The sequence below is a fragment of the Aeromonas aquatilis genome (genome assembly GCF_054052405.1).
Map to the genome: position 1 here is coordinate 1 of NZ_JBSTYP010000030.1, position 55592 is coordinate 55592.

Consider the following 55592-nt stretch of genomic DNA (forward strand, 5'->3'; position numbering starts at 1 on the left):
ACCTGATCCCATGCCGAACTCAGAAGTGAAACGCGGTAGCGCCGATGGTAGTGTGGCATTCGCCATGCGAGAGTAGGACACTGCCAGGCACTCAATTTAAGAACCCCGCTCGTCGAGCGGGGTTTTTTATTGTCTCCAACTCATAAAATCGCTTAATTATTAGTCTTCCATCTTCCCGTCATTCACTGAAATCTCCCATAAAGCCCCAAAATGACCTCTTTTTCTGTTCGATATTTGCTCGCTGGTTCAATGGGTTGGATATAAAAAACACAGAATGTGATGCCTCTACCTTTCTTGTGATGCCCGCTCTGGTTTAATTCTTCAGTCCATATTGATGGACCAAGGAATCACAATAATTTAAGGAATAGACTCATGTTCAAGAGAACAGTAACGATGATGCTGGCGGCGGGAACCCTGGTATTAGGCGGTTGCGCATCCAATGGTGGTGCAGAGCAGGCGGGGGCAGACAACAGCGACTTCGGTGGCAAGTCCATCTACCTGCGCGGGGAGATGAACGACTGGATGGCGACTGATGAAAGCAAGGTAGTCAAGGTGGCCGACAAGCTCTATATGGCCAAAGGCACTCTCAAGAAAGAGTGGGCCCCCTACAAGTTCAAGTTTGCTGATTCAGGCTGGAGCTGTGGCACCAACTTTGGCTACAAGAGCCCGAGTGATGGTGTTGCCGTACTGGGTGGTGAGGCTGTGCCGGTCAACCCCTGTTCCAAGTATGAGGACATGAAGTTCTCACCGGATGCCGATGGCGTCTACGAGTTCTATCTGAATATGGCGGGTGAAACACCGACGGTTTACGTCAAGAAGCCCTGATCTATCTCTGAGTGTTAAATCTTTCAGTAAATTAATCAGTTAAGTGCCTCGGCCCAGAAATCTGCTGGCCGGGGCATTTTTTTAGGTTAGAATCGGCGCCCTCATGGCATCAGGTGTACTATATGTTGTGCCATTAATTTTAGATGGCACCATTGGTTGTGTTTTCTGCTGTTGTCATGATGTCGATGCATTCATATAAGGTTGATTGAAAATGGCTAAATCGAACCCGGTGCTGGAGAGTGAGCTTGGCTCCCGCCTTATCCCCATGCAGGAAACGTCCCTCGAGATCTGGGATAGCAAGTATCGCCTCAAGAGCAAGGATGGCACTCCCATCGACAGCTCTATCGATGAGACTTACCAGCGGGTTGCCCGAGCGTTGGCAGAGCAGGAGCTGGAACCGGAGGTCTGGTATGAGCCGTTCCTGTGGGCACTGCGCAATGGGGCAATTCCGGCGGGCCGCATCACCTCTAATGCGGGGGCGTTTGAGCACAAGCCTGCCACTTCAACCATCAACTGTACTGTTTCCGGCACCATCGAAGATTCGATGGACGATATCCTCGGCAAGGTGCACGAGGCGGGTCTGACCCTGAAAGCCGGGTGCGGTATCGGCTATGACTTCTCGACCTTGCGCCCGCGCGGTGCCTTTGTCTCCGGTGCCGGTGCCTACACTTCCGGCCCGCTCTCCTTCATGGATATCTATGACAAGATGTGTTTCACCGTCTCGTCAGCCGGTGGCCGTCGCGGCGCCCAGATGGGCACCATGGATATTCGCCATCCCGATGTGATCGAGTTTATTCAGGCCAAGCGTGAAGATGGCCGCCTGCGTCAGTTCAACCTCTCTCTGCTCATCACCGAAGATTTCGTCAAGGCGGTGAAAGAGGATGCACCCTGGTCGCTGATCTTCCCCTACACCGCTAAAGAGGTGGAGCAGGATGGCATTGAGCTGGATGATCCCGCTCAGGTGCTCTGGGCCGACTGGCCCAACAAGGAAGGGGTTGTGTTCAACGAGTTGGGGCAGGTCGCCTGCAAGGTCTACAAGACCATGCCAGCCCGCAAGCTGTGGAATGTCATCATGACCTCCACCTATGACTATGCAGAGCCCGGCTTCATCCTGATCGACAAGGTCAACCAGATGAACAACAACTGGTTCTGTGAAGAGATCCGCGCCACCAACCCCTGTGGTGAGCAGCCGTTGCCACCTTACGGTGCCTGTCTGCTGGGGTCGGTCAATCTGACCAAGTTTGTGCGCGATCCATTTACCGATGCGGCTGCGTTCGATTGGCAGGCATTTCGCAAGGTAGTCGCCATTTTTACCCGTATGCTCGACAACGTGGTGGAAATCAACCAGTTGCCGCTGACCAAGCAGCGCGAGGAGATTATCAACAAGCGTCGTCACGGCATGGGCTTCCTGGGTCTGGGTTCAACCCTCACCATGCTCCAGATCAAGTACGGCTCTGCCGCGTCCGTCGCCTTTACCGAGCAGGTATCCCAGGAGCTGGCGATGACCGGCTGGCAGGAATCCCTTCGTCTGGCCAAGGAGAAGGGCCCGGCCCCCATCATGGATCAGGAGTTCGAGGTGACGGGCAAGATGCTGCGTCTACGCCCGGAAATGGCGGCTGATGGCATCAAGGTGGGCGACATGGTGAAGGGCAAGGTGCTGCATGCGGGTTATAGCCGCTATATGCAGCAGGTTGCCGAAGTGGATCCTGCGCTGGTCGCCGAGCTGGCGGAAGTGGGTGGACGTTTCACTCACCACAGCAGTATCGCACCCACCGGCACCATCTCGCTGTCTCTGGCCAACAACGCCAGCAACGGCATCGAGCCGAGCTTTGCCCACCACTACAGCCGCAACGTCATCAAGCCGGGCAAGAAGAGCAAGGAGAGCGTGGACGTCTACTCCTTCGAGCTGCTGGCCTATCGCGAGTTGGTGAATCCGGCCGCCATGCCCTATGCCGATGATGAGGCGAGCCGTCTGCCGGACTATTTCATTACTGCGGATGACATCACCCCGGAGCAGCATGTGGACATTCAGGCGGCGGCCCAGCGCTGGATCGACTCCTCCATCTCCAAGACTGCCAACGTGCCGACTGATTTCCCGTTCGAGCAGTTCAAGGACATCTACATGTATGCCTCGGACTCTGGTCTCAAGGGCTGCACCACCTTCCGCTTCAATCCGGAAGCCTTCCAGGGCGTGCTGGTGAAGGAGAAGGATCTGGAGAACACCCTGTACGATTTCACCCTGGAGGATGGCTCCGTCATCTCCGTCAAGGGGAACGAAGAGATCGAATACGATGGTGAGCTGCACACTGCCGCCAACCTCTACGACGCCTTGAAAGAAGGCTATTACGGTAAATTCTGAGAACGACATTATGGTCAAGAAGATCGACAAGAAAATCGTCGCCTACAAGGTGCGTACCAAGGATGAGCCGCAAGAAGATCTCTCTGCGCAGGATGACGTAGTGCACATGCACGAAACCGTGCTGCGCCCGGAGCGGCTGATGGGTACCACCTACAAGTTGAAGACGCCGGAGCATGTCTCCGAGCACTCGCTGTTCATCACCATCAACGACATCATTCTCAACGAGGGCACGGTTCACGAAACTCGCCGTCCGTTCGAGATTTTCATCAACTCCAAGAGCCTGGAGCACTACCAGTGGATCGTGGCGCTGACCCGCATCATCTCGGCGGTATTCCGCAAAGGGGGGGATGTCACCTTCCTGGTGGAGGAGCTGCGCTCGGTGTTTGATCCCAAAGGTGGCTACTGGAACAAGGGCAAGTACGTTCCATCGCTGATCGCCGAAATTGGCAACGTGATCGAGAGCCATCTCACCGAGATCGGCATGCTCAAGGCAACCGGACTGGACGAGCATCAGCAGGCGTTTCTGGCCGAGAAGCAGGCCGAGTTGAAGGCGGCTCAGGAGGCTGAAGAGCAACAGACTAGCAGTGGTTTCCCGGCCAATGCCGCGCTCTGCTACAAGTGCCACACCAAGGCGTTGGTGCTGAAGGATGGCTGCATGACCTGCCTCAACTGTGGCGACTCCAAGTGCGGCTGACAAACATGCCCAAGTAGTTGAACGATAGAAAACAGACCGGCCACAGTGCCGGTCTTTTTATTGCTGTTTTTATGCGCAATCAAATCAGGCGGCCAAGTGATTTGTTGCGCGATAGTAAAATCGGGCGTAGCGTTGAGGGTAATAAAACTGTCACGGCCGTGTGGTTTCAATGACATCTGAGATTCACACACGTGGCCCTTCAGTGCCAAGGAGGATGCTTATGGACAATACGGACCGAAAGCTGTTTATCCTGGATACCAACGTTCTGCTTCACGAACCCCTCGCTATCTACTCCTTCAAAGAGCACGACGTGCTCATCCCCATGACGGTGCTGGAAGAGCTCGATAACATCAAGGATCGCAACAAGGATGTCAGCCGCGACGCGCGGGTGGCCATTCGTGCGCTGGAAGATGTGTTCCGCGATGCAACCCCGGATCAGATCACCCAGGGCGTTCCACTGGCTGGCGAAGCGAGCGGCAATATCTGCATCTTCAGCGATCACCATCTGCCGCAGGATGCCGAGGTCTTTACCGATAAGGAGGCCGACAATCGTATCATCAACGCGGCCCTCTATCTGCAAAAGCATGAGTTGAAGCGTCAGGTGGTGCTGGTCACCAAAGACATCAACATGCGCCTCAAGGCCAAGGGGGCCGGGCTTGCTCACGTTGAAGATTACCGTAGCGACCAGTTGATCGACGATATCCGCCTGCTGGCCAAAGGCTTTCAGGTTGTGCCTGGCAGCTTCTGGGAGCGGGTTGGCGAGTGCGAGAGCGAGACCCATGGCCGCGACACCATCCATGTGATCGATGCCAATCTGCTGGAAGGGGTTCACGTAAACCAGTATCTGGTGGATGAAGAGAATTTCTTCGCCGCCCGGGTGCTCAGTCACGATGGCAACAAGATCCGCATCAAGGATCTGGGCCGTGAGCGGCTGATGTCCCGCAAGGCGTGGGGTGTGCATCCCAAGAATGTCTATCAGGGGATGGCGCTGGATGCACTGCTCGATCCGCACATCGATCTGGTGATCCTGACCGGCCCGGCCGGTTGCGGCAAGACCTTGCTGGCGATGGCTGCAGCGCTGGAGCTGGTGATTGAGAAGGGCATTTACGAGAAGGTGATCGTCACCCGGAATACCCCGGAAATTGCCGAAAGCATCGGCTTCCTGCCCGGCACCGAAGAGGAGAAGATGATGCCCTGGTTGGCGGCGGTGACCGACACCCTGGAGGTGCTGCACAAGCAGGACGAGAACATGAGCGGCTCGCTCAGCTACATCATGGAGAAGGCCAATATCCAGTTCAAATCCGTCAACTTTATGCGTGGGCGCAGCATCCAGAACACCTTCGTACTGCTGGATGAGTGCCAGAACCTGACCGCTTCCCAGATCAAGACCATCATCACCCGTTGCGGCGAGGGCACCAAGATCGTCTGCTCCGGTAACCTGGCCCAGATCGACTCCAACTACCTGAGTCCGGTGACCTCGGGTCTCACCTACATCGTCGAGCGTTTCAAGGATTTTGACGGCAGTGCCAACATCTTCCTTAATGGCGTCGTTCGCAGCCGACTGGCTTCGTTCGCCGAGGAAAATCTCTGATTTAGCTGACTATCTTCATATGAAAAAGGGAAGCCACTTGGCTTCCCTTTTTGATCATGGCGCAGTCTTTATTCCCAAGGGCTATTGGCCAAGATAGCGCAGCAGCCCCGGGTGGTTGCTGTTTTGCAGAATATCCGGCGTGCCTTGCAGGGCGATGCGTCCCTCGTCGACAAAGAGCACCTGATCGGCAATCAGCTGGGCATCCTCCGGATTGTGGGAGACCATCAGTACGGTAATGCCCTGTTCGCAGGCGAGGCGCGCCACTTCGGCCAGCATCTCGCGGCGCAAGGCGGGATCGAGGGCAGAGAAGGGCTCATCCAGCAGCAGCAGCGGCTTGCCGCGCACCAGCGCACGGGCCAGCCCGACCCGCTGCTGCTGGCCGCCGGAGAGCTGTTCAGGCAGGCGGCTTAGCATCTCGCCAAGACCGACCCGCCCTGCTGCATCGATCACCTGTGCCCGTTGGGCGGCACTGAGGCGCAGACCCGGGTGCAAGCCGATGGCGATATTGTCGAACACCGACAGGTGGAGGAACAGGTTGTGATCCTGAAACAGGGTGGTGACCGGTCGCTCGGCCGGGCCCAGCGGCAGCAGATCTTCGCCATCGAAGCTGAGGCAGCCTGACTCCACCGGCACGAAACCGGCGATCATCCCGAGCAGGGTCGACTTGCCAGCGCCGCTTGGGCCGATCAGTGCGGTGATCTCCCCTTTGGGCAGGGCTGCGCTGAAGCTGACGCGCCAGTCGGGGTAGCTGGTCACCAGCGTATCAATGTTCAGCATGTTTTCCTCCAAGCCCCCGTTCCACCAGCCAGAACAGGGAGAAGCAGAGTGTCAGCAGCAGCAGGGCGGTGGCGGCCGCGTCGGTCAGCCGGTAGCTGCCGAGCTGTTGATAGAGCAGCCAGGGCAGGGTGGTAAGCTCCTGACTGCCAAACATGGCGATGGCGCCGAGATCCCCCAGCGAGAGGATCATCGACAGCGCCATCGCCAGTGCCAGCGGGCGGCGCAGCAGCGGCCACTCCACCAGTCGCAGGCGATGCAGGCCGCGTACCCCCAGACTGTCGGCCAGCCGGTCGTATTGGCGCACCACCAGCTGCATGGGGGCTGAGAGGGTGCGCAGCACATAGGGTAGCGCCATCAGGGCGTTGACCAGCACCACCAGCCAGGGGCCGAGGGCGAACACGTCGGCAAAGGGCATAAACAGGATGAAGAGACCGGTAGAGAGCACCACCGCCGGGATCATCAGGATCATCGAGCCGCTGGCCTCCCACAGGGCGGCAGCCCGTCGCTGGCGGGTGCGTACCTTGAGGTGACGGCTGGTGAGCAGCAGGCCGCTGCCAAGCAGGGTCGCCAGGGTGCCTGCCGCCAGCGCAATCAGCAGCGACTGGCCGCTTGCCTGCCACAGCTTGCTGGAGGTGAGCGCCGTCAGCAGGCCGGGGTGAAGGCCAGCCACCACGATGGCTAGCAGCGGCGGCAGAAAGATGGCGAGCCCGATGCAGAGCGAAAGCGCATCCACCACCGCCGTACCAGGCTGGTGGCGATCCGGCCGCAGGCAGGGGCTACGGGGAGTCACCCTGCTGGCCGGGGTGCTCTGCAGCTTGTGCTGCAGGGCGAGCAGGGCGGCGGTCAGGATGAGCTGCACCAGCGTCAGTCCGCCCGCGGTGGCGAGATCGAAGTCAAAGCGCAGGGCCTGATAGACGGCCACCTCCAGGGTGGTGGATTTGGGGCCGCCGCCCAGCGCCAGCACGGTAGTGAAGCTGGTGAAGCAGAGCATAAAGATGAGGCTGGCCAGCCCCGGCAATATGCCGCGGATCAGTGGCCACTCCAGCAGCCGGAAGATATGGGATGAGCGCATGCCGAGCTGGCTGGCGAGGCGCCAGCTCGATTCGGGGATGCTCTCTATGCTCTGCAGCATCAGCCGGGCCGCCAGTGGCATGTTGAAGAAAACGTGGGCCAGCAGGATGCCAAACAGACCGTAGAGATAGTTGCCGGGATCCAGCCCCAAGGTGCGAAGCACCTGCGGCAGCCACCCCTGTTTGCCGTGTACCGCTACTATGCCGAAGATGGCGATGATGACAGGTAGTACCAGCGAGAGACCAAACAGCTTGATCAGCAGGGTTCGGCCAATGAAACGGCGCCGCGCCAGCGCGCGGGCCACCGGAATGGCCAGCCCGAGACTGAGCAGGGTGGAGAGCAGTGCCTGCCAAAGGCTGAAGCCCAGCACATGGCGCAGATAAGGATCTGCGAGCAGGGTGCGGGGTGCCAGCGAACCGGCCTGCCACAGCAGGGCCGTCAGCGGCCCGAGGGATAACAGCAGGATCAACAGGGTGGCAGCACTGCCCGGCAACCACCAGAGGGGACGCGCCTGTGGTTTCAGATAACGGCTCACTGGGTGACGGCTTGCAGCCACTCGCGGATCCACCCTTTGCGATTGGTGGCCACCTCATCGCTGCTGAAGGCGAGCGGCTTGGCTACGGTGATCATCTGCTCGAAGCCCTTGGGCAGCGGCGTGTCGATAACGGGATACATCCAGTTGCCGGTCGGGATTTCCTGTTGGAAGGCGGGGCTCACCATAAATTGCAGGAACTGGTCAGCCAGCGTCTCCTGTTTGGCACTCTTCAGCTTGGCGGCCACTTCCACCTGACGGTAGTGCCCCTCTTCAAATGCCGCAGCCTGATACTGGGGCTTGTTCTCGGCAATCAGGTGATAGGCCGGAGAGGTGGTGTAGGAGAGCACCATGTCCGCTTCGCCATCGAGGAACATGCCATAAGCCTCTGACCACCCCTTGGTGACGGTGACCGTCTTTTTGGCAAGCTCGGCCCAGGCGGCAGGCGCCTTGTCGCCATAAACAGACTTCATCCACAGCATCAGCCCCTGCCCCGGGGTGGAGGTGCGAGGATCCTGATAGATCACTTTGAGGTCGGGGCGCTCCACCAGTTCTTTCAGGCTTTTGGGTGGCTGCTTGAGTTTGTCCTTGTCATAGACGAAGGCGAAGTAGCCGCAGTCGTAGGGGACGAAGGTGTCATCCTGCCAGCCACCCGGCACCTTGATGCCATCCAGCTTGGCGGGATGGGGGGCGAACAGGCCGCTCTGCTTGGCTTCGCTGATGAGGGCATCGTCGAGCCCCAGCACCAGATCAGCTTTGCTGTGGTTGCCCTCCAGCCGCAGCCGGTTGAGGATGGCGACCCCATCTTCGAGGGGAACCAGATTGAGGGTGCAGTCGCACTCTTTCTCGAAGGCTTGCTTGATCTTGGGCCCCGGGCCCCACTCGGCAGTGAAAGAGCTGTAGGTATAGACGGTGAGGGTGTCGGCGGCGAACACATTGGCCGACAGCAGGCCGGTGGCGACCAGCAGCAGGGTCTTCATGGATGGCACTCCCTATTACTTGTTAATAACGAGGTGCCAGCGGATGAGGGCGCAAAAAATGAGCGCCGTGCCTCAAATTCCTCCGCCAGCATTATCTGGATCAGGTTCACGGGTATAATCTCAGCGGTAAACCGCACCCCGTTTGAGAAACGAACCGCATTGTATTAACGTTCTTTTGGGTAGACCAGCACAATTGTGCAATACCCATGAGATGACGCCCACCCAACAGAGGATGTTCGCGTGCTTACCAATACCAAGGAAAGGCGTGCCTTTGCGCGCATGGTCATCAATGCTCCGGTCACCGTCTATCAGCAGCAGCTGGTGCTGGAGGGGATCTGCCGGGATCTCAGTGCCAACGGCATGGGGATTGCGGTCTCTGAACACCAGCTCGACATCAACCAACCTATCCGGGTCAGCCTTGCCACCCATAACAACCTGCTCCCCCCCTTCGAAGCACAGGCTCGTATTATCCGGGTGCTGGAGGAGGAGGACGGGTTACTGCTGGCGGTAGAATTTTTGCCTCAGAGTTAATCCTCTCTCCCCATCGGCAGAGGGAGGGGATTAGCCTTTCTCCTGAACCGGCTGGACACTCAACTGCTTGCTATCGACCAGCGTTTTGCTGGTCGATGCTATTTGGCCCGCAGGCAAGGTGGCGGGACCGGTAGGTTCGAGCAGCAGGTAGTTCTGCCCTTGCCAGTTGAGGGTCACATCCCCCGGCTTGGCGGGCAGGTCAACGGCCAGCAGGGCATGGCCGGGGACGAACACCATGGCCTGTTTCAGCTCCGGAAAGAGTTGGGCCAGCATGGCGGCCATCAGGGTTACCTTGCTGTCGCAATCCCCCCGGTTCTGCTCCAGCACCTGACGGGGCGGGAGAAAGCCCTTGCCCTGCCTTCCGTTCAGGCTATCGAGTTGCTGGTAGGGGATGCTCTGGATAAAGGTGAGCATATGGGCCACGGTCTTCTGGCGAGCTTCCGTTTCGGTGCTGCCCTGCTGCTTGAGTTGATCCGCCAGCGGAGCCAGCCCGCTGCGACTCTCCAGCGCGATGCGTACATGGTCCTGCTTCACCGCCAGCTGCCCGTCCGGGGTGTTGAAGTACTGGAAGTAGTGTTTGGTCAGCCACGCCTGCTCCTCTTTGCTCCGCTTGGACTGCAGAAAGGCCATCGCCTCGCGCGCCTTGTCCTGATTACGGCTTTTCAGATGCAGCTCCAGCGAGGGGCGAGCGAGGGTGAACTGCACCTCGGGGTAGTTCTGGCGCACCTCCCGCAGCAACACCTGCAATACCTCCTCCTGCATTCTGGCCGGGCGATAGGCGATAAGGGGCGGCAACTTGCCCTGTTCGAGTCGGTAGGTGAGCTGTTGGGATTTGCCTTCGCTATCCTGCCAGCCGACGCTGATCTGGCCGAGGCTGTTGTTGAAGCTGGTTTGGCTGGCCCCCGCAGGCAGGGCAAGCAGCAGGGCACAGAGCAGAGGAATTGCCGTCGGTCTCTTCATCATCCTTTCCTGTGGCACGGGCCAGTTCCGGTGGCCCAAAGTGGGAAGCGTAGCGGACAGTAAAACAGGGAACCGAAGCTCCCTGTTGATTCTACTCGTTTTTTTGCAACTGGCGCGTTAAATCCAGCTCGGCTGCTTCGCCTCAAAGGCGCTGATGGCGGCCTCGTGCTGCAGGGTCAGACCGATGGCATCCAAGCCGTTGAGCAGACAGTAACGGCGGAACTCATCTATCTCGAAACCGAAGCTGAGGCTACCTGCGCGCACCTGATTCGCTTCCAGATCTACCTCGATCTGGATGCCCGGTTTGGCGGCCACCAGCTGGAACAGGGCGTCGACCTCTTCCTCCTTCAGGCGCACCGGCACCATGCCATTGTTGATGGCGTTGCCGTAGAAAATGTCGGCAAAGCTCGGGGCTATGATGGTCTTGAAGCCGTAGTCGGCCAGCGCCCAGGGGGCGTGCTCGCGACTAGACCCGCAGCCGAAGTTCTCGCGGGCCAGCAGAATGCTGGCACCGGCAAATTGCGGCTGGTTCAGTACAAACTCGGGGTTTGGCTGCTGGCCGGCATCGTCCAGAAAGCGCCAGTCGTGGAACAGGTGCTTGCCAAAACCGATGCGGTTTACTTTTTGCAAAAACTGTTTGGGAATGATGGCGTCGGTGTCGACGTTGGCGCTGTCGAGGGGGACGACGATCCCTTTATGCTGTTTGAATCCTGTCATCGAAATGTCCTCTTACAGTGCGCGAATGTCGGCGAAGCGGCCGGTGACGGCGGCAGCGGCGGCCATGGCCGGGCTCACCAGATGGGTGCGGCCAGCGCGGCCCTGACGCCCTTCGAAGTTGCGGTTGCTGGTGGAGGCGCAGCGCTCCCCCGGTTGCAGCCGGTCGTTGTTCATCGCCAGACACATGGAGCAGCCGGGCAGGCGCCACTCAAAACCGGCCTCGATGAAGATCTTGTCCAGCCCCTCGGCTTCGGCTTGTGCCTTCACCTGTTCGGAGCCAGGCACCACCAGCGCCTGCACGCCAGCTGCCACCTTGCGACCGCGGGCGATGGCGGCGGCAGCGCGCAGATCCTCGATGCGGCTGTTGGTGCACGATCCGATAAACACCTTGTCGATGGCAACATCGGAGAGCTTCTGGCCCGGTTGCAAATCCATGTAGGCGAGCGCCTTGCGGGCGGACTGCTGCTCCATCAGATCGCTAAAGGATTCCGGCGCCGGAATAGGCTCATTGACGGCAATCACCTGACCCGGGTTGGTGCCCCAGGTGACCTGGGGGGCGATATCGGCGGCGTCCAGCACCACTTCGTCATCGAAACGGGCACCTTCATCGCTCTTGAGGCTCTGCCAGTAGGTAATGGCCTGTTCCAGCGCCTCGCCCTTGGGGGCAAACTCCTTGCCACGGATGTAGTCGATGGTGGTCTGGTCGGGGGCAATCATGCCCGCTTTGGCGCCGAGCTCGATGGCCATGTTGCAGACCGTCATCCGCCCTTCCATGGAGAGGCTTGCAATGGCCTCGCCAGCAAACTCCACCACGTAGCCGGTACCACCGGCATGGCCGACCTTGCCGATGATGGCCAGTACCACGTCTTTGGCGCTGATGCCTTCGGCCAGCTTGCCGTTGACCGAAATGCGCATGGTCCTGGCGCGGCCCTGTTTCAGGGTCTGGGTCGCCATCACATGCTCTACCTCGGAAGTGCCGATGCCGAAGGCCAGCGAGCCGAAGGCGCCGTGGGTGGCGGTGTGGGAGTCGCCGCAGACGATGGTGGTGCCGGGCAGGGTGATGCCGAGCTCGGGGCCCATCACATGGACGATCCCCTGATATTTGTGGTTGAGATCGTAGAGGCGAACCCCGAACTCCTTGCAGTTGTCCGCCAGCGTCTCCATCTGGATGCGGGCCATCTCGCCGGAGGCCGCGATGTCTTTGGTGGTGGTGGAGACGTTGTGATCCATGGTGGCCCAGGTCAGATCCGGGCGGCGCAGCTGGCGATTCATGGCGCGCAGGCCGTCAAATGCCTGCGGGCTGGTCACTTCATGTACCAGATGGCGGTCGATGTAGATGAGGGGCGTTTCACCTTCCACTTCCCGTACCACATGGGCGTCGAATACTTTCTGATAGAGGGTCTTGGCCATTGCTTCTCTCTTCCTTTGTTCTCTGTTATGCGGCTCAGATCCGGGCGGCGATCTGGCTACCCATCTCGGACGTGCTCTGCACCGAGTGGCGGGCGCTGGCCTGATGCAGGTCGGCGGTGAAGTAACCCTCGGCCAGGGTCTGGGCCACGGCCTGCTCAATGGCCTGGGCGGCAGCCTCCATCCCTAAGCTGTAGCGCAGCATCAGGGCGGCGGAGAGGATCTGGGCGATGGGGTTGGCGATCCCTTTGCCGGCGATATCGGGGGCCGAGCCGCCGGCCGGTTCGAACAGGCCGAAACCCGATTCGTTGAGGCTGGCAGAGGGGAGCAGTCCCATGGAACCGGTGATCATGGCGCACTCGTCGGAGAGAATGTCGCCGAACAGGTTGGAGCAGAGCAGCACATCGAACTGGGACGGATCCTTGATGAGCTGCATGGTGGCGTTATCGATATACATATGGTTCAGCGTCACGTCCGGATAGGACTTGGCGACTTGCGTCACCACCTCACGCCACAGGATGGAGGAGGCGAGCACGTTGGCCTTGTCGATGGAGGTGACTTTGCCACGGCGAACACGCGCCGACTCAAAGGCTATTTTGGCGATGCGCTCAATCTCGAAGCGGTGGTACACCTCGGTATCGAACGCCTTCTCGTTCGCTCCTTCTCCGTCACGTCCCTTGGGCTGGCCGAAGTAGATGCCGCCGGTCAGCTCGCGCACGCAGGCGATGTCAAAACCGCGATCGGAGATGTCGGCGCGCAGTGGGGAGAACTGTTCCAGACCGGTATAGATACGGGCCGGACGCAGGTTGCAGAACAGCTTGAAGTGGGCGCGCAGGGGCAGCAAGGCGCCACGCTCAGGCTGATCGTTGGGTGGCAGATGTTCCCATTTCGGGCCGCCCACCGAGCCGAACAGCACAGCATCGGATGCTTCGCAACCCGCGATGGTGCTTTGCGGCAGCGGGGTGCCGTGGTTGTCGATGGCAATGCCGCCCACGTCATGGCGCTCGTAGTCGAGGGCGAAGCCGAATTTGGCCTGCACCTTTTCCAGCACCTTGACGGCTTCGGCCATGACTTCCGGGCCGATGCCGTCCCCCGGCAATACTGCGATCCGATAACTGTTCATACTGTCTCCGTCTTGATTGTGTTATTGCGTTCCATCTGCTCGGCTACCTGATCGGCGCGCCAGATGCTGTTGATCACATGGAGCAGGGCGTGGGCCGAGGATTCGATGATGTCGGTAGCCAGTCCCATGCCGTGGAATTTGCGTCCTTTGTACTCGGCGACGATATCGACCTGACCGAGGGCATCTTCCCCTTCTCCCTTGCTCTTGAGGGCATATTTATCGATGCGGATCTCATAGCCGGTGATGCGGTTGATGCACTGGTAGACCGCATCCACCGGGCCGTTGCCGGTAGCCGCTTCGCAGATCAGATCCTGTCCTACCTTCAATTTGACCGAGGCGGTGGCCAGCACCGAGCTGCCGCTTTGTACCCCGAGATATTCCAGCTTGAAGTGCTCAGGCTCCTCGTGTATCTGGCTGAAGAAGGCCAGCGCTTCGAGGTCGTAGTCGAACACCTGCCCCTTCTTGTCTGCCAGGGTCAGGAACTTGCCGTAGAGGTGGTCGAGGTCGTAGCTGCTCTCGGCATAACCCATAGACTCCATCCGGTGCTTGATGACATGGCGGCCGGAGCGGGAGGTCATGTTGAGGTTGTTCTGGGTCAGACCAATGCTCTCGGGAGTGATGATTTCGTAGGTATTTTTCGCCTTGAGCACCCCATCCTGATGGATGCCGGAGCTGTGGGAGAAGGCGTTGGCCCCGACGATCGCCTTGTTGGGCTGCACCGGCATGTTGCAGAGCTGGCTGACCAGCGTGCTGGTGCGATGAATTTCGTTGTGACGGATATTGGTTTGCACCCCGAGCAGGTCGGCGCGGGTTTTGAGGATCATCGCCACCTCTTCCAGCGAGCAGTTGCCCGCCCGCTCGCCGATGCCATTGATGGTGCACTCGATCTGGCGGGCCCCCATCTGCACCGCGCCGATGGAGTTGGCCACCGAGAGCCCCAGATCGTCGTGGCAGTGGACCGAGATGATGGCCTTGTCGATATTGGGCACCCGGTTGAACAGGGTGTGGATGATGCCGGAGAACTCGGTCGGTACCGTGTAGCCCACGGTATCCGGGATATTGATGGTGCGGGCGCCCGCCTTGATGGCGGCCTCCACCATGCGGCAGAGATTATCGATCGGCGTGCGGCCTGCATCCTCGCAGGAGAACTCCACATCATCGGTGTAGCGCAGGGCGTGCTTGATGGCGCCGACCCCCATCTCCAGCACATCCTCAAAGCTCTTTTTCAGCTTGCTCTCCACATGGATGGAGGAGGTGGAGATAAAGGTGTGGATGCGAAACGCCTCGGCGACCCGCAAGGCTTCACCGGCGGCATCGATATCCTTGGGCAGGGCGCGGGCGAGGGCGCAGACCCGGCTGTTTTTGATGTGGCGGGCGATGGTCTGCACCGATTGAAAATCGCCGGGAGAGGAGACCGGGAAGCCCACCTCCATGACGTCGACACCGAGCCGCTCCAGTGCCTGGGCGATCTGCAGCTTCTCCTTGACTGTCAAACTGGCCGCCAGGGCCTGCTCACCATCACGCAAGGTGGTGTCGAATATGATGACCCGATCTGACATGTGACTTCCCTCTTCCTAAGTTCGGTAACGTGCATCCTGCGGCGGCATAAAAAAACCCGTGCAGGGTGCACGGGTTTTTGTAAATTCCGGCTATGCCTTAGCCCGGCTACAAGGATCCCGCGCGAGTTAACGCGATTAGGGAGATTAGTAGTAGCGGGGTGGCGATACGCATGACGTTGTTATTCCTTCCTGTCGATAACGCTTTTACCAATATCGAGATTTTTATGCTGTGTCAACACGGAAGGTCAGGGGCAATCTGCTGACGTATTTAATCGGATTGTAAAGGATTGCAAATTTCCTTGTCCCATATTCGGCCCATGACCGATTATCTGGTCATTCCTGCTGTGCTCTATTCTCTGCACAACCAGATCGACTTATCAGCATTGGCTGAATTATCTGAGGTGTTAAATGGAAAAACGTAGACCTGGTCGTCCGGTCGGACGTTCTGACATTCGTGACAAGTTGCTTGCTGCCGCCCGTGAGCGTTTTCTCAATACTCCCTATAGCAAGGTGACTACACGCGAAATCGCGGAGCTTGCTGGCTCCAATCTGGCAATGATCCACTACTACTTCGGCAGTAAAGAGGGTCTTTACAAAGCGGTGCTGGGCGATGTCGCCGAGCCCCTCGACCATGCCTGGCAAGATGAACACAGCAATCACAGCCTCAACGAGCTGCTCAACACCTACTATCAGGTGATGGCACCCAACAGCGAGCTGACCTCGGCCATCTCCAGCGCATTGTCGACCGAGAAGAGCCCGGGCCGGGATTTTGTGCTGAACCGCCTGCTGGAACGTCAGCTGCCGCAGTTCGATGCCCTGCTGGAAACCATGAAGTCCAACGGCGAGCTGGGTGACAACCTGGATCCCGACATGTTGAAGATCTCCTTCCTCAGCATGATGTGGCAGCCGTTCGTGATGAAAGATCTCTACGAGCAGGTGTTTGGCCTGAAAGTAGATGAGCACTTCATGGCCCGTCTGGCGGACCACAATTGCCGTCTGATGGAGACCGGCCTGCGCGGCAGCCACTGATTTTGCCGCAACATCGAGATTAAAAAGGGCCATTCGGCCCTTTTTTCATAAATCTGTTATCCCTTGTTCAACGTAACGTCATCCCGCTTTCTTACTCTGCAAGCAGAATTCAGGGAAGGAGGGGATATGAACAAGATCCAGCAATGGGACCTGCAGGTGTGCCGGGTCTGCCTGCTTCACGGCTACAACCGGCAGCAGGCGAGGGTGAGTCGTCTCATTTCCCGCACCGGCGATGGCCCGCTTTACGCCGTGCTGGCCGCCCTGCTCTGGTGGCAGGGGGAGGCAGAGCGGGAGCTGGTGCGACTGGCGCTGCTAGCCTTCGCCATCGAACTGCCCCTCTATCTGCTGCTGAAAAACAGCCTGAAACGGCAACGGCCGGTCGGCTTGCCGGTCTTTATCACCCCCTCCGATCGTTACAGCCTCCCCTCCGGCCACACCGCCGCCGCTTTTCTGATGGCTACCATACTGGCCACCGGCTTTCCGCTCTGGGCACCCCTGCTGTTTGGCTGGGCGGCGCTGGTGGGGGCATCCCGGTTGCTGCTCGGGGTGCACTACCTGAGCGATCTGGTGGCCGGTGCCCTGCTGGGGGGCGGTTGCGCCGTGCTGGCGCTCGGTTGGAGCCACTCATGAGGATACTGTTCGGGGTGCAAGGCACCGGCAACGGTCATATCAGTCGCAGTCGCACCCTGGCGCGGGCGCTGCGCACAACAGGGGTCGAGGTGGATTATCTCTTTAGCGGCCGCCCCGCCGACCGCTACTTCGACATGGAGGAGTTTGGCGCCTACCGCGCCTTTCCCGGCCTCACTTTTGTCAGTCACGAGGGGCGAGTTTCTCCGTGGCGCACCCTGCAAGCCGCCTCGCCGCTCACCTTCTGGCGGGATCTGCGGTCTCTCGATTGCAGCGAATACGATCTGGTGGTGAGCGATTTTGAGCCGCTAACCGCCCACGCCGCCCGCAGCTATGGCAAGCCGAGCCTCACCGTCAGCCATCAGGCCAGCTTCAACTGGCCCATCCCGCGCTGGGGGGAAGATGGAGTCAGCCGCCAGCTGATGCGCCACTTTGCCCCGGTGGATCAACCGCTCGGGCTGCACTGGTTTCACTTCGGTCACCCCTTGTTGCCGCCGGTGATCGACCCCATCGCCGCCGCGCCGGATAACGGCGAGATCCTGGTCTATCTGCCGTTCGAGCAGACCGAGGCGATCGCCGCCCTGTTGTCGCGCTTTGGTCAGCAGCGCTTCGTCTGCTTTCACCCCGCCATTCGCACCCCGAGCCAATGGCGCAACCTGCGCTTCGAGCCGCCATCGCGGCACGGATTTATCGCCGTGCTGGCCGGTTGTCGCGGCGTCATCTCCAACGCGGGTTTCGAGCTGGCTTCCGAGGCGCTCACCCTCGGCAAGAAGCTGCTGGTCAAACCCCTCGGCGGCCAGTTCGAGCAGCTGACCAATGGCAAGACGCTCGAGATGATGGGGCTGGCGACCCTGATGGATGTGCTCGATGCCAATCTGGTGCGTACCTGGCTCGACAGCGCCTCGCCAGGGGCAGTCTGTTACCCCGATGTAGCGGGGGAGCTGGCCCGCTGGCTGGCGGCGGGCGCTGACGAGAGCGTGGCCTCTCTGTCGCGGCGGCTCTGGGCGCGCACCCTGTTTCCGGAGGAGGTGAGTGATCGCCTGAGCGAGCTGGATGGGGGCGACTGTTTATCCAGTTGCTGGTTATCGCAAGTGAGCGTTGTTGACTAGACTGAAAGGCGATCCCACCAAGGAGAGGACGGAGCAAATGCGCTTTACCAATGAGAATGGCGAAACCATGACGCTGGCGGACAATCTGACCCTGCACGAGTTGCTCGATATGGGTGTCAGCATCTCGGTCAGTGAAGAGACAGATCCGGATCAGCAGATCTGGCTGGCTGAGCCGGATCAGGACAACTGAGTCATCATCCGGCATCAAGCCCACCGTTGAGCGGTGGGCTTTTTTTGTGGCTGTTTTTCCCCTCTGCGGAATGTTCCGCTGGCTATTCCCCGACTCCCTTCCCTTTTGTCTCATGGCCGCTGCGGCAAGTCATTGAATGTTAATAGCCGGTTGAAATGTATGACTGTTCTGGTCAGATAAAGCCGTGGACAAGCGTTATGAAGCGGGTTAAGTTGGTTTTTCACCCTATTTTCGGGTGAATGACGGAAAAATCCTTTTTTTCTACTGTCGACGGGGCTGAATTGGGCCGATCTGCATTCAGATAACAACAAGAAACGGATCGGGCCGTGCCGGGAAGTACGGCATCGTCGGCGGGATTCGCTAAACGGAGCAAAGCCTGGAGGGCTTTATCATGGAGATGTTATCAGGCGCCCAGATGGTGGTTAGAGCGCTGGAAGATCAGGGAGTTGAACACGTCTTCGGCTACCCTGGTGGCTCAGTGCTCGACATCTATGACGCTCTCTTCGAAAACGGCAAGATGGAGCATGTCTTGGTGCGGCACGAGCAAGCCGCGGTTCACATGGCTGACGGTTACGCCCGTTCCACCGGCAAGGTGGGGACAGTGCTGGTAACGTCAGGCCCGGGGGCGACCAACTGCATTACCGGTATTGCCACCGCCTATATGGATTCCATTCCGCTGGTGATCCTCTCCGGTCAGGTGCCGACCAGCATGATCGGTGAGGATGCGTTCCAGGAGACCGACATGATCGGTATCTCCCGCCCGGTGGTGAAGCACAGCTTCCTGTGCAAGAAGGCGAGCGATATTCCCGAGGCCATCAAGAAGGCCTACTACATTGCCGCCAGCGGCCGCCCGGGGCCGGTGGTGGTGGATCTGCCCAAAGATGTGCAGAATCCGAAAGAAAAATTCCCCTACCAGTATCCCGAGACGGTCTCCCTGCGCTCCTACAATCCGACCAAGTCGGGCCACAAGGGCCAGATCAAGCGGGCTGCCAAGCTGTTGGTGGATGCCCAGCGCCCGGTGATGTATGTGGGCGGCGGTGCCATCAACGCCAATGCGGATCATCTGGTGACCAAGCTGGCGGAGCTGCTGAACCTGCCGGTGACCACCACCCTGATGGGGCTGGGGGCTTTCTCCGGTGTCCATCCGCAATTTATCGGCATGCTGGGGATGCACGGTACCTTCGAAGCGAACAAGACCATGCACAACGCGGATCTCATCTTCGCCGTGGGTGCCCGCTTTGATGACCGCGTCACCAACAACGTAGCCAAGTTCTGCCCCAATGCGACCGTGGTCCATATCGATATCGACCCCACCTCCATCTCCAAGACAGTGCAGGCCCATGTGCCCATCGTCGGCTCGGTGGAGACCGTGCTGGAGCAGATGCTGGAAGTGATCCGCGAGTGTGGCTTCGATAACGACAAGGAGGCGCTGGCGGACTGGTGGAGCCAGATCAACCAGTGGCGCTCCCGTCACTGTCTGGCCTACGAAAAGTCGGCAACCCAGATCAAGCCGCAACAGGTGATCGAGACCCTCTACAAAGTGACTCAGGGTCAGGCGTTCGTCGCCTCCGACGTGGGCCAGCACCAGATGTTTGCCGCCCTCTACTACCCGTTTGCCAAACCGCGCCAGTGGATCAACTCAGGGGGCCTCGGCACCATGGGCTTTGGTATTCCGGCCGCCATGGGTGCCCAGTTTGCCAACCCGGATGCGGTGGTCTGCTGCGTTACCGGCGATGGCTCGGTACAGATGAACATTCAGGAGCTCTCTACCTGCATGCAGTACGGGGTGCCCATCAAGATCATCTCCATCAACAACCGTGCACTGGGCATGGTCAAGCAGTGGCAGAAGATGTTCTACGGCGGTCGTCACAGCCACTCCTACATGGAGTCCCTGCCGGATTTCGTCAAACTGGCGGAAGCCTATGGCCACGTTGGTATCGCGGTGAGCGATCCGGCCGAGCTGGAGAGCGCCATGGAGAAGGCCTTCGCCATGAAGGATCGGCTGGTGTTTATGGATATCTCGGTTGACCCGGATGAGCATGTCTATCCGATGCAGATCAAGTTTGGCGCCATGGACGAGATGTGGCTGAGCAAGACGGAGAGAACCTGACGATGGAACATATTATTTCGGTCGTGCTCAAGGAGCTCAAGTTTGGTTCCATCAAGGACGAGATGTGGCTGAGCAAGGCGGGGGAATTATCATGAGACACATCATTTCAGTACTGCTGGAGAACGAATCCGGCGCCCTGAGCCGCGTGGTGGGCCTCTTCTCCCAGCGTGGCTACAACATCGAGACCCTGACGGTGGCGCCGACCGAGGATCCCACCCTGTCGCGCATGACTATCGTCACCATGGGTGACGAGCGGGTACTGGAGCAGATCCAGAAGCAATTGCACAAGTTGGTGGACGTGCTCAAGGTATGCGACTTGAGCGAGGGTGAACACATCGAGCGGGAGATCGCGCTGGTCAAGGCACGCGCCGCCGGTGGTGCTCGCGACGAGCTGAAACGGCTGGCGGATATCTTCCGTGGTCAGATTGTCGACGTCACCCCCGAGCAGTACACGGTGCAGCTGGTGGGCACCAGCGAGAAGCTGGATGCCTTTATCAAGACGGCCGCCCAGACCAACGAGATCATCGAAGTGGTGCGCTCCGGCGTCTGCGGTATCTCGCGGGCGGACAAGGCACTGCGGCCCTGATGGCTGGCGGGGCTGCTGATGATGCGTCAGCTGCCGCAGAGTGAAAGAAAAGAGGGCTCTGCGGAGCCCTCTTTGTTTGGTCTTGCTTTACGAGGGTAGGGATGATGTTCGGTATTCATGATCTGGCACTGTTTATGGTCTCGGGGCTGTTGCTCAATATCATGCCGGGACCTGACTCCCTGCTGGTGATGCTGCGCAGTGGCTCGCAAGGTTGGCGTGCGGGTTCGGTCGCGACCCTTGGCATCGGTACCGGTGTCATGGTGCATGTGCTGGCGGCGGCGCTGGGTCTGTCGGCCCTGCTCAGTGCGTCGGCCGAGTTGTTTGCCCTTATCAAGCTGGCTGGTGCCATCTACCTCATTTATCTGGGGTTTTCCCTGCTGCGCCAGCAAGCCACGGGCTCAATGGAGAGAGGGGCCACCTTGCCTGCTCTCTCCTATGGCCAGATTTATCGGCAGGGAGTGTTGACCAATGTGCTCAACCCCAAGGTGGCGCTCTTTTTCCTCGCCTTCGTGCCCCAGTTCATCGCACCGGATGCCCCCGACAAGGCGCTCGCCTTTATCCTGCTCGGCTGCATCTTCAACCTGAACGGGATGATCTGGTGCCACTTTCTGGTCTTCAGCACGGCATACGCTCGCAACAAGGTTAAGTTGCCAGCCCGGATTGGCCGCTGGCTCAACCGCGGCATCGGCACCCTGTTTGTCGGGCTCGGGATCAAGCTCGCCAGCGACTAGCTCGCCGCTTTCTGACCTGGGGCAGATTATCGTGCTCCGTGCTGTGGTATGGTCGGCAGTCAGCTGCGGGGCCAGCCCCGCTCTCTCTTTTTCTGGTCAGCCCCACTGGCCGCAGCAGCGAGATCCCTTGCCCAGATGAACATCGCCCGGCTCAAGAACTTTACCGAGATCGTGAAGAACAACTTCAACATCTCGGCGACGGCGGAGAAGCTCTACACCTCCCAGCCCACCCTCAGCAAGCAGATGAAGATGCTGGAAGATGAGCTCGGGCTCGCCCTCTTTACCCGCAAGGGAAAGAATCTGGTCGGCTTGACCAGCGCAGGCGAGCAGGTGATGGAGTTGGCCAAGGGAGTAGTGGCGCAGGTGGAGCAGCTCAACCAGCTGTCGCTCGGGGAGCAACTGGCTACCAGCGGGGTGCTGCGTATCGCCACCACCCATACCCAGGCGCGCTACAAGTTGCCAGCGGTGATCACCGAGTTCAGCCGTCGCTACCCTGACGTGGCGATCCAGCTCCATCAGGGGGCGCCTGCCCAGCTGGCCCAGATGGTGCAAAGTGGCGATGTGGATATGGCGATCGCTACCGAATCTATGTATCTGTTCGATGAGCTGGCCGCCGTCCCTTGCCATCGTTGGGGCCGCAGCGTGGTGGTGCCCCACGGCCATCCGCTGATCGACTGCCAGCCGCTGTCGATGGCGGATCTGGCTCGCTATCCCCTCATCACCTACGTGTTCGGCTTTACCGGCCGTTCCAAGATGGACAAGGCTTTTGGTCGCCACGGTCTGTCGCCGAAAATCGTGCTGACTGCCACCGATACCGATGTGATCAAACATTATGTCCGTCTCGGGATGGGTGTCGGGGTGATCGCTAGCGTGGCGTTCGACGAGGGGGACAGGGCGGATCTGGTGAGCCTCAATATCGACCACCTGATCGCCTCAAGCGCCACCCACATCTGCCTGCGCAAACATGTCCATCTGCGCGACTACATGTACGACTTTATCCACCTCTACGCCCCCCATATCAACCGGGAGACGGTGCAACAGCACCTGATTAATCAGCCGCCTGCCGCCAATATGGCGGAGCTGCCGTGGCTCTAGCCGCGGGTTGTTTGCCGCGTACAGAGCAAACATGCAGAGATAAAAAAAAGAGAGGCAGTTGCCTCTCTTCTGGTTTTATCGGTATACGGGATTAAGCGCTGCGGGTCGCCAGATTGATAAAGAGCTGGGCACCGACCAGCAGGCAGTCGTCATCGAGGTAGTAGGGGTTTGCATGCAGGTAGTTGCAGATCCCCTTGGCCTGACAGCCGCTGCCGAGGAAGAACATGGCCCCCTTGCGGCCACGGCAGGCATTGACCATATAGCTGAAATCTTCGCTGCCGGTCATCGGCTGACCCTTGGCGTTGATCCCCTCGGAGGGCAACACGTCGGCGGCCGCTTGCAACAGGCGGGCACAGGCATCGGCGTGGTTCTCGACCGCCGGATACCCGGCATAGACCATCTTGGTCTTGAAGCCGCGCAGTTCGCTCTGGGCCACGATCTCCTTGAAGCTGTTCTTCAGGATCTGGTCGGTCTCGGCATCCATGGCGCGGATGGTACCGCGCGCCTGCACATGGTCGGCGATGGCGTTGGGGATGGTGCCGCCGTTGATCATGCCGCAGCCAAATACGGCCGGGCTGAACGGACTGGTGCGCTTGGCGACGATGTAGTCCATATCCTCGATGATTCGCACCGCTTCACGGATGGCATCCAGCCCCTTGTGGGGGGTGGAGCCGTGGGCTGAGATACCGTGCACATCCAGCGTCCAGGCGGAGCCCCAGGAGGACATGACACCGTGGTTGAACTTGATGGTACCGGTCTCCATAGCGCCGTCGTTATGGAGGGCATAGACCTCGTCCACCCCCTTCATGCAGCCCAGTTCGACCATCTTCTCGGCGCCCGGCACCCGCATATCCTCTTCCGCCATCTGGAAGATAAAGCGGACGTTGTATTGCAGGCGCGATCTGTTGGCGGCCAAAAACTTGGCGGCGGTCAGGGCGATCGCCATATGAGAGTCGTGGCCGCAGTTGTGGGCCATTCCCTCGTGGGTTGACTTGAACGCAACGTCGCTCATGTCGTGCATCTCGAGGCCATCCATGTCGGCACGGAAGGCGATGGTCGGCAGCACCGGGTCAACCACCAGATCCCCGTGGAAACCGGTGAAGCCCGGGTAGTCGGTGAGGCGATAGCCGAAGCTTGTCATCAGCTCGCGGCAGTAGGCCGAGGTCTTGAACTCGACGCCGGAGGCCTCCGGAATGGTGTGCAGGTGGTGGCGCACTTCCTGACTGAAGTCGCGCAGGGCCAGCAGAGCCGGTTCAATGTGGATGTTGTTCATCAGATGATCCCTTGCATGGTGAAGCCGAGCTGGGCGACCAGCGAGGCGCCAAAGAAGCAGCAGGTGGAGACGATCATGAAGATCAGGATCACTTTCCAGGACATCTTCTTCAGCTCTTCCAGCTGACCACCCACCGAGAGACCGGCAAAGGCCAGCAGCGGTACGCAGCAGGAGAGGAAGGAGATCTTGGCGACGGCATCGATAAAGAGGCCGCGCACCGGGGTCTCCGGCAGGCAGATGAGAATGCCGATGATGGTGGCATAGGCAAACGCTGGCAGGGAGGAGGGCAGGTAGCGCTTGGCAATCAGCGAAGCGAACACCACCAGTGACATGGCGATGAAGCTGTCACCCATCAGCCAGAGCGGGGTGCCGGTGGTCAGGGTCTGGGTAAACATGGCCAGCAGGATCGCCAGAAAGACGAAGCGCATATCCATTACGATGCTTTTCATGCTTTCTCTCCTTTAGAGGTCAGGGCATAGATTTTTTCAGCGAGTGGCAGACCCAGATAGGTGAGGGAAAGCGCACCAAGAGCGGAGGAGAGCAGGTTCGAGGCAGCCGCGATACTCAGCACCTGCTGGGCCAGCGCCTCATCGAGACCGTTGATCAGGGCACCGGAGGCGGCACTCAGCATGGAGCCTGAGCCCACGCCGGAACCGGCGGCCAGCGCCAGCGGGTGCAGACCGGTGAGCGGGGCGATACTGCCCAGCACGCTGAACCAGAGGGTGCCGATGACGGAGCCGCACAGGTAGATGGCCAGCACACCGATGTACTCCTGGGAGCCGGTGCCGAACTTGCCCTGAATTACCGCGACGGACGGCTCTCGACTGATGGAGGAGCAGGCCCCGATGGCGCGACGACCAAAGCCGAACTTCACCGCCAGCGGGATGGCGATCAGGATCGGCAGCAGGTTGCCAATCTCCTGCAGGAACAACGGCACGCCGACGCTCAGGATCATCTTCAGGTTGGGGATGATCATCCCCGCGTACTGGGTGCCCAGGATCAGCAGGCTGAAGCCCACCATCTTGCCGCAGAAGCCCTCCTCTTTCTCGGTGAAGAGCTGCTTCCAGCCGGGGATGCGATCCTTGATCGGCTTGGCGGAGACAGTCATGCCGATGATGACGGCAAAGAGCATCGGCAGGATCGGAATGATGGCGATGCCGATCTTGATCTCCTGCTTGCCTATCAGGTACTGGGTCACAAAGATCAGCATGGCGGTTGCCAATATGCTGACCATGACCGTCTTGAGGGTGCTGGTTTGCTGCATGGTGTGTTCTCTTGTTATTCGTGAGTGTTCCACTTTAAGTGGCATCGCCAACTTGACGGGCTGGCGGATGATGGGGGCATGATAGGGAGGGGCGCGGGGGAGGAATGTGACCTCCATCAAGTTGGCCATATGGCATTTTTTCATGGGGTATGCCCTTTAACCCTGTGGATATCAAGGGTTAAATATCGTTAACATAACGTCAGCATTCGCTGTCATTGAGGGGCAAGGAAGGCAGAAAAGAGGAATGGGGGGAGATGGATGGCACCGCCCCTCGGGACGGTACTTCTCATCAGGCCGGAGCTTTTAGCCTGGCACTGCGCAGCAGCAGGGGAAGCTGGTAGAGCACCAGGGCGCCGAGTACCAGTCCGGCTCCGGCCAGTTTGGCGCCGCCGAGGGGTTCGCTATAGAAGAGGGTGCTCAGGATCAGGGTCCAGACCGGTTCCAGCAGCATCATCAGGGCGGCGTGGGCGGTAGTCATCTTGCTCAATGCGTGGGTGAGCAGCCAGTAGCGTAATGTGGTGGCGATCAAGACGCTCGCCGCAAACCAGCCCCAGATGCCGTGGCTGACTCCAGCCTCGGGCCACTGTTCGGTCAGCAGGGAGAGCAGAGTGCCGAGCAGGCCGGTCATCGCCAGCTGGATGCAGGTGAGCCAGGTGGGGGCAATGGATTGGGCAAAGTGGCGATGGACGGCGAGCTGGATGCCGAGAGTGGTGGCCGCAGCCAGAAACCAGAACAGCGAGAGCGATACGCCTGTCTGTTCGGGGTGATCTCCACCCCAATGGGTGCTGCTGGAGAGCAGCAACAGACCCGCGATGGCGATGGGCAGGGTGAGCCAGTAGTGGCGGCCGGGTTTGGCACGAAAGGCTCCCCAGGCGGCCAGTGGGGCCATCAGGGTCGCGACGCTCATGATAAAGGCGCCGCTGCCCAGCGCATCGCTCTGGCTGATGGCGGTGACCCACAGCAGCAGGCTGGCGCCGAGCAATGTGCCGCAGCCGGCGGCGCGCACCAGTTGGGCGCGGGTCGGTGGCGGTTCACGCAGCCAGGCGAGTGGTAACAGCAACAGGGCGGCCAGCAGGAAGCGGCTGCCGATAAAGGCGGCAGGCGGCAGTTCGCGGATCGCCTCTTTCGAGAAGAGCCAGCCAGCGGCGGCCAGCAGGGTGACCAGTACCATCAGCAGCAGGGGAGTGCGGTTCATCGGGGTCGTCGTGGTGAAATGGAGGGGGAGAGCATAAAGGAAAGGCGCCAGGTATTGCTACCTGGCGCCTTTCGCATCTGCCTTGAACCGCCGTCGCGGCTCGCGGCCAGCAATCAGTTCATGCCGTAACGCTTGAGCTTCTTGCGCAGGGTGCCACGGTTGATACCCATCATCACGGCAGCGCGAGTCTGGTTACCACGGGTGTACTGCATGATCACGTCCAGCATCGGCGCTTCGACTTCGGAGAGAACCATATCGTACAGATCAATCACTTCCTGACCGTTCAACTGGGCCAGGTAGTTACGCAGGGCCTGTTGCACAGAGTCACGCAGGGGGCGCTGGGTCGGCTCGGCAGCGTGATTGTGAGTAGTTGTTACCAATGCATCAGAAGTCAGGGTTTGTTCGAACATATTCGGTCGGCTCTTTAGTTATCTTGTTAACCTAATCCATCGAAATACGCTTCGAGTGCCTCTAGTTGTGCGTCTGCACAATCCAGGGCATTGAAGTGCTTACGGAATTCTCGGCCCGTCTCTTCTTCATCCAGATACCAGCCCACGTGTTTACGGGCTATGCGCGCTCCCAGATATGCACCATAAAACCGGTGCAGGTTGGTTACATGCTCGTTCATCAGGGTGCGAACCTCTTCCCTCTCGGGAGGCGGCAGCTTGGTGCCCGTCTCAAGAAAATGACGGATTTCCCGGAAAATCCAGGGTCGTCCTTGCGCAGCTCGGCCGATCATCACGGCGTCAACACCGGTATAGTCGAGGACATACCGGGCTTTCTCCGGGCTGTTGATGTCACCATTGGCGACAACAGGAATCGATACGGCCTGCTTAATCGCCCTGATCGTGTCGTACTCCGCTTCGCCCCTGTAGAGGCAGGCACGGGTACGACCATGCACGGCAAGGGCCGCGATACCGCAATCTTCGGCGATTCGGGCGATCTCCACGCCATTGCGGTTATCCGGATCCCATCCTGTGCGGATCTTCAAGGTGACAGGCACCTCTACTGCATCAACCACGGCCCGGCAAATTGCTTTGACCTGATCGGGGGCACGCAGCAGGGCAGAACCTGCCAACTTCTTATTCACTTTTTTTGCCGGACATCCCATGTTGATGTCGACGATCTGTGCGCCCTGCTCCACGTTGTAGCGGGCAGCAAACGCCATCATCTCGGGATCGGCTCCGGCAATCTGGACCGATCGCAATCCGCCTTCTGCAGAGTGATCCATCCTCATCCGGGTTTTCTGGGTATCCCAGACATCCGGGTTGGCCAGCAGCATCTCGGAAACGGCCATGCCAGCCCCCAATCGCAAACAAAGTTCACGGAATGGTCGGTCAGTTACACCGGCCATGGGAGCCACAATCAAGGGAGTTTCAAGCGTGTGGGGACCTATCTGCATTCCACGGTTACCATCGGCTTAGGGCGGCGTATATTACGCATTTTTTAGGCAGGAGAAAAGGTTAGTATTTGAGCGTCAGCCATTTTTTTCTGAAAAAAACGTCGCGCCAAGGCTTGCAAATTCTGGAGTTGTTGAAAAACGGCCAGATTGCCCGAGACGGAGCGCTGTACCATTCGGGTCGTGCGCCGGCATAATTGTCAGTCCACTTGCCGGCCTGCTTTGCGTTATGATAGCGGGCTTAAGTCGAGCAAATGCTCCACACATTTATGCAACAAAGCGGATTGGGGATCTATGACGTCAAGGTTCATTAAATCACTCTGGCCGTGTCTGATGGGAGCCGTGCTGGGGTCGGCGCAGGCGCAGACCATCAGTTTCGGCGAAGCCTGGAGCCGGGTCATCCAGCAAGATGAGGGGCTGGCTGCCGAGCAGGCCGGGGTCGATCGGGCCAAGCAGCTGCGCGAGGCAGCCAAAGACATGTATCTGCCCAAGGTGGATCTGGGGGCTAGCTATACCCACCTCGATCAGCCGGTGGAACTGGACATGATGGATCTCAACCCCATCGCCAACCATCCGGAGCTTGGCAAGGTACTGGCGCCACTCATGCAGAAGTTCCACCTCAGCCCGGATGATTTCGTCACCCCGCTGACCAAACAGAATGTGGTAACCAGCTCGGTCAAGATGCTCTGGCCGCTCTTTACCGGTGGTCGCATCGATGCGGCGCAGGATATCCGCCAGGCACAGGTGAGCGAGGCGCAACAGTTGCTGGTGCTCAAGCAACAAGCTACTTTCGAGAGCCTCTCCCAGACCTATTTCGGCGTGGTGTTGGCCGCTCAGGTAGTGCAGACCAAGCAGGAGATCGAAGAGGGACTCGCCCACCATCTGGATCACGCCAAGAAGCTGGAAGCCCAGGGCCAGATCGCCAGAGTGGAGCGTCTCTCCGCCCAGTCGGCCTATGATCGGGCCCGCATCGATACCCAGAAGTCGCGCCGTGGCCTCGAGATCGCCGAGCTGGCCCTCGGCCACATGCTCAAGCTGCCCAGCGCCGAGCCCGGCAGCGGCTTGTTCGTCAATGAGGAGCTGCCGCGCCTAGATGGGCTGGTGAGCCAGACCCTGGAAGTGCACCCCGGCCTCAAGTTGCTCAGCGCCAAGAAAGAGCAGGCCAAGGGGATGATCCGGATGGAGAAGGGCAAATATGCCCCCGAGGTGTTCCTGTTCGGCAACTACAACCTCTATGAAGATGACTCGCTGGCCTCCAAGACCGCGCCGGACTGGCTGGTGGGGGTGGGGGTCAGCATGCCGCTGGTGAGCCGCGATGGTCGCTCCGAGACGGTGCAGGCTGCCAAGAGTGCCGAGCTGCAAGTCAATCTGCTGCAAGCCAAGACCCGTCAGGATCTGGAGTTGCTGGTGGAGAAGACCTGGCGCGAAGCGGCGCAGGGGCTGGAGGAGTATCAATCCCTCTCGTCTACCCAGGCGCTGGCAGAGGAGAACGTGCTGCTGCGTGACAAGGCCTTCGGTCAGGGGCTCTCTACGTCACTCGATGTGGTGGATGCCCAGAACCAGCTGGCGGGGGTCAAGACCCAGCGCGCGGCTGCGGCTTATCAATATGTGGTGTCGCTGGCTCGCCTGCTGGCCCTCTCCGGCCAGATGAACAGTTTCAATCAATATCAGCACGGTCAGGTGATCGAGGTGAACTCATGATCGCACTCCAGTCCGTTCCTTTTTCTATCTCTGTTTCGACCGCCAAGGGTCGCCCGTTTGTCGAGGTGAAGTGATGAGCCATCCCCCCATCAAAAAGAAGATGAGCCAGGGTAAACCGCTGTTGTTGCCGCTGGCGCTGGTGATCCTGGTGGTCTGGCTCGGCTGGCGCTTCTGGCTCGCTTATCAGCCGGAGCCGGTGCATCTGCAAGGGCAGATTGAAGCGCAGCAATATTCGGTCTCCTCAAAGGTGCCGGGTCGCATCGACGAGGTGCTGGTGAAAAAGGGCGATCAGCTGACCAAGGAGCAACTGGTCTTTACCCTGGCGAGCCCCGAGATTGAAGCCAAGCTGAGCCAGGCCAAGGCGGGTGAGGCCGCAGCGGGTGCGCTGGCGCAAGAGGCGGAGAAGGGGGCCCGTGCCCAACAGATCGCCGCTGCCAAGGATCAGTGGCAAAAAGCCAAGGCCGCCGCAGCCCTGCGTGGCAAGACTTATGAGCGGGTGGCCAGCCTGCACCGCGACGGCGTGATGCCGCTGCAAAAACGCGATGAGGCCTGGACTGCCTGGCAAGCCGCCCGCTACAGCGAAGGGATGGCGTGGCAGCAGTACCAGATGGCGCTGGAGGGGGCGCGGGAAGAGACCAAGATCGCCGCCCGCGAGAAGGCTAAGATGGCGGCTGGTTCCGTTGCCGAGGTGGAGGCTTATCTGGCCGATACCCGCATCACCAGCCCCCACAATGGTGAAGTGAGTCAGGTGTTGCTGCGCAGCGGCGAGCTGGCGCCACAAGGCTTCCCCGTAGTGACTCTGCTCGACATGAGCGATGCCTGGGCCCAGTTCCACGTGCGCGAAGATCTGCTACCCCGCTTCCCGGTCGGTACCGAGTTCGATGCCCGCATTCCGGGCCTTGGCGATCAGATGGTGCGCTTCAAGGTGACTCATGTGGCCGTGATGGGTGATTTCGCCACCTGGCGTGCCACCGATACCCGTCAGGGCTTCGACATGAAGAGCTTCCAGGTGGAGGCTCGCCCGCTGCAACCGGTCGAAGGGCTGCGGGTTGGCATGAGCGTGCTGGTTGAACTCTGATGGGACGTGAATTTCGGCTGCTGTGGCAGGACCCGTTCAGCCGTGCCCTGATGAGCTGGGTGCCGCTGCTGCTGATGGGGATCCTCTGCTGGATCTTCTCGGCAGGGCTGGCCCGCGACCTCAAGGTGGGGCTGGTGGATCTCGACCACAGCATGCTCTCGCGCCAACTCGCCTTCTCGCTGGATGGCTCGGCCGGGCTCAAGGTCGCGCAACAGTTTGATTCCATCGATGCCGGAGCCCACGCCCTGCGCGGTGGCGACATCTATGCGCTGGTGGTGATCCCCAACCATCTGGAACGGGATGCCCGTCAGGGCACCCAGCCGCAGGTGACGGTGTTCAACAATGGCCAGTTCATCCTGATCGCCAAGCTGGTCAACTCGGCGCTGGCGCAGGTGGTAGGCACTCTCAATGGTCAGGTGGGCGTGCTGGAGGCGATGGCTGACGGCAAGGCGCAGCCCGGCGCACTCGGACAGTCGGTGCCTATCAGCAGTCAGGTGACTGCGCTCTACAACCTCAACTCCAGCTACGCCCAGTTTCTGCTGAGCGCTATTCTGCCCGCGGTGTGGCAGATCCTGGTGGTGTTATTCGGACTCAATGCGCTGGCCCGTACCGATCGGCTGGGGCTGGACTGGACCACCCGCGGTGTCTGGTTCGGCCTGTGGCGTACCCTGCTGCCCCATGTGCTGATTGGCTGGGGTTGGGGGATTGTCTGGACGCTGCTGCTGTTTAAAGGTTTCTCCTATCCCATGCACGGCAGCTGGTTGGTGCTGATCGTTGGCCTGGGGCTTGCCTCGGCGGCCTGCGTCACCATGGGGGCCTTCTTTTACGGCATCATCCGGGATCCGGCCCGTGCCCTGTCGCTGGCTGGGGCTTACACGGCGCCTGGTTTCGCCTTTATGGGGGTCACCTTTCCGGTGAGCGCCATGGGGGAATTTGCCCGCTTCTGGCGCAGCCTGTTGCCGGTCTCCCACTATGTGGAGCTGCAAATTGGTCAGAGCAACTACGATCTGCCTCTCGCATCGGCGCTGCCGCAACTGGGGGCGTTGCTGTTGTTCCTGCTCCCCCTGCTGCTGGCGGTGCGCCGTTACAAGCCACAGGCTGAGCTTGCCCGTCAATCAGCTTCTGCCGTAGTGGCCGTCGCCGAGAAGGAGCCCGAGTGATGCTGGGATTTGTCGATCTGTTGCGCCTAGAGCTGCGCACCCTGCTGGCGGATCGCGCCATCATGCTCACCCTGTTTGGCGGGGTAATCTTCTACTCGTTTCTCTATCCCCAGCCCTATCTGCATCAGCTGCCGCGGGAAGAGGCGGTGGTGGTGGTCAACGAGGATGGCAGTCAGTTGTCCCGTCAGCTGGAGTTTATGGCCGATGCCACGCCGCAGGTGAAGCTGGTTGCGCGGGCCAATTCGCTGGCCGAGGCGCGCCAGCTGATGATGGCCGGGGAGGCGAGCGGGATCCTGCATATCCCCAACCACTTCTATCGGGATCTGATGCTGGGCAAGAGCGTCACCCTGAGCTATGCCGGTGATGCCTCCTACTTTCTGGTCTACGGCACCATTGCCGAAGGACTGGCGCAGGCCGGTGGCACTCTCGCCGCGCAGGTGAAGGTGGCGCGGCTGCTGAGCCACGGCGAGGCGCTGCCACAAGCGGCCATGGGTTGGAATGCGGTGGCCCTCAACGTGGTGCCGGTGTTCAACCCCACCATGGGCTACGTCAACTACGTGGTGCCGGCGGTGTTTGTGCTGATCCTCCATCAGGTGTTGCTGATGGGGGCGGGGATCCTGGGGGCGACCCAGAACCAGCGCAGTTGCCGCGGCGAGCATGGTTACTGGCAAAGCGCGCCGGTGTTGTCGCTGCTGCTGGCCAGAACCCTGGTGCTGGCGGGGTTGTTCCTGCTGCCGGTGAGCTACTTCCTCGGCTTCTGCTTCGATCACTACAATATCGCTCGTCATGCAGATCCGGTGCAGCTTTGGCTTTTTGCCCTGCCGTTCCTGCTGGCGACCTGCTGGTTTGGCGTGGTGCTCGGCGCGATATTTACCCGGCGGGATCTGCCCACTCAGGTGGTGCTGATCTCCTCCCTGCCGCTGGTCTTTCTGGCGGGCTTTATCTGGCCGCTCGAGCTGATCCCGGCACCCCTCAACTGGCTGGCTCAGTGGGTGCCCACTATCTCGGCCATCGAGGGGTTTCTGCGCCTCAACCAGATGGGAGCTGGCTTTGAACAGGTTTCCCGCTACTGGTGGCAGTTGTGGGGATTGGCCCTGCTCTACGGCGCGCTGGCCTGCCTGCTGCTGCGTTGGCGGCAGCAGTCGCTGCCAGTTGCTCGCCCGTCAGTCGTTCAGAGTGAAACGACCGCCGGTTAAGCGGGATGGTGCAAGCGCCCGTGAGATAGCGTGTGCGGTATAGCGAAAACGGTCAGCCCTTGGGCTGACCGTTTTGTTATGTGGTGGGGTTAAGCGGTTTTACTGCTTGTTTAGCCACGCTGGAGTTCGGGATCCCCGATGGCGTAGATCTGCCCCACCGCTGTCTCATCCGCCAGCAGGCGCAGCCCTTGGGCGGCTACATCGGCGCGGCGTACCAGTCCATGTACCTCCTTGCCCTGACTCAGTTCGGCACGGCCGGTGGCGTCGCCATCCTGAAGGCCCGCCGGGCGCAGAATGGTCCATGCGAGGGCGCTGGTCTGCAGCCAGCTCTCCGCTAGACTCTTGAGACGCACCTCGTGACCGAAGGCGGCGCGGGCCCGCTGCGGCAAATATTGCCAGCTGTCGCCGCAGCCGAGGGAGGTGACCAGCAGCAGCCGTTTCAGGCCTGCCTGCTCCATGGCATCGATCACATGGCGGTTGCCCTGATAGTCCACCGGCGCGGTCTGACGGAAGCTGCCGAGGGTAGAGACGACCTGTGCATCTTGCCCCGCACGGGCACATGTCTGCTGCACCGCAGCCGGATCCAGCGCATCCCCCTCGATCACCTCAACTCCCAGCGCAATCAGTTCCGTAGCCATCTCGGGGCTGCGCACCAGCGCAACGACCCGGTGACCCTGGCTCAGGGCGTGATGAGTAAAGGCGCGGCCCAGCCCGCGGCTGGCTCCGAAAATCAGTGTGGTTGGCATAGATGAGCTCCCTTGGTAAAAGGGGCTAGCCTAGTGGCTTGTTCTCCTGCTGTAAATGAGAGTTGTTTCTATTTGTGAGGCAGCAAGAAGGAGAAGGTGCGAGCCGCCAGCGACTCGCACCCGCTGAGAGGGGATCAGCCGTTGTAGTTGCCGATGCTGGGGCGACGGCTGGGGCCGCTCAGGTGGATATCCACCGGATTGAACGCCTTGATCGCCTCATAGCTGAAATCACCGATCGCCTGATGCAGGGTCTGGGGCGTGTGGTTGGTGATGATGATGACGCTCTTTGACAGGTTGCGACGACGGCGAAGCAGGTGGCCGAGGAAGCTGGACTGGCTCTCCGCCATTTTGGCGCGGTTGGCCGATACCTCGTCGATGATCAGCAGATCCACCTCTTCCAGCGCGCGGCGGTACTGGTTGCGCTCGTCCTGATCGGGGATCACGTTGAAGAACAGCCGATCGACGATGGAGGCCCACTGCTGGAAGATCACCGATTTCTGGTGACGGGCGATCAGCTCATGCGCAACCGCCCCCGCCAGGGTCGACTTGCCGGTGCCGTAGTCGCCGTAGATCAGCATGCAGCCGCCACCGCTCTTCTCCCAGTGCTCGAAGCCGCTGATAAAGTAACGGGCGGTTTCGATAGGGTATTGCAGCGCCGGATCTGTGGCATCCATTTTGTCGAATACCCAGTCAGGGTTGAGGTCGGCCTGGGCGATCAGCTTCTGGATCCGCTCCTGACGGGCCGCTTTCTGCAGCTCGCGCACCTCGGCGTTGGCCTTGGCGTCATACTCCTTGCGCAGAGTCTCGTAGTCATACTGGCCGCCGCCGGTCTCTTGCTGCAGGCGACGAATGCGCTCCAGCAGGCCACCTACATGGCGGCTCAATTCCGGGTCGTGAATACGGTGATCCTGCTTGGCCTTGGCGATCTTCTGGCGCTTGGCTTCGATCTCTTCCAGTTCCTGGCGCAGGGGATCTTGCGGGTCAGTCATGGAATGCTCCTTCTGCTCGGTCAGGGATGGGTAGACAAGGGGTTGATTCTGCCTGCAGGCGGGGGCCGCTATCAATCATTATCCGGCTCCTGCTGCGCTGCGGGTTCTTGCGTCTGCTGTTGGGCCAGTCGCTTGGCCTCTTCAATCATCTGTTGGGCCCGTTTGCTCGGGCCTGACTCTGCTGGGGTAGGGGTCACCTGCTGGTAGCCCTGTACCTCCATCGGTTTGCGACGGGTGTAGCGGCGGGTCTTGAGGGCGCGAATAAACTTGAGCATCCATTGATGCTGGGAGTCGAACACCTCGGGGCGCCCCAGCCAGTAGGCGATAAACTCCCCCAGATCCTCTTCGCTGTAGCTGGCATCGATCACCCCGCACAGACGGGCGAGGGCGGGCAGCTCTTCGTCCGGGCGCCATTGCAGATGCATCTGGAAGGGGCGCTCCGGCAGCGGGCTGCGCAATTTCTGGGTGAGCAGCGGCAACTGGAACGGGCACTGATGGTAGTGCTCACTCTCGGGCTGAGCCTCGACCTGCAGCAGGCCCGCCTCCATCAGTTCATCGAACAGTTCGGTGAGCTGGCGGGCGTTGACCTGAAACGAGAAGCCACAGGGATCGCCCGGGTCAACCACCGCCAGTGCGCGACCCAGCTCGGGATAGTTGAGCCGGGCCAGCTGATTTTCCAGCACCAGTCGGCGCAGCTGCAGGGTATAGAGACTGCGGGCCGGATGGGACAATCTGGGGTAGGAGAGGGCACTGTATTCGGCTGGAGTCATGGTCTTCTTTATGCGCTTGTGTGGCGGCCATTATCCCCTATGGCAGGGGCTTGCACAATTCGCATGGAGGTAGCGACATTGTGGGGAGAGGTTGTGCTGCTATGTGGTTGTTAATAGAGCAATCTGTCGCTCAGAACCTGACCAAGGTCTATTTTTGACGCATCGTTTCCGCGGATACCTCACTTTTGAACTAGTCTTAATACCTAAATAACCAATTGACTAATAAGAGCTTTATCAAGATGTTAAGAGCCGGGCTACGGATCCTGGTGGTGGAGGACGAAGCCGTTTTTCGCCACTCGCTAGTGAGTTACCTCGCACGGGACGGGGCAACGGTATTTCAGGCCGAAGACGGGATTGAGGGTCTGTCGGCCGCAGCTCTCTACCATCCCGATGTGGTGCTCTGCGATCTCAACATGCCCAATATGGATGGTCACGAAGTGATCGCCTGCCTCTCTGCGCGCTATCCCCATATTCCGGTTATCGTCATTTCGGCCCAGAGCACCATGGAGGCGGTCGCCAGCGCCTTGCGTGCCGGTGCGCGGGACTATCTGCTCAAACCCCTCGAGGATTACGCGCTGGTCGAGCGCAGTATCGAACAGTGTCTCAACGGCAGCGGCAACCGGGCGCAGCAACTGGAGCTGATGGATCACATCGACTATTTCAGTGCCCACGACAAGGCGGCTAGCCGTCTGCTGGCGGGGCTCAAGCCACCGGGCTTGCAGGAGTGGGGCCCCTGGCAGGTCACGTTCAAGGGGCTGGGGCAGTTGTTTATTCCTGATACCTTCAAGGTGGAAGACAAGCTGCTGGTGCTGGTGATGGAGCTGCCGATCATGGGTACGGATGCGGCATTTTGTGGTGCGCTGGTGCGATCCTTGATGAACGTCCCCTACCGCCAGTTTCAGCAGAACGAGAGCCATTTGCTGAGCCAGCCGCACCGGTTGCTCGACTACCTCAACCATCAGTTGATGGCGTCCGGGCTTCGCCACTCTTTTGCCATGGCGGCGTTGCTGTTTGATCAGCATGATGGGCTGGTGTTTGCCAACGCAGGGCTCACCTCTCCCCACTGGCTGATGCGCTCGGGTGGCTTGCCCCTTGGCTTGATGCGCAGCAGCCACTATGCCCTGCATAAACGCAGCTGGCATGAACCGTTCGCCCTGCAGTTTCGCAGCGACAGCGGCGGCTCGCTGGATGTGCAGGTTCGTCATCACTGACGCCACCTGATAACAGGCCAAAGCAAACAGAGCGCCCGATAGGCGCCCTGTTTGCTTTTTACAATCCTGACCGTTTAGACGGCGGCGGAGTGCAGTTTCTTATCTTGAGCTTGCGGCTCTTTGGCCGGGCCTTCGGCACCGTGCATCCAGTAAACCAGGCGGTTAGCCATGGTCAGCAGCAGCAGGGCGCTCAGCACCGCAGCCAGGGCGATGCCACCGAAAATGGCGATCGGGCCCGCTTCACCAACAATGGAGCCGATAAAGCCCGCAGCATAGTTGGCGATGGCGATAAAGCCCATCCAGGCACCCATCATCAGGGAAGCCAGACGCAGCGGAGCCAGTTTGGTCACCATGGAGAGGCCGATCGGGGAGAGGCAGAGCTCGCCCAGGGTGTGGAACAGGTATGCGCCAACCAGCCAGAACATGGAGGTCTTGATGGTGTTGTCACCACCTTGCTGCAGTACGGCACCGACCATGAACAGGAAACCAACGGCCAGGAACAGCAGACCCATGGCGAATTTCACCGGAGAGTTCGGCTCTTTCTTGCCGAGCTTGATCCAGATGGCCGCAACGACCGGCGCCAGAGTGATGATGAAGAAGGGGTTCAGGGACTGGAACCAGGCGGTCGGCACTTCGAAGCTGCCGATCATCCGGTCGGTATACTCCTGGGTGTAGAGGTTCATCAGGCCACCGGCCTGCTCGAAACCGGCCCAGAAGATGATGGTGAACAGACCCAACACCAGAATGACCTTGATGCGATCCACTTCCTGCTTGGTCAGCGGCGCTTTCTGCTCGCTGGTACGCAGTGCCGCAGCACGCTGGGCGGCAGTCACACGACCGATGTTGCCGAGGAAGCGCTGGGCCAGAGTCGCCTGGATCACCAGAGAGAGCAGCATACCGATACCGGCGCCGACGAAGGCAGCTTGCCAGCCGTAGGCGGTGGCAGCAGCACCACAGATCACGCCTGCCAGCAGGGAACCCAGGTTAATACCCATGTAGAAGATGGTGAAAGCACCATCACGGCGGTGATCGCCCTCTTCATAGAGGTCACCCACCATGGTGGAGATGTTCGGTTTGAACAGGCCGTTACCCACGATCAGCAGCGCGAGGCCCGCGTAGAACATGGTGTTGACCATATCCGGGAACATGGCGTGGGGCAGTGCCAGAGTGAACTGACCTGCGGCCATCAGCACGGCACCGATCAGGATGGCACGGCGTTGACCCAGGAAGGTGTCAGCCAGCCAGCCGCCGATCAGCGGAGTGATGTAAACCAGACCGGTATAGATACCGTAGAGTTTGAGGGCGTCTGCCTGACTCCAGCCCAGACCGCCATTGGCAGTCAGGTCGGTCAGATAGAGCACCAGCACGGCACGCATGCCGTAATAGGAGAATCTCTCCCACAGTTCGGTACTAAAGAGCAAAAAAAGCCCTTTAGGGTGACCTAAAAAGGTCCCTTTTGACGGGTTATTCATTGGAACTTCCACCTGTGTCTTATATTTTTTTGAGTTTTTTATGCAAGGGCGAGAAACACGCCTCAATCCTTATAGAACATGCGTGAATAAATTACAACATTATGATTTGCTGAGAGTTTATTTATTAATGATTGATTTTTTGTTGCGCGAATGAAAAAGGAGCATCATTTGATGCTCCTTGAATACCTCTATAAAGAACAGATTTATCAGCGATTACAACTGCTTGACGAACTGCTTCAGCCAGTCGATGAATTCACCGTTCAGCTCCTGATGGCGTACAGCATATTCCACATTGGCTTTCATATAGCCGAGCTTGCTGCCGCAATCGTGGCTCTTGCCCTTCATGAAGTAGGCGTTGACCTGCTCCTGCTCCATCAGCATGGCAATGGCATCGGTCAGCTGGATCTCGTCACCGGCGCCGGCCGGGGTCTTCTCCAGCAGTGGCCAGATATTGGAGGAGAGGACGTATCGACCCACCACCGCCAGATTGGAGGGGGCTTCGTCACGGGGCGGCTTCTCGACGATGGCCTTCATCGGCAGGGACATCCCCTCGCTCAGCGCTTCACCCTTGATGTCGGCGATGCCGTACTTGTCCACTTCGCTCTCGGGCACCGCTTCCACCATGATCTGGCTGATCTGGTTCTCTTCGAACATGTGCACCATCTCGGCCAGGTTGTCCTGCTTGAGGTTGCTGGCTACCTCGTCGATCAGCACATCCGGCAGCAGCACGGCGAAGGGGTTGTCACCGATCAGCGGACGGGCGCAGAGGACCGCATGACCCAGCCCTTTGGCTTCGCCCTGGCGGACGTGCATGATGGTGACGTCTTTCGGGCAGATCTGTTGCACCTCTTCCAGCAACTGGCGCTTGACCCGCTTCTCGAGGGTCGCTTCCAGCTCGAAGCTCTTGTCGAAGTGGTTTTCGATGGAGTTCTTGCTTGAGTGGGTGACCAGAATGATCTCCTTGATGCCGGCGGCGATGGCTTCGCGCACCACATACTGGATCAGCGGTTTGTCGACCACTGGCAGCATCTCTTTCGGGATTGCCTTGGTGGCTGGCAGCATACGGGTACCCAGACCTGCTACCGGGAGCACGGCCTTGCGAACAACAAGAGGAGTCTTTTTCATGGAAAACTATCCAGCGGGATTAAAGTGCGGCCATGATACTCCAAGAAAAATGGGGCAGCCACAGGCTGCCCCATTTGTGTATGCAGAGCTCGGACGTTATTTGACGATGATCATGTCACGGTTGGCTTCCAGCGTGGCTGGGCCTATGCCATTGACATCAGCCAGCTGATCGACCGAGGTGAACTTTCCCTGTTTTTCCCGATAGTCGACGATGGCTTGTGCCTTCTTGTCGCCAATCCCTTTCAGGCTGGTGAGTTCGGCAAGGGTGGCGGTATTGATATTCAGCTTGCCGGACTCCTTGGCGACCTCGGTCGTGGTTGTTTGCTTGGGCGCTGGTTTATCCGCTGCCAGCACGGGTTGGCTGAACAGGGGCAAGCAGGCCAGTAGCATGACTGCAGAGAGTTTCTTCATCAGCATTTCCATTGCTCCATGATGTGGATTGTGCCGAGTGGCACATTGACGAATAGCGTATCGAACGGAGCTTTTTCACTGCAATTTATGACAGGTCAGATCGCCATGCCGATAGCGGCAGATTTGCTATAAGCGCGCAGGTACACGCTATCACCCGATTCAACCTGATGATCTTGAATGTATTTCAGATGCATCTTTGATGCGGCGGGCGCGCGTCCCTGAGACGCTTTGCCCAAGCCTCGTCGAGCATGCCGGATGATATTATTCTGCGAAAAAACGGCACTGATGGCATGTTTCACTGGTCTTCAAAAGAGAACCAATAAAAAAGGCTGCTCACCTGGGGTGAGCAGCCTTTGTGATCGGTTTTTTCAGGCTAGAGCTGATTAAGCTTGTTCGTCAGCCTGAGCAGCCTGGATACCGGTCAGGGCGATGGTGTAGACGATGTCGTCAACCAGGGCGCCACGGGACAGGTCGTTGACCGGCTTGCGCATGCCTTGCAGCATCGGGCCGATAGAGACCAGGTCAGCGGAACGCTGTACCGCTTTGTAAGTGGTGTTACCGGTGTTCAGGTCAGGGAACACGAACACGGTGGCTTTACCGGCAACCGGTGAGTTCGGTGCCTTGGACTTGGCCACGTTCTCCATGATGGCCGCGTCGTACTGCAGCGGGCCGTCGATGATGAGGTCGGGGCGCTTGGCCTTGGCCAGCTCGGTCGCTTCACGCACTTTCTCTACATCGGCACCGGCGCCAGAGGTACCGGTAGAGTAGGAGATCATGGCGACGCGCGGCTCGATGCCGAACGCGGCTGCGGAATCAGCGGACTGGATGGCGATCTCGGCCAACTGCTCGGCAGTCGGATCCGGGTTGATCGCGCAGTCACCGTAGACCAGAACCTGGTCAGGCAGCAGCATGAAGAAGATGGAGGAGATCAGGGAAGAGCCCGGAGCGGTCTTGATGATCTGCATCGGCGGACGGATGGTGTTGGCAGTGGTGTGCACCGCGCCGGATACCAGGCCGTCAACTTCATTGCGCTCCAGCATCATGGTACCCAGTACCACGTTGTCTTCCAGCTGTTCGCGGGCAACCACTTCGGTCATGCCCTTGTTCTTGCGCAGCTCGACCAGACGCGGTACATAGCGCTCGCGCACGACAACCGGATCGATGATCTCGACGCGATCGGTCAGAACCACACCCTGCTGCTCAGCAACACGGCGGATCTCTTCCGGGTTGCCCAGCAGCACCGGACGGGCGATGCCACGCTCGGCACAGATGGCGGCAGCCTTGATGGTGCGCGGCTCATCGCCTTCCGGCAGCACGACACGCTTGTTGGCATGGCGAGCCAGCTCGGTCAGCTGATAACGGAACGCCGGCGGGCTCAGACGACGGGAACGGGTAGAGCTGACAGTCAGAGACTCGATCCAGTGCTTGTCGATGTGGCCAGCGACGTAGTCCTGCACCAGTTCGATACGCTCGCGGTCATCTTCCGGGATATCGACGTTGAAGTTCTGCAGGCTGACGGCGGTCTGCCAGGTGTTGGTGCCGGTGATCATGATCGGCAGGCCGGTAGCCATCGCCTGTTGGCACAGGGCCATCACTTGCGGTTCCGGATGGTAGTTACCGGTCAGCAGCAGGGCGCCCAGCTTGACGCCGTTCATGGCGGCCAGGCAGGCGGAGACGATGACGTCGGAACGGTCGCCAGAGGTCACCAGCAGGCTGCCCGGACGGAAGTGCTCGATCATGTTGTGGATAGAGCGGGCACAGAAGGTCACGGTCTGCAGGCGACGGCTGTCCAGCTCGCCCTTGTTCAGGATCTTGGCCGCTAGATGCTTGGCGAGATCCTTGGCGCGCGGGGCGATCAGCTGGGTATTCCACGGGATGCAGCCCAGGATGCGCAGCGGGCTCTTGCCGAATACTTGCAGCACTTCCAGGTTGTGGGCGGCGTCAGACGCATGGTGATGCGCCTCGAACATCTCGGTCAGGTCAGGGCGGGTTACGCCGTGCTCGTCAACCGGTGCGCCAACCTTGTTGATCACGCAACCTACGATACGGGGGTTGTTTACACCACCGAAGTTGGAGCAGGCCAGCTCGATGCGCTCTTTCAGCTTCTGGCTGGAGTCATGGCCCGGGTGGGTCACGAATACCATGTCAGCGTCCAGCGCCTTGGCGACGTCGTAGTTCAGCTTGTTGGCAAAGGGCTGCTTGTCGGTCGGCACCATACCTTCGACAACCAGCACTTCGGCACCGCTGGTTTTCACGTGCTCTTCAAAGCGGGCCACGATCTCTTCCAGCAGGATGTCGGTGTTGCTGGCGCTGATCATGTTCTCGGCGTAGGAGAGGGCGAACGGCTCGGGCGGATTGATGTTGGCAGCTGCGCGGATAACGGCGGTAGAGCGCTCGGCACCGGTTTCACCCGGACGCGGCTGGGCAACCGGTTTGAAGAAGCTGACATTGACACCGTGACGTTCCATAGCGCGAACAACGCCAAGACTCACGGAAGTTACGCCGACACCAGTGCCGACCGGGATAAGCATAATAGTGCGTGCCACTTTATACCCCTTGTTCATTTTTTGGGATCAGGAAAAGGCCGCCCTGGTGGGCGGCCTCGAGTTACTGTGTCAATTAAGCGCCGACCAGTTCCAGCGCGTCGTGGGCGATAACCCACTCTTCGTTGGTCGGGATTACCAGAGCCTTGGTAGAACCAGCCTTGGTGATCTCGCCACCTTTGCCGAAACGAGCCTTCAGGTTGGCGTCGTGATCGACGTCAAAGCCCAGCAGACCCAGCTTGTTCAGGGTGATTTCACGGATCGGAGCGGAGTTTTCACCGATACCACCGGTGAAAACAACGGCGTCCAGACGACCGTCCATGGCGGCAGCGTAGGCGCCGATGTACTTGGCCAGGCGATAGCAGTAAACGTCCATAGCACGCTTGGCTTCTTCTTTGCTGTCGTAGTTGTCTTCAACAAAACGGCAGTCGGAGGTCACTTCGGTCAGACCCTGCAGGCCGGACTCTTTGGTCAGCATGGTGTTGATATCGGCCACGCTCATGCCCAGCTTGTCGTGCAGGAAGAAGATGATGGCCGGGTCCAGATCGCCGGAGCGGGTACCCATCACCAGACCTTCCAGCGGAGTCAGGCCCATGGAGGTATCAACGGATTTGCCGTTCTTGATGGCGCAGACGGAACCGCCGTTGCCCAGGTGGCAGTTGATGATGTTCAGATCGGAAACCGGCTTGTTCAGCTGCTTGGCAGCTTCCAGGCTGATGTAGTAGTGGCTGGTGCCGTGAGCGCCGTAGCGACGGATGCCGTTCTCTTTGTAGAGCTTGTACGGCAGAGCGTACAGGAAGGCTTCTTCCGGCATGGATTGGTGGAACGCGGTATCGAATACGGCCACGTTCTTGTCAGCCAGCGCCGGGAATACGCGGCGGGCTTCACGGATACCGATCAGGTGAGCCGGGTTGTGCAGCGGCGCGTACGGAACGGCGGCTTCGATGCCGGCGATCACGTCGTCACAGATAACGACGGAAGAGGTGAAGCGCTCGCCGCCGTGAACAACACGGTGACCGATGGCGATCAGGTTCTTGGACAGTTCCGGATTGAGCGGCAGGATCTTGTTGACGATGAAGTCCAGCGCTTCCTGGTGAGCGGCACCTGCGCCCAGATCGGCACTGCCTTTCTCGCCATTCAGTTTCCACTTGATGCGGGCGTCGTCGAGGTTGAAGCACTCGGCCAGGCCGGACAGCAGGTCATCACCGGTGGTTGCGTCAATGACAGCAAACTTCAGGGAAGAGCTGCCACAGTTAAGAACAAGAACCAGCTTACTCATGAATAAATCCTATCGCAGATTGGGTTGTGTAGGCGGATGCGTTGGACATGTTATGTCCAAAAACTTTCAACTTATCCTTATGAGGGTTGGCAATCTGTTGCTTGCCCCTTGTATAGTGATACAAGACCCGAAATCCAGACGTCCCTGACAGGTCAACAGCAAGATGCTTTTGACGCAAAAATGGGCGTACAAAGGATAACCCGATTGTTGAAAAATAACAAAGTCATCCTCAACCTTTGTTACTTTGCATCAAATTTTGTCGAGGTTTTGCCGTTAGTGCGTTCAAAAAGCGCTCGGAGGTAGTATGAGCATGAACATTTTTGGAACTAAGTTACAGCAAGGCCGCCATTATATGACGCTTTGGCCGCGCCGTCCCGAGCTCAATGCGATGTTTCCTGAAAATCGGGTGATCAAGGCGACCGAATTCGCCCTCAAGGTGATCCCCGCGCTGGCGGTGCTGAGCGTGATGCTGCAGTTCCAGTTTGGCGAGCTGCACTACTGGCCCTCCGTCATCACATCCGTGCTATTTCTGCTGAGTTTGCCGCTGCAGGGATACTACTGGCTTGGTCAGCGGGCCGACACCCGTTTGTCCCCTTCGCTGGCGAGCTGGTATCGGGAGATTAACGGCAAGATGAACGAGCAGGGTGGACGCCGTCAGCTGGTCTCCCAGCCCCGCTATGAAGAGCTGGCCGATACCCTCAAGGCCGCGTTTCAGCAGCTGGACAAATCGTTTCTCTACGAATAACCCGATTCAGATGCAAAAAGGCGCCAGTGGCGCCTTTTTTGTTGTCTGGTGGCCTGCCATCAGGCTGCCAGCACTTTGCGGATTTCCTGAATGGAGAGCTTGTACTGACGCGGGCACTGGCGCCATACAGTTAGCATCCGCTGGTATTTATCGCGCATGGCGATGTCGCTGGAGAGCTCGTCGCACGGGCACTTGAGCTCGGGGAAGCGCTTGTCCACTTCCAACAGGAAGCAGACATAGTCAGCCAGCTCCCGCTCCTGACTGCGGCTGTAGCCGTTGAATTCCAGCCGGCTGGCGTTGATCTCGCCCTGATCGGCTACATCCAGATTACCCCATGAGATGGCCAGCGCGTGGTGCAGCTCGAGGGTATCGATCACCTCCTGGCAGGTCGCCAGATCAAGATGGCCGAAGCTCTTCTCCAGCTCGAGGATCTGCAGGCAGTAGCCGCGCTCGATGATGGTGCTGGCACGCTGGTAGAAGTCCGCTTTCTCCGGATTGAGTTTCGCCAGAATTTCGTACTGGTTGCTCAGGATCAAACGCTCTGTGTTGCTCATGTTCATGGGATATCTCGCTGGAAGATGATTCTGGAATCACGTTAACCCATATATAAAATGAATTTTTTGATCTGGGCGGGGGAGTTGGTGAGAAAAATCCGTTGGCAAGGGGCTGCTGGCCAGACAAAAAAGGCCTGCGTGGCAGGCCTTTCAATCCCGCAGGGGAGGGTTATCCCTTGAGGAAATCCAGTACCACCTGATGGTGATCGCTGGTTTTGAACTTGTCGAAGTGGTGGGCAATCTTGCCCTCTTCGTCGATCAGGAAGCTCTGACGGTGAATGCCGTCATACTCTTTGCCCATGAACTTCTTCGGGCCCCAGACGCCAAAGGCATCGGCGACGGCGTGGTCTTCATCGGCCAGCAGGGTGAAGTTGAGCTGGTCCCGTTCTTCAAACTTCTTCAGACGTTTGGCCGGATCCGGGCTGATGCCAAGTACCACCACATTGAGGGCGGCCAGCTCGGCGTTCACATCGCGCAGGCTGCAGGCCTGGGTGGTGCAGCCGGGGGTCATCGCCTTGGGGTAGAAATAGACCAGCACCTTCTTGCCGCGCAGGCCAGCGAGGCTGACCTGATTGCCATTCTGGTCGGGCAGGGAGAAATCGGGGGCGGGGCTGCCAGCTTGTAGTGGTTGCATGGGGTCTCCTCGGGTAAAACGCCCTCAGGCGTGTTTGCGATTGACGATAAACTCGAACGATTCGGCACCCAGTTGACGACAGAATTCGGCGAAGGCGGTTTGCGAACCTTCCACTTCACCTTCTCTGGCCAGATTGAGCTGAAAACTGATCTTCAGCAGGTTGAACGGCTGCTGCTCCAGAGTCATGGATTGCATCGCCTGAATGTTCCAGCCATGTTCGCTGAAGAACTGGGTGCACTGGCTTACGATGCCGGGTTCGTCACGGATCAACAGGTCGGCACTGGCGCGGACGTCATACTGCAGGGACTGGTGGCGTTCGGTGCGTTTCATCATGGTGATGAGATCCCACTCCTGGCTACGCAGGGGCAGGCTGATTTCGAGTTGCATCATGCTGTTCCAGTCGCCCGAGAGCAGCATGATAAAGGTAAATTCATTGCCGAAGATGCCAAGGCGGCTGTCGACAATGTTGCAACCACAGCCACTGACGTGGCGGGTCACTTCATTGACGATGCCAGGCCTGTCCGTGCCGATGGCCGTTACGACCAGGTAGTGAGTCATAAATCTTCTCTCGTCCGTTATTTCGTTGCGAAAGCCGCGCTGGCAAGCCAACCCTCCGGCCCTGATGACCACTCCCTGAGGGACGCTGCCGACTTTCGTCCATTGCTTTTTGTTCCGGATGGTATCACGGCTTGCCCCCTCTCTCCCTTGTTTTTCAAAGGGGTCAGCTTTACCATTACGCCCCTGAAAATCGGGAGAAAAGTCCATGTTACGCGGTAGTATTGTTGCGCTCGTTACCCCCATGCTGGCTTCAGGTGAAGTCGATTGGGCCAGTCTGGCCAAACTGGTCGACTATCATGTCAGCGCCGGGACCAGCGCCATTGTTGCGGTGGGTACCACAGGGGAATCGGTGACCCTGAGCGAGCAGGAGCATATCGCCGTCGTTGAAAAGACCGTTGAGTATGCCGCCGGACGCATTCCCGTCATCGCCGGTTGCGGCTCCAACAATACCGCTCACGCCATCGAACTGAGCAAACGCCTGGCTAAAACCGGGGTGGTGGCGGGTCTCTCGGTGACTCCTTACTACAACAAGCCCACTCAGGAAGGTCTCTATCGCCACTATTGTGCGATCGCCGAGGCTAGTGGTCTGCCCCAAATTCTTTATAATGTGCCCGGTCGCACCTGTTGCGATCTCAAACCGGAGACCGTGGCTCGTCTGGCCAAGGTTCCCGGCATTATCGGTTTGAAAGAGGCAACCGGCGATTTGAGCCGCACCCCGCTGCTGCGCGAGCTGTGCGGGCCGGAGTTTGCTCTCTACAGTGGCGACGATGCCACTGGTTGTGATTTTATGCTGCAAGGTGGCGATGGCGTGATTTCGGTCACCACCAATATTGCAGCGGCCCAGATGGCCGACATGTGTCGTGCTGCGCTGGCCGGTGATGCCGGGCAGGCGCATGACATCAACAATCTCTTGATGCCGTTGCACAAGACTCTGTTCTGCGAACCGAGCCCCACCCCGGTGAAATGGGCCTGTGCCCAACTGGGGTTGATTGCAACAGCCACCTTGCGCCTGCCGCTGGTTGACCTCACCCCCGAGGGCGAGCAGCTGATGGCGCGAGCACTGACCACAGCGGAGTTGATGGCGAGTGTTTAAATCTAATGGAAAGGGAAATAGAGCCCGTCTGGTGCTGAGCGTTGCGACTGTGGCCGTCTTGGCCGGTTGCAGCACCCCCCAGGATCGCAAAATGGCCAACCGCGACTTCGGTTATGAAGATGCCCGCCTCGAGGGCCGCGCGTTCTTGATCCCCGCAGGATTGAGTGCCCCCACCTTCAACAGCCAGTACGACATCCCGCCGCTTCCCGAAAGCAGCCGTGAAGGTGCCCTCGGCGCCCAGGTCGATGTGCGCCCACCCGCTCAACTGCTGACCGTGGTACCGGGCAGTCAGGTGGTGCAGAGCGCAACCGAACCGACCGTTGCCTTCTATGCACTGAGCACCAGCCAGAGCGTGGAGCGCGACACCTGGTCGTTCCTGATGAACTTCCTGGCCAAATACAAGGTCACCACCGAGAAGCTGGATCAGCAGGATGGCGTATTGCAGACCGGCTGGTTTGACAACACAGTCGCCCTCGATGGCTGGGCTGAAGATGACGAAGACTTCAAAATCCGTCAGCGTTACCAGTTCACCGTGCGCAACGATGCCCAGCGCCACGCCGTCAACATGTCGGTCCGGGTGCTGGATCACGAAGAGACCATCGACGGCGAGACCAGCAACAAGCTGACCCCTGCCGATGCCCAGCGCTATGCCGCGCGAGTGCTGAACCAGTTCTCGCTCTATTACGACAGCCAGCTGAAAGCCCGCGAGCAGCACAAGTCCAACGATGGCATGGGTCTGCAACTGGGTCTGGACAACAACGAACTGAGCGCCTGGATTGCCGAAGGTTCCTTTGATCAGGTGTGGCGTCGCCTCAACCAGGTACTGCCTGCTTACGGTTTCACCATCAAGGATACACAGCAGTCTCTGGGCTGGATCGACGTCGAGTACGAAGAGCCGGGTGCCGAGTTCTGGAAGGCGAAAGGGAGCGAGCCGTTCAAACTGGAGGAGGAGAAATACCGCTTCCAGCTTGGCGAAATGGCGGGAGGCAAGACCTCCATCACCCTGTTCGACAAGGACAAGAAGCCGGTATCGTCCGGGGTTATCTCCCAGATGTATATCAGCCTGTCCGAGGCGTTCGCCAAGGGGCTGGCCGATCAGGCAGCAGCAAAAGCAGAATAAATACAGGGGCCTTGTGCCCCTGTTTTGTTATCAAAATCCCCCTGAAAACGCGGGGATTCCGAGTGGTTTTCGATGATGCGAGCCCCCTTGCCAGCCCGTTGCAAACAGAGCGTGCAGGTGAGGGACTCGCGATGTTTACCCCCCACAAACAGGAAGTGTTATTAGCCATGAGTCTTGCAGATCAAGTATTGGCGGTGAATGACGATTTGCCGATCCGTACCGATAAACCTGTCCATTCCGGCAAAGTGCGCAGCGTCTACTGGTTGACCCCCGAAGACAGTGCCCGGCTCATAAAAGAGAAAGGCTATGATGTGCCGGCCGATGCGCCCCTCGCCCTCATGGTGATCAGCGATCGCATCTCGGCCTTCGATTGCATCTGGCAAGGTGTGGATGGCCTGAACGGCGTGCCGGGCAAAGGGGCGGCGCTCAATGCCATCTCCAGCCACTGGTTCAAGCTGTTCAAGGAGAAGGGACTGGCCGACAGCCACATTCTGGATATTCCGCACCCCTTCGTCTGGATCGTGCAAAAAGCCCGTCCGGTGATGATCGAGGCGATTGCCCGCCAGTACATCACCGGCTCCATGTGGCGTGCCTACAAGGATGGCGAGCGCGAGTTCTGCGGCATTACCTTGCCGGAAGGGCTCAAAAAAGATCAGAAGCTGCCGGAGGTCCTCATCACCCCTTCCACCAAGGGCGTGCTGAAAGGGCTGGATGGCGTGCCGGAAGCCGATGACGTCAACGTCTCCCGTGCCGATATCGAGCGCCATTATAAGGGCTTCAACTTCAGCAAGCCGGCCGACATCGACCGCTACGAAGTGCTGCTCAAAGAGGGCTTCAACGTCATCAGCGACGCGCTGGCCGGGCTGGATCAGATCTTCGTCGATACCAAGTTCGAGTTTGGTTACGTCCACGATGCCGCCGGCAACGAAAAGCTGATCTACATGGATGAAGTGGGTACCCCCGACAGCTCCCGTATCTGGGATGGCGCCGCCCTGCGCGACGGCCAGATCGTCGAGAAGTCTAAAGAGGGTTTCCGTCAGTGGCTGCTTAACCACTTCCCGGATCCGGACATCCTGCTCAACAAGAACCGTATGTCGGAACGTTTCGCCCTGGCTCGCGACAACAAGCTGCCGACCGAGGTGATGATGGATATCTCCAACACCTACGTCGGGATCGCCGAGAAGATCATCGGCCACAAGCTGGCGCGTTCTGCCAATCCCAAGCAGGAGATCATCGAGGTGCTGCGCGAGCAGTACGGTCTGATCGACTAAGGGTTGCTCTCTTTTTTTGTTGCCAACAAACAAACGTTTGCTGGCAGCAAAGGAGATAGGCAGAGAAACAGACGGGCCCCGCTATGGGGCCCGTTTATATTGCTGGTCTGGCGGCAAGCGAGCGGCGATTAGCCGTTGACCCTGAACACCTGACCGGTCTGGATGCCCAACACCGACTTCTTGTAAGCCTGCGCCACCTTGGCGGCTGGCACCGGCACGAAGCCCGGGAAGAAGTCGGCGTATTTGTCCATCGACTCCGCCAGCACGGTAGGGCTCACCACATTGATGCGAAGGCCCCTTGGCAGCTCGCAGGCGGCCGCTTTCACAAAGTGATCGATGGCGCCGTTGACGGTGCTGGCGCTCACGCCCCAGTTGATCGGCTCCTCGCTCAGGATGCCGCTGATCAGGGTGATGGAGCCCTTGTCAGTCAGATAGGGAATGGCGGCGCGGGTCAGGTTGATCTGGCCCATCAGCTTGCTCTCCACTCCCACCTGCCACTGCTCGTCGGTCATTTCGGTCAGACCGTTGAAGGCCACGCTGCCGCTGGCGACAACCAGTGCATCAAACTGGCCCACCTGGGCGAACAGCGCCTTGATGGAGGCGGGATCGCGCATGTCGACCGTAGCATCGCCACGGCTGTGGCCGACCCGGATCACCTGATGATCTTTGGCAAGCAGTTCACTGACCGCGGAGCCGACGGTGCCGGAGGCACCCACAATCACAATTTTCATCTGCATCACTCCTGGTTGGGATGTATCGATTCTAGCGCAACAGAAAATGCGAAAAAGCGCGTAAAATAAACCCATTGTTTCCATATTGGATCTAATGATGGATATCGCCCATCTGGCCAGCTTTTACGAGGTGGTGCTGCGCGGCAGTTTCTCGGCTGCGGCCGATACGCTGGGGGTCAGCAAGGGGATGCTGAGTCGCCACGTCAGCGCGCTGGAGTCCTCCCTCAATGCGCAACTGTTGCAACGTACCACCCGCCGCCTCAGCCTGACCGAGGCGGGCAAGACCCTCTACCAGCAGGCGGGGGAGATCTTCGCGCTGGCGCGGCAAGCGGAGCAGGATATTCAGGCGCTGACCGAAGAGGATGGCGGGCGGCTGCGCTTTACCTGCCCGGTCAGCACCGGCGATCGCATGGTGAGCGAGCTGCTGACCAGCTTTGCCGCGCTCTGCCCGGGAGTGGAGGTGGAACTCAACTTCACCAACCAGATGGTCGACATGAGTCAGGGAGAGAACGACATCGCCCTGCGCGCCATGAACGAGGTGCCGGACAATCTGGTCGCACTTCCTCTTGGCCGACTTAAGGATGTAGTGGTGGCGAGCCCCGCGCTTGTAGCGAGAGAGGGGCGTCCAGCCACTCCCTATGAGCTGGGCGGGCGCAGCTGCCTGTTGCAGGGGCACAATCCGGCCTGGGAGCAGTGGCACTTCATCCGTGAGGGGGAGGAGGCCCACATTCTGGTGCAGGGCAAGGTGCGGGCCAACCACTACAGCACAGTGTTGCAACTAGCGCGCGCCGGTATGGGCTATGCGAAGTGCCCGCTGATGCTGGTGGAGTCGCTGCTGACGGCAGGGGAGCTGGTGACTGTGCTCGACGAGTGGCAGAGCGGCCTGCATCAGCTTCATGTGCTGCATGCCCAGCAGCGGCGGGTACCGCGCAAGATCCGGTTGTTCAAGCAGGTGCTGACCCAGTGGTTTGCCGAGCGGCCCCACTACCTGCTCTGAGCGGCGTTATTTTTCTGTCATCTTCGGCTGCTACCCTGCGCCCATCATCGGCATCAGGAAGATCAGCGGGAATGAAGAGTAATAGAGGGTTGACCGGGTTTGTGCTGCTCTGTGCAGTGTTGGGGGCTGGCAGTGTGCAGGCCATGGTGGAAGTGAAGGTGCCGGAGAATTTCCGCATCCTCGCGGTGAGCAACGGCACCTTGCAGGATGAGCAGTATGCCACCCTGGCGGATGGCGAGCAGCAACTGCTGGTGCGCTTCGAGGGGGTGATCCCCAGTCGCAGCAGCAGCGAGAATGATCGGCAGGTACGCTCCGAACCGCAGGTGGTGCGCTATCAGGGCAGCAATCAGCATTTGCAGCTGACGACCAGCGTACCGGGAGACGAGCGGGGGATGCTGGCGTATGCCAAGGCTCCTGTGGTGGCGTTGCAGGAGGATGGCCACGCGCTTGCCATCCAGCAGGACGCGCTGGTGACCAGCGGCATGCTGCTTGGGGTGGATTGGAGCGGCAAACTGACTGAATACAACCGCAGCGGCGGCAAGGCGGCGCTGACGGCCGTCGCTGTGGCTACACAACCAACGGCTACGCTCGCCAGCGGGGCGCAACCCGTTGTGGCAGCCAGCGAGCTGGAAGGGCAGTTGCAGCAGCTGTTCCTCCAGGCCGATCCGGCCCTGCGCAAGCGCTTTATCGGTTGGGCCGTGCCGCAGCTTTAAGTTTTCCACCCGTTGCAGTAACGTGGACACTCCTTTTTCTGGCGCTCTGTTCATCGTACTCAACGAGGTTTTCATGTTTGAATTGCATTCACGCCTGCAGGCAGATACCCGGTGGCTCGGGGATCTGCCCCTCTGCCGTGTCTTGCTGGCCAAAGACAGCCAGTATCCCTGGCTGATCCTGGTACCGCGAGTAGCCAACCTGCGGGAAATTCACCATCTGGCACCGGAGCCGCAGCAACAGCTGATGCAGGAGTCCTGCGCCGTTGCCGCCCTGATGGAACAGGCCCTCAGCCCAGACAAGATCAACATAGGGGCACTGGGCAATCTGGTGCCGCAACTCCACCTTCACCATGTCGCCCGCTTTGCGACGGATCGCGCCTGGCCCGGCCCCATCTGGGGTGCTCATCCGGTCGTGCCTTACGAGCTACAAGTTTTGGCGCAGCAGGCCGATACATGGCGTGCCCGGCTCGCCACGCTGAGCGGTTTCACCCCAGTGGCTGCTGATAACGGAGTCAACTGAGAGGCGTGTCGCTATTTCAGTCTCCGGGCCGCGCCATCTGTTAGAGTTATGATATAGATAAGCCCATTTTCGATGTTCAGGAAGGTCCCATGATAGTGACAAGATCCGATGACGATGCCGTATTGACCACAGAGGATGTGCTGCTCAGCCTGTGCAACTCGGTGACGGACGTCTTGAGTGCCGCGACCATGAGTCAGGTGCGTTTTTCCGGCATGGTGCAGCGGATCAGCAAGACCTGCCTCAAGCCTGATATCGGCTGCTTCGTGCTGTTCGATGGCGGTTTTTCCGGTCTGGTGGTGATCAACTTCTCCGCCGCCGCCGCCATGGAGTTGTACGAGAGCTACATGCTCAGCATGGGGCTCTCCAAGGAGGATCTCGCCATCTCCCACACCTCTGACGAGGTAAGCAACGTGATGGGCGAGCTGATGAACCAGATCGTCGGTAGCTTCACCGTCAAGGTGGGCCGGGATCTGCAAACTCACATCACCCAGAACCAGCCGAAGATGCTGGCTCTAAACAAGCAGGTGATGCTGAGCGTCGATACCAATCTCGACAGCCCGGAATCCCGCCGCGTCACCTTCTTCACCGCCCGCAACAACATCTTCTATCTGGAGCTGGCGATGGACAAAACCGAGTTCATCCGCATTCACAATGAGGGGATGGAGCATGAGGAGCTGGATCCCGATGCCCTGATCGCCCAGGCCAAGCAGGATGCCGCCAAGCCGGTTCAGGCTGCGGCCCCGGTTGCCAACGATCACGACGATCTGCTTGATTCGCTTGGGATCTGATGACCGCAGGCAGTTTCAAATGACGAGGCCACCCATGGGGTGGCCTCGTTGTTGTTGGGGGCGGGCTAGAAGTTGTAGAGCAGGCCTGTACTGAAACGGGTTGCTTGCGAATCGTAAAAACTGATATCAGAGCTCGATTTGGCATAGGCTGCGCTGGCGGTTGCGGAAAGGGAGCGCACCCCGAACAGGTTGTGCCAGAAGAAGATGAGGTTGGCGGCAAACTCGTTGGCATCAGCGTACTGGCCAAACAGGGGGTTGGCCTCGTCATAGTTGCTCTGCCCCAGGTAGAGGTTGCTGACCAGTGACCACTGGGCTCCCCGTTTGCCATAAGTCAGTTGCATACCGCTCTGTTTGTAGCGCTGGGCGCTGCCGTTGAGATCCGCCTCGCGATAGATCAGTGCCGGTTCAACCACATGGCCGCCGGCAAAACGCCACTGATAGGAGAGTTCAAGGGCGTGGATCTTGCCGTTGCGATCGAGGAGCGAGGCATAACGGGTGTTATGAGTGGCATCGTATTGCTGGCCGCTGCGCTCCTCATCCACGTCGATGTTGCGGGTGGTCAGGCTGCCGTTGAAGTTGCTGCCCCAGATATTGTCCCAGCTTGCCCGTACACCGGTCGAGTTGATGTCGGTCGAGCTGCGGGCAACCCCCACGGCAAACGGATCGCTCCACTGCTCGGTTGGCATGGCGCTGAATACCAGTGATCCCGCCACAATCCCCTTGTCTCCCAGCGACTGACGCACCCCCAATTGCTGGGTGAAGTCGAAGCGAATGGCATCCTGGATCAGGTTGCCGAGAAAGAGCTGGGTGCGGGTGTCGGCAAAGGTGTAGCGAATGTCGGCATTGATCAGCGGGGTGACGGCAGAGCTGCTCTCTGGGCTGCCCAGACCCGAGAGGGTGTTATGGTCATCATCACCGCTATAGAAGTTGGATTCGTAGTTGACGACATTGATGCCGCCCAGCAGAAAACCGGACCAGCCGGACTCTTTGGGGATGTTCCCCAAGTCGGCGTGGGCACTGTTGGCGGCAAGCAGACCAAGGCCCAGCAGAGAGATGTGACGCATTGAAGTGTTCTCCTGATCCGATCGTTCGAAATTAAAAGAGGGGGGCTGACAGTGCCGATATTCGTCAGCCAGCTCACAGAATCGTGACGCAACCGGATGAGATAAGAGAGAGTTCACCCGGTTGTGCTGGTATTCTGTACCGCGAATATCGGGGGAAAACAACAAGATGAAACAGATTAAATCCTGGGCGCAATATTATGTCGATCTGATGACCAAGCTGGGACTGGTGCGATTCAGCATGTTCCTGGCGGCGGGCATTATCGTGCTGGCGGTCGCCATCCAGATGGGGGTGACCCTGTTCCTGCGTGGCAATATCGATGTGATCGACTTCGTTCGCTCGGTCTTCTTCGGCCTGCTGGTGACCCCCTGGGCGGTCTATTTTCTCTCCATCGTGGTGGATCAGCTAGAGGATTCTCGTCAGCGACTGAGCCGGATGGTGCGCAAGCTGCAGGATATGCGGGAGCGGGATCTGGAGCTCAATACCCAGTTGCAGGAGAACATCAGCCGCCTCAACGCCCAGATTGCCGAGACCAACCGGGCCGAGAGCCTGCGTCTGCAGGCCATCGAGGATCTCGAGAACGAGGTGTTTCAGCGGGAGAAAGCCCAGCTTCATCTGGGGGAGCGCACCGCGCTGCTGCGCTCCTTTATCGACTGCTCCCCGGATCTGGTCTACTACCGCAACGAGGATGAGCAGTTCTCCGGTTGCAACCGCGCCATGGAGGAGCTGACCGGCAAGGTGGAGGCCGAGCTGATTGGTCTGACCCCGTTCGATGTCTACAAGCAGGAGATCGCCAACAAGGTGGTGGAGACCGACAAGCAGGTTTTTGCCAGCAACGAGCCGCTCACCTACGAGCAGTGGCTGGAGTATCCCGATGGCCGTAAGGCTTACTTCGAGCTGCGCAAGGTGCCCTTCTTCGACCGCTTCGGCAAGCGGCTCGGCCTGCTCGGTTTTGGCCGCGACATCACCGAGCGCAAGCAGTATCAGGACAAGCTGGAGAAGGCGAGCCGCGACAAGACGACCTTTATCTCCACCATCAGCCACGAGTTGCGCACCCCGCTCAACGGCATCGTGGGCTTAAGTCGGATGCTGATGGATACCCCCCTCGATCCCAAGCAGCATCAGCAGCTCAAGACCATTCACCTGAGTGCGGTGACCCTTGGCAATATCTTCAACGACATCATCGACTTGGACAAACTGGATCGGCGTCGCCTCGAAATTGCGCCAACCCGTATCGACCTGCCTGCCTTCCTCGACGAGCTGGAGACCCTGTCGCGCATTCAGGCTGAGCAGAAGGGGCTCTATCTCCATTTCGATCGCGATGGCGACATGCCGCAATTTGTGATGGCTGACGGCACCCGCCTGCGTCAGGTGCTGTGGAATCTGGTGGG

The 55592-nt window shown here is 59.4% G+C and carries 54 protein-coding genes, 1 rRNA gene and 1 riboswitch (1 of these 56 running past the window's edge); of the genes, 28 read left to right on the forward strand and 27 right to left on the reverse strand.

Annotated features, from left to right (window positions below):
* The 5 genes from rrf to ACW5W8_RS13270 all read left to right on the forward strand — a co-directional run.
* A 5S ribosomal RNA gene (rrf, locus tag ACW5W8_RS13250) occupies positions 1-89 on the forward strand; the annotation flags it as partial.
* Positions 90-372: 283 nt separating this feature from the next.
* Entirely contained in the window at positions 373-825 is a 453-nt protein-coding gene (locus tag ACW5W8_RS13255) for an early set domain-containing protein (RefSeq protein ID WP_005349109.1), read from the forward strand.
* Positions 826-1036: 211 nt separating this feature from the next.
* Positions 1037-3184: an adenosylcobalamin-dependent ribonucleoside-diphosphate reductase gene (locus ACW5W8_RS13260; protein ID WP_498628269.1), complete on the forward strand. Its 2148-nt coding sequence runs from the start codon at positions 1037-1039 to the stop codon at positions 3182-3184.
* Positions 3185-3194: 10 nt separating this feature from the next.
* Positions 3195-3878: a TSCPD domain-containing protein gene (locus tag ACW5W8_RS13265; RefSeq protein WP_498628270.1), complete on the forward strand. Its 684-nt coding sequence runs from the start codon at positions 3195-3197 to the stop codon at positions 3876-3878.
* 220 nt (positions 3879-4098) lie between these two features.
* A complete protein-coding gene (locus ACW5W8_RS13270; protein ID WP_005358170.1) occupies positions 4099-5469 on the forward strand; it encodes a PhoH family protein in 1371 nt (456 codons plus the stop codon).
* An 81-nt stretch (positions 5470-5550) separates the two neighbouring features.
* Here ACW5W8_RS13270 and thiQ read toward each other — a convergent pair whose 3' ends face one another.
* From thiQ to thiB, 3 genes are read right to left on the reverse strand one after another with little or no spacing between them, the layout of a single operon-like run.
* A complete protein-coding gene (thiQ, locus tag ACW5W8_RS13275) occupies positions 5551-6246 on the reverse strand; it encodes a thiamine ABC transporter ATP-binding protein (protein ID WP_498628271.1) in 696 nt (231 codons plus the stop codon).
* Positions 6233-7852 (reverse strand): thiamine/thiamine pyrophosphate ABC transporter permease, encoded by a 1620-nt coding sequence (gene thiP, locus ACW5W8_RS13280; RefSeq protein ID WP_498628302.1) that lies wholly within the window; start codon positions 7850-7852, stop codon positions 6233-6235. Before thiP ends, thiQ begins: the two co-directional genes overlap by 14 nt.
* On the reverse strand, positions 7849-8829 hold the full coding sequence (gene thiB, locus ACW5W8_RS13285) for a thiamine ABC transporter substrate binding subunit (protein WP_498628272.1): 981 nt from the start codon (positions 8827-8829) through the stop codon (positions 7849-7851). The genes thiP and thiB overlap by 4 nt, the downstream gene beginning before the upstream one ends.
* A 60-nt stretch (positions 8830-8889) precedes the next feature.
* Positions 8890-8980: riboswitch (TPP riboswitch) on the reverse strand.
* A gap of 89 nt (positions 8981-9069) precedes the next feature.
* Between thiB and ACW5W8_RS13290 the strand changes: the two genes are divergently transcribed.
* The gene (locus tag ACW5W8_RS13290) at positions 9070-9360 is read left to right on the forward strand and encodes a PilZ domain-containing protein (RefSeq protein WP_498628273.1); all 291 of its coding nucleotides are present in this window, start codon (positions 9070-9072) and stop codon (positions 9358-9360) included.
* A 30-nt stretch (positions 9361-9390) separates the two neighbouring features.
* Here ACW5W8_RS13290 and ACW5W8_RS13295 read toward each other — a convergent pair whose 3' ends face one another.
* The 5 genes from ACW5W8_RS13295 to leuA form a co-directional block, all read right to left on the reverse strand.
* Positions 9391-10320 (reverse strand): transglutaminase domain-containing protein, encoded by a 930-nt coding sequence (locus tag ACW5W8_RS13295; RefSeq protein WP_498628303.1) that lies wholly within the window; start codon positions 10318-10320, stop codon positions 9391-9393.
* A gap of 117 nt (positions 10321-10437) precedes the next feature.
* Positions 10438-11037, reverse strand: coding sequence for a 3-isopropylmalate dehydratase small subunit (gene leuD / locus ACW5W8_RS13300; protein ID WP_374810599.1), 600 nt, complete (start codon positions 11035-11037; stop codon positions 10438-10440).
* Between the two features lie 12 nt (positions 11038-11049).
* On the reverse strand, positions 11050-12447 hold the full coding sequence (leuC, locus tag ACW5W8_RS13305; protein WP_498628274.1) for a 3-isopropylmalate dehydratase large subunit: 1398 nt from the start codon (positions 12445-12447) through the stop codon (positions 11050-11052).
* Between the two features lie 34 nt (positions 12448-12481).
* The gene (gene leuB / locus ACW5W8_RS13310; RefSeq protein ID WP_498628275.1) at positions 12482-13567 is read right to left on the reverse strand and encodes a 3-isopropylmalate dehydrogenase; all 1086 of its coding nucleotides are present in this window, start codon (positions 13565-13567) and stop codon (positions 12482-12484) included.
* Positions 13564-15126, reverse strand: a complete 1563-nt coding sequence (gene leuA / locus ACW5W8_RS13315; protein WP_139399027.1) for a 2-isopropylmalate synthase — start codon at positions 15124-15126, stop codon at positions 13564-13566. Before leuA ends, leuB begins: the two co-directional genes overlap by 4 nt.
* A gap of 408 nt (positions 15127-15534) precedes the next feature.
* On the opposite strand from leuA, the gene ACW5W8_RS13320 reads away from it, so the two are divergent.
* The 8 genes from ACW5W8_RS13320 (at position 15535) to ACW5W8_RS13355 (ending at position 22603) form a co-directional block, all read left to right on the forward strand.
* Entirely contained in the window at positions 15535-16155 is a 621-nt protein-coding gene (locus ACW5W8_RS13320) for a TetR/AcrR family transcriptional regulator (protein ID WP_005349170.1), read from the forward strand.
* A 126-nt stretch (positions 16156-16281) separates the two neighbouring features.
* The gene (locus ACW5W8_RS13325; RefSeq protein WP_005339149.1) at positions 16282-16785 is read left to right on the forward strand and encodes a phosphatase PAP2 family protein; all 504 of its coding nucleotides are present in this window, start codon (positions 16282-16284) and stop codon (positions 16783-16785) included.
* Positions 16782-17891: an MJ1255/VC2487 family glycosyltransferase gene (locus ACW5W8_RS13330; protein ID WP_498628276.1), complete on the forward strand. Its 1110-nt coding sequence runs from the start codon at positions 16782-16784 to the stop codon at positions 17889-17891. The genes ACW5W8_RS13325 and ACW5W8_RS13330 overlap by 4 nt, the downstream gene beginning before the upstream one ends.
* 37 nt (positions 17892-17928) lie before the next feature.
* The gene (locus ACW5W8_RS13335) at positions 17929-18081 is read left to right on the forward strand and encodes a hypothetical protein (RefSeq protein WP_098972262.1); all 153 of its coding nucleotides are present in this window, start codon (positions 17929-17931) and stop codon (positions 18079-18081) included.
* Positions 18082-18472: 391 nt separating this feature from the next.
* Positions 18473-20191: an acetolactate synthase 3 large subunit gene (locus tag ACW5W8_RS13340; RefSeq protein ID WP_043823044.1), complete on the forward strand. Its 1719-nt coding sequence runs from the start codon at positions 18473-18475 to the stop codon at positions 20189-20191.
* 91 nt (positions 20192-20282) lie between these two features.
* Positions 20283-20777 (forward strand): acetolactate synthase small subunit, encoded by a 495-nt coding sequence (ilvN, locus tag ACW5W8_RS13345; RefSeq protein ID WP_005311605.1) that lies wholly within the window; start codon positions 20283-20285, stop codon positions 20775-20777.
* A gap of 104 nt (positions 20778-20881) precedes the next feature.
* Positions 20882-21508 (forward strand): LysE family translocator, encoded by a 627-nt coding sequence (locus ACW5W8_RS13350; RefSeq protein WP_498628304.1) that lies wholly within the window; start codon positions 20882-20884, stop codon positions 21506-21508.
* Between the two features lie 135 nt (positions 21509-21643).
* On the forward strand, positions 21644-22603 hold the full coding sequence (locus ACW5W8_RS13355) for a LysR substrate-binding domain-containing protein (RefSeq protein WP_498628277.1): 960 nt from the start codon (positions 21644-21646) through the stop codon (positions 22601-22603).
* Between the two features lie 91 nt (positions 22604-22694).
* Here ACW5W8_RS13355 and ACW5W8_RS13360 read toward each other — a convergent pair whose 3' ends face one another.
* From ACW5W8_RS13360 to dusB, 6 genes are all read right to left on the reverse strand, one after another.
* Entirely contained in the window at positions 22695-23876 is a 1182-nt protein-coding gene (locus ACW5W8_RS13360; RefSeq protein ID WP_498628278.1) for a M20 metallopeptidase family protein, read from the reverse strand.
* A complete protein-coding gene (locus tag ACW5W8_RS13365) occupies positions 23876-24325 on the reverse strand; it encodes a hypothetical protein (RefSeq protein ID WP_075113677.1) in 450 nt (149 codons plus the stop codon). Before ACW5W8_RS13365 ends, ACW5W8_RS13360 begins: the two co-directional genes overlap by 1 nt.
* Positions 24322-25140, reverse strand: a complete 819-nt coding sequence (locus ACW5W8_RS13370; protein WP_498628279.1) for a DUF3100 domain-containing protein — start codon at positions 25138-25140, stop codon at positions 24322-24324. Before ACW5W8_RS13370 ends, ACW5W8_RS13365 begins: the two co-directional genes overlap by 4 nt.
* Before the next feature lie 289 nt (positions 25141-25429).
* Positions 25430-26335 carry a DMT family transporter gene (locus ACW5W8_RS13375; protein ID WP_498628280.1) on the reverse strand — a complete coding sequence of 302 codons (906 nt, stop codon included), beginning with the start codon at positions 26333-26335 and terminating at the stop codon, positions 25430-25432.
* 113 nt (positions 26336-26448) lie between these two features.
* Positions 26449-26745: a DNA-binding transcriptional regulator Fis gene (fis, locus tag ACW5W8_RS13380; protein WP_005309538.1), complete on the reverse strand. Its 297-nt coding sequence runs from the start codon at positions 26743-26745 to the stop codon at positions 26449-26451.
* 26 nt (positions 26746-26771) lie between these two features.
* On the reverse strand, positions 26772-27737 hold the full coding sequence (gene dusB, locus ACW5W8_RS13385; RefSeq protein WP_033135778.1) for a tRNA dihydrouridine synthase DusB: 966 nt from the start codon (positions 27735-27737) through the stop codon (positions 26772-26774).
* Positions 27738-28028: 291 nt separating this feature from the next.
* Between dusB and ACW5W8_RS13390 the strand changes: the two genes are divergently transcribed.
* The 4 genes from ACW5W8_RS13390 (at position 28029) to ACW5W8_RS13405 (ending at position 32869) form a co-directional block, all read left to right on the forward strand.
* Positions 28029-29435, forward strand: coding sequence for a TolC family protein (locus tag ACW5W8_RS13390; RefSeq protein WP_498628281.1), 1407 nt, complete (start codon positions 28029-28031; stop codon positions 29433-29435).
* Positions 29436-29508: 73 nt separating this feature from the next.
* Positions 29509-30513, forward strand: coding sequence for an HlyD family secretion protein (locus ACW5W8_RS13395; RefSeq protein ID WP_498628282.1), 1005 nt, complete (start codon positions 29509-29511; stop codon positions 30511-30513).
* Positions 30513-31673, forward strand: a complete 1161-nt coding sequence (locus ACW5W8_RS13400; protein ID WP_498628283.1) for an ABC transporter permease — start codon at positions 30513-30515, stop codon at positions 31671-31673. Before ACW5W8_RS13395 ends, ACW5W8_RS13400 begins: the two co-directional genes overlap by 1 nt.
* Entirely contained in the window at positions 31673-32869 is a 1197-nt protein-coding gene (locus ACW5W8_RS13405; protein WP_498628284.1) for an ABC transporter permease, read from the forward strand. Before ACW5W8_RS13400 ends, ACW5W8_RS13405 begins: the two co-directional genes overlap by 1 nt.
* A gap of 110 nt (positions 32870-32979) precedes the next feature.
* Here ACW5W8_RS13405 and ACW5W8_RS13410 read toward each other — a convergent pair whose 3' ends face one another.
* The 3 genes from ACW5W8_RS13410 to ACW5W8_RS13420 form a co-directional block, all read right to left on the reverse strand.
* A complete protein-coding gene (locus ACW5W8_RS13410) occupies positions 32980-33615 on the reverse strand; it encodes an SDR family oxidoreductase (RefSeq protein WP_498628285.1) in 636 nt (211 codons plus the stop codon).
* A 134-nt stretch (positions 33616-33749) separates the two neighbouring features.
* Positions 33750-34604 carry a DnaA ATPase domain-containing protein gene (locus ACW5W8_RS13415; protein ID WP_019445022.1) on the reverse strand — a complete coding sequence of 285 codons (855 nt, stop codon included), beginning with the start codon at positions 34602-34604 and terminating at the stop codon, positions 33750-33752.
* A 71-nt stretch (positions 34605-34675) separates the two neighbouring features.
* Complete coding sequence (locus tag ACW5W8_RS13420; protein ID WP_498628286.1) at positions 34676-35374, reverse strand: DnaT-like ssDNA-binding domain-containing protein; 699 nt, start codon at positions 35372-35374, stop codon at positions 34676-34678.
* A 239-nt stretch (positions 35375-35613) separates the two neighbouring features.
* On the opposite strand from ACW5W8_RS13420, the gene ACW5W8_RS13425 reads away from it, so the two are divergent.
* Complete coding sequence (locus ACW5W8_RS13425) at positions 35614-36585, forward strand: response regulator (RefSeq protein ID WP_498628287.1); 972 nt, start codon at positions 35614-35616, stop codon at positions 36583-36585.
* A 74-nt stretch (positions 36586-36659) separates the two neighbouring features.
* On the opposite strand, the gene ACW5W8_RS13430 is transcribed toward ACW5W8_RS13425, so the two are convergent.
* The 5 genes from ACW5W8_RS13430 to ACW5W8_RS13450 all read right to left on the reverse strand — a co-directional run bounded on the left by ACW5W8_RS13430 (position 36660) and on the right by ACW5W8_RS13450 (position 43415).
* Entirely contained in the window at positions 36660-38057 is a 1398-nt protein-coding gene (locus tag ACW5W8_RS13430) for a peptide MFS transporter (RefSeq protein WP_498628288.1), read from the reverse strand.
* A 213-nt stretch (positions 38058-38270) separates the two neighbouring features.
* Positions 38271-39182 (reverse strand): UTP--glucose-1-phosphate uridylyltransferase GalU, encoded by a 912-nt coding sequence (galU, locus tag ACW5W8_RS13435; RefSeq protein ID WP_498628289.1) that lies wholly within the window; start codon positions 39180-39182, stop codon positions 38271-38273.
* A gap of 96 nt (positions 39183-39278) precedes the next feature.
* Positions 39279-39599, reverse strand: coding sequence for a ComEA family DNA-binding protein (locus ACW5W8_RS13440; protein ID WP_498628290.1), 321 nt, complete (start codon positions 39597-39599; stop codon positions 39279-39281).
* Positions 39600-39976: 377 nt separating this feature from the next.
* Positions 39977-42157 carry a phosphate acetyltransferase gene (gene pta / locus ACW5W8_RS13445; RefSeq protein ID WP_447967531.1) on the reverse strand — a complete coding sequence of 727 codons (2181 nt, stop codon included), beginning with the start codon at positions 42155-42157 and terminating at the stop codon, positions 39977-39979.
* 55 nt (positions 42158-42212) lie between these two features.
* Positions 42213-43415, reverse strand: a complete 1203-nt coding sequence (locus tag ACW5W8_RS13450) for an acetate kinase (RefSeq protein WP_498628291.1) — start codon at positions 43413-43415, stop codon at positions 42213-42215.
* 304 nt (positions 43416-43719) lie between these two features.
* On the opposite strand from ACW5W8_RS13450, the gene yfbV reads away from it, so the two are divergent.
* Positions 43720-44160 (forward strand): terminus macrodomain insulation protein YfbV, encoded by a 441-nt coding sequence (gene yfbV, locus ACW5W8_RS13455; RefSeq protein WP_498628292.1) that lies wholly within the window; start codon positions 43720-43722, stop codon positions 44158-44160.
* A 59-nt stretch (positions 44161-44219) separates the two neighbouring features.
* On the opposite strand, the gene ACW5W8_RS13460 is transcribed toward yfbV, so the two are convergent.
* The 3 genes from ACW5W8_RS13460 to ACW5W8_RS13470 form a co-directional block, all read right to left on the reverse strand.
* A complete protein-coding gene (locus tag ACW5W8_RS13460) occupies positions 44220-44720 on the reverse strand; it encodes a YfbU family protein (protein ID WP_498628293.1) in 501 nt (166 codons plus the stop codon).
* A gap of 163 nt (positions 44721-44883) precedes the next feature.
* Positions 44884-45348, reverse strand: coding sequence for a thioredoxin-dependent thiol peroxidase (gene bcp / locus ACW5W8_RS13465; RefSeq protein WP_005358255.1), 465 nt, complete (start codon positions 45346-45348; stop codon positions 44884-44886).
* A gap of 24 nt (positions 45349-45372) precedes the next feature.
* Positions 45373-45906 carry a glycine cleavage system transcriptional repressor gene (locus tag ACW5W8_RS13470; RefSeq protein WP_005349229.1) on the reverse strand — a complete coding sequence of 178 codons (534 nt, stop codon included), beginning with the start codon at positions 45904-45906 and terminating at the stop codon, positions 45373-45375.
* Between the two features lie 205 nt (positions 45907-46111).
* Between ACW5W8_RS13470 and dapA the strand changes: the two genes are divergently transcribed.
* The 3 genes from dapA (at position 46112) to ACW5W8_RS13485 (ending at position 49390) form a co-directional block, all read left to right on the forward strand.
* Positions 46112-46999, forward strand: a complete 888-nt coding sequence (gene dapA / locus ACW5W8_RS13475) for a 4-hydroxy-tetrahydrodipicolinate synthase (RefSeq protein ID WP_042080540.1) — start codon at positions 46112-46114, stop codon at positions 46997-46999.
* Positions 46992-48119, forward strand: a complete 1128-nt coding sequence (gene bamC, locus ACW5W8_RS13480; protein ID WP_498628294.1) for an NlpB/DapX family lipoprotein — start codon at positions 46992-46994, stop codon at positions 48117-48119. The genes dapA and bamC overlap by 8 nt, the downstream gene beginning before the upstream one ends.
* A 167-nt stretch (positions 48120-48286) precedes the next feature.
* Positions 48287-49390 (forward strand): phosphoribosylaminoimidazolesuccinocarboxamide synthase, encoded by a 1104-nt coding sequence (locus tag ACW5W8_RS13485; RefSeq protein ID WP_498628295.1) that lies wholly within the window; start codon positions 48287-48289, stop codon positions 49388-49390.
* Between the two features lie 128 nt (positions 49391-49518).
* On the opposite strand, the gene ACW5W8_RS13490 is transcribed toward ACW5W8_RS13485, so the two are convergent.
* Entirely contained in the window at positions 49519-50121 is a 603-nt protein-coding gene (locus ACW5W8_RS13490; protein ID WP_167570521.1) for a short chain dehydrogenase, read from the reverse strand.
* Between the two features lie 97 nt (positions 50122-50218).
* On the opposite strand from ACW5W8_RS13490, the gene ACW5W8_RS13495 reads away from it, so the two are divergent.
* The 4 genes from ACW5W8_RS13495 (at position 50219) to ACW5W8_RS13510 (ending at position 53139) form a co-directional block, all read left to right on the forward strand.
* Positions 50219-51118, forward strand: coding sequence for a LysR family transcriptional regulator (locus ACW5W8_RS13495; protein ID WP_498628305.1), 900 nt, complete (start codon positions 50219-50221; stop codon positions 51116-51118).
* Positions 51119-51189: 71 nt separating this feature from the next.
* The gene (locus ACW5W8_RS13500; protein WP_498628296.1) at positions 51190-51831 is read left to right on the forward strand and encodes a DUF2057 domain-containing protein; all 642 of its coding nucleotides are present in this window, start codon (positions 51190-51192) and stop codon (positions 51829-51831) included.
* Between the two features lie 73 nt (positions 51832-51904).
* Entirely contained in the window at positions 51905-52351 is a 447-nt protein-coding gene (locus ACW5W8_RS13505) for an HIT domain-containing protein (protein ID WP_498628297.1), read from the forward strand.
* A gap of 89 nt (positions 52352-52440) precedes the next feature.
* The gene (locus ACW5W8_RS13510) at positions 52441-53139 is read left to right on the forward strand and encodes a DUF3334 family protein (protein ID WP_021231953.1); all 699 of its coding nucleotides are present in this window, start codon (positions 52441-52443) and stop codon (positions 53137-53139) included.
* Positions 53140-53204: 65 nt separating this feature from the next.
* Here the strand turns inward: ACW5W8_RS13510 and ACW5W8_RS13515 are convergent, their stop codons facing one another.
* Positions 53205-54203 (reverse strand): DUF2860 family protein, encoded by a 999-nt coding sequence (locus ACW5W8_RS13515; RefSeq protein WP_498628298.1) that lies wholly within the window; start codon positions 54201-54203, stop codon positions 53205-53207.
* Positions 54204-54369: 166 nt separating this feature from the next.
* Here ACW5W8_RS13515 and arcB point away from each other — a divergent pair, with 166 nt between their 5' ends.
* On the forward strand, positions 54370-55592 hold the 5' portion of the coding sequence (gene arcB / locus ACW5W8_RS13520; protein ID WP_498628299.1) for an aerobic respiration two-component sensor histidine kinase ArcB. The gene runs 1090 nt beyond the window's last position; 1223 of the gene's 2313 nt are visible here — the first part of the coding sequence; it begins with the start codon at positions 54370-54372; the stop codon falls past the right edge of the window.

What these genes read in the sequence shown, in the direction of transcription:
- leuB (WP_498628275.1), bottom strand. Translation starts at nt 13,567, where the DNA reads ATGAACAGTTATCGGATCGCAGTATTGCCGGGGGACGGCATCGGCCCG.
- pta (WP_447967531.1), bottom strand. Translation starts at nt 42,157, where the DNA reads ATGAACAAGGGGTATAAAGTGGCACGCACTATTATGCTTATCCCGGTC.
- leuD (WP_374810599.1), bottom strand. Translation starts at nt 11,037, where the DNA reads ATGACAGGATTCAAACAGCATAAAGGGATCGTCGTCCCCCTCGACAGC.
- ACW5W8_RS13450 (WP_498628291.1), bottom strand. Translation starts at nt 43,415, where the DNA reads ATGAGTAAGCTGGTTCTTGTTCTTAACTGTGGCAGCTCTTCCCTGAAG.
- ACW5W8_RS13270 (WP_005358170.1), top strand. Translation starts at nt 4,099, where the DNA reads ATGGACAATACGGACCGAAAGCTGTTTATCCTGGATACCAACGTTCTG.
- thiB (WP_498628272.1), bottom strand. Translation starts at nt 8,829, where the DNA reads ATGAAGACCCTGCTGCTGGTCGCCACCGGCCTGCTGTCGGCCAATGTG.
- ACW5W8_RS13365 (WP_075113677.1), bottom strand. Translation starts at nt 24,325, where the DNA reads ATGAAAAGCATCGTAATGGATATGCGCTTCGTCTTTCTGGCGATCCTG.
- ACW5W8_RS13265 (WP_498628270.1), top strand. Translation starts at nt 3,195, where the DNA reads ATGGTCAAGAAGATCGACAAGAAAATCGTCGCCTACAAGGTGCGTACC.
- ACW5W8_RS13405 (WP_498628284.1), top strand. Translation starts at nt 31,673, where the DNA reads ATGCTGGGATTTGTCGATCTGTTGCGCCTAGAGCTGCGCACCCTGCTG.
- leuA (WP_139399027.1), bottom strand. Translation starts at nt 15,126, where the DNA reads ATGTCAGATCGGGTCATCATATTCGACACCACCTTGCGTGATGGTGAG.
- ACW5W8_RS13350 (WP_498628304.1), top strand. Translation starts at nt 20,882, where the DNA reads ATGTTCGGTATTCATGATCTGGCACTGTTTATGGTCTCGGGGCTGTTG.
- ACW5W8_RS13415 (WP_019445022.1), bottom strand. Translation starts at nt 34,604, where the DNA reads ATGACTGACCCGCAAGATCCCCTGCGCCAGGAACTGGAAGAGATCGAA.
- ACW5W8_RS13425 (WP_498628287.1), top strand. Translation starts at nt 35,614, where the DNA reads ATGTTAAGAGCCGGGCTACGGATCCTGGTGGTGGAGGACGAAGCCGTT.
- ACW5W8_RS13485 (WP_498628295.1), top strand. Translation starts at nt 48,287, where the DNA reads ATGAGTCTTGCAGATCAAGTATTGGCGGTGAATGACGATTTGCCGATC.
- ACW5W8_RS13490 (WP_167570521.1), bottom strand. Translation starts at nt 50,121, where the DNA reads ATGAAAATTGTGATTGTGGGTGCCTCCGGCACCGTCGGCTCCGCGGTC.
- bcp (WP_005358255.1), bottom strand. Translation starts at nt 45,348, where the DNA reads ATGCAACCACTACAAGCTGGCAGCCCCGCCCCCGATTTCTCCCTGCCC.
- galU (WP_498628289.1), bottom strand. Translation starts at nt 39,182, where the DNA reads ATGAAAAAGACTCCTCTTGTTGTTCGCAAGGCCGTGCTCCCGGTAGCA.
- ACW5W8_RS13505 (WP_498628297.1), top strand. Translation starts at nt 51,905, where the DNA reads ATGTTTGAATTGCATTCACGCCTGCAGGCAGATACCCGGTGGCTCGGG.
- ACW5W8_RS13370 (WP_498628279.1), bottom strand. Translation starts at nt 25,140, where the DNA reads ATGCAGCAAACCAGCACCCTCAAGACGGTCATGGTCAGCATATTGGCA.
- ACW5W8_RS13430 (WP_498628288.1), bottom strand. Translation starts at nt 38,057, where the DNA reads ATGAATAACCCGTCAAAAGGGACCTTTTTAGGTCACCCTAAAGGGCTT.
- ACW5W8_RS13390 (WP_498628281.1), top strand. Translation starts at nt 28,029, where the DNA reads ATGACGTCAAGGTTCATTAAATCACTCTGGCCGTGTCTGATGGGAGCC.
- ACW5W8_RS13255 (WP_005349109.1), top strand. Translation starts at nt 373, where the DNA reads ATGTTCAAGAGAACAGTAACGATGATGCTGGCGGCGGGAACCCTGGTA.
- ACW5W8_RS13340 (WP_043823044.1), top strand. Translation starts at nt 18,473, where the DNA reads ATGGAGATGTTATCAGGCGCCCAGATGGTGGTTAGAGCGCTGGAAGAT.
- leuC (WP_498628274.1), bottom strand. Translation starts at nt 12,447, where the DNA reads ATGGCCAAGACCCTCTATCAGAAAGTATTCGACGCCCATGTGGTACGG.
- dusB (WP_033135778.1), bottom strand. Translation starts at nt 27,737, where the DNA reads ATGCAGATAGGTCCCCACACGCTTGAAACTCCCTTGATTGTGGCTCCC.
- ACW5W8_RS13515 (WP_498628298.1), bottom strand. Translation starts at nt 54,203, where the DNA reads ATGCGTCACATCTCTCTGCTGGGCCTTGGTCTGCTTGCCGCCAACAGT.
- ACW5W8_RS13440 (WP_498628290.1), bottom strand. Translation starts at nt 39,599, where the DNA reads ATGCTGATGAAGAAACTCTCTGCAGTCATGCTACTGGCCTGCTTGCCC.
- ACW5W8_RS13330 (WP_498628276.1), top strand. Translation starts at nt 16,782, where the DNA reads ATGAGGATACTGTTCGGGGTGCAAGGCACCGGCAACGGTCATATCAGT.
- dapA (WP_042080540.1), top strand. Translation starts at nt 46,112, where the DNA reads ATGTTACGCGGTAGTATTGTTGCGCTCGTTACCCCCATGCTGGCTTCA.
- yfbV (WP_498628292.1), top strand. Translation starts at nt 43,720, where the DNA reads ATGAGCATGAACATTTTTGGAACTAAGTTACAGCAAGGCCGCCATTAT.
- ACW5W8_RS13360 (WP_498628278.1), bottom strand. Translation starts at nt 23,876, where the DNA reads ATGAACAACATCCACATTGAACCGGCTCTGCTGGCCCTGCGCGACTTC.
- ACW5W8_RS13395 (WP_498628282.1), top strand. Translation starts at nt 29,509, where the DNA reads ATGAGCCATCCCCCCATCAAAAAGAAGATGAGCCAGGGTAAACCGCTG.
- ACW5W8_RS13510 (WP_021231953.1), top strand. Translation starts at nt 52,441, where the DNA reads ATGATAGTGACAAGATCCGATGACGATGCCGTATTGACCACAGAGGAT.
- ACW5W8_RS13420 (WP_498628286.1), bottom strand. Translation starts at nt 35,374, where the DNA reads ATGACTCCAGCCGAATACAGTGCCCTCTCCTACCCCAGATTGTCCCAT.
- ACW5W8_RS13320 (WP_005349170.1), top strand. Translation starts at nt 15,535, where the DNA reads ATGGAAAAACGTAGACCTGGTCGTCCGGTCGGACGTTCTGACATTCGT.
- ACW5W8_RS13375 (WP_498628280.1), bottom strand. Translation starts at nt 26,335, where the DNA reads ATGAACCGCACTCCCCTGCTGCTGATGGTACTGGTCACCCTGCTGGCC.
- ACW5W8_RS13495 (WP_498628305.1), top strand. Translation starts at nt 50,219, where the DNA reads ATGGATATCGCCCATCTGGCCAGCTTTTACGAGGTGGTGCTGCGCGGC.
- ilvN (WP_005311605.1), top strand. Translation starts at nt 20,283, where the DNA reads ATGAGACACATCATTTCAGTACTGCTGGAGAACGAATCCGGCGCCCTG.
- ACW5W8_RS13260 (WP_498628269.1), top strand. Translation starts at nt 1,037, where the DNA reads ATGGCTAAATCGAACCCGGTGCTGGAGAGTGAGCTTGGCTCCCGCCTT.
- fis (WP_005309538.1), bottom strand. Translation starts at nt 26,745, where the DNA reads ATGTTCGAACAAACCCTGACTTCTGATGCATTGGTAACAACTACTCAC.
- ACW5W8_RS13460 (WP_498628293.1), bottom strand. Translation starts at nt 44,720, where the DNA reads ATGAACATGAGCAACACAGAGCGTTTGATCCTGAGCAACCAGTACGAA.
- ACW5W8_RS13355 (WP_498628277.1), top strand. Translation starts at nt 21,644, where the DNA reads ATGAACATCGCCCGGCTCAAGAACTTTACCGAGATCGTGAAGAACAAC.
- ACW5W8_RS13410 (WP_498628285.1), bottom strand. Translation starts at nt 33,615, where the DNA reads ATGCCAACCACACTGATTTTCGGAGCCAGCCGCGGGCTGGGCCGCGCC.
- ACW5W8_RS13500 (WP_498628296.1), top strand. Translation starts at nt 51,190, where the DNA reads ATGAAGAGTAATAGAGGGTTGACCGGGTTTGTGCTGCTCTGTGCAGTG.
- ACW5W8_RS13325 (WP_005339149.1), top strand. Translation starts at nt 16,282, where the DNA reads ATGAACAAGATCCAGCAATGGGACCTGCAGGTGTGCCGGGTCTGCCTG.
- ACW5W8_RS13295 (WP_498628303.1), bottom strand. Translation starts at nt 10,320, where the DNA reads ATGAAGAGACCGACGGCAATTCCTCTGCTCTGTGCCCTGCTGCTTGCC.
- ACW5W8_RS13400 (WP_498628283.1), top strand. Translation starts at nt 30,513, where the DNA reads ATGGGACGTGAATTTCGGCTGCTGTGGCAGGACCCGTTCAGCCGTGCC.
- ACW5W8_RS13335 (WP_098972262.1), top strand. Translation starts at nt 17,929, where the DNA reads ATGCGCTTTACCAATGAGAATGGCGAAACCATGACGCTGGCGGACAAT.
- ACW5W8_RS13470 (WP_005349229.1), bottom strand. Translation starts at nt 45,906, where the DNA reads ATGACTCACTACCTGGTCGTAACGGCCATCGGCACGGACAGGCCTGGC.
- thiQ (WP_498628271.1), bottom strand. Translation starts at nt 6,246, where the DNA reads ATGCTGAACATTGATACGCTGGTGACCAGCTACCCCGACTGGCGCGTC.